57 protein-coding genes, 1 tRNA gene and 1 riboswitch (2 of these 59 cut by a window edge) are annotated in these 57671 nt (G+C 60.8%); of the genes, 39 read left to right on the top strand and 19 right to left on the bottom strand.

The genetic code is table 11. The features are described 5' to 3' along the window. The 6 genes in view from xerC to HY067_11935 are tightly spaced (at most 41 nt apart) and all read right to left on the bottom strand, a layout consistent with a single transcriptional unit that may run on beyond the window. Positions 1-18 carry the 5' portion of a tyrosine recombinase XerC gene (gene xerC / locus HY067_11960; protein MBI3528671.1) on the bottom strand. 921 nt of this gene lie to the left of the window's left edge, so only the first 18 of its 939 coding nucleotides appear in the window; it begins with the start codon at positions 16-18; the stop codon falls past the left edge of the window. Continuing rightward, entirely contained in the window at positions 19-663 is a 645-nt protein-coding gene (locus HY067_11955; protein MBI3528670.1) for a DUF484 family protein, read from the bottom strand. A gap of 8 nt (positions 664-671) precedes the next feature. Beyond that, positions 672-1502, bottom strand: coding sequence for a diaminopimelate epimerase (gene dapF, locus HY067_11950; protein ID MBI3528669.1), 831 nt, complete (start codon positions 1500-1502; stop codon positions 672-674). 10 nt (positions 1503-1512) lie between these two features. Continuing rightward, a complete protein-coding gene (locus HY067_11945; GenBank protein ID MBI3528668.1) occupies positions 1513-2031 on the bottom strand; it encodes an N-acetyltransferase in 519 nt (172 codons plus the stop codon). A 41-nt stretch (positions 2032-2072) separates the two neighbouring features. Further along, a complete protein-coding gene (locus tag HY067_11940; GenBank protein MBI3528667.1) occupies positions 2073-2939 on the bottom strand; it encodes a lipid A biosynthesis acyltransferase in 867 nt (288 codons plus the stop codon). Between the two features lie 2 nt (positions 2940-2941). Continuing rightward, entirely contained in the window at positions 2942-3826 is an 885-nt protein-coding gene (locus tag HY067_11935) for a lysophospholipid acyltransferase family protein (protein ID MBI3528666.1), read from the bottom strand. An 84-nt stretch (positions 3827-3910) separates the two neighbouring features. On the opposite strand from HY067_11935, the gene HY067_11930 reads away from it, so the two are divergent. The 9 genes from HY067_11930 to HY067_11890 all read left to right on the top strand — a co-directional run bounded on the left by HY067_11930 (position 3911) and on the right by HY067_11890 (position 12320). After that, positions 3911-5092, top strand: a complete 1182-nt coding sequence (locus HY067_11930) for a methionine adenosyltransferase (protein ID MBI3528665.1) — start codon at positions 3911-3913, stop codon at positions 5090-5092. Positions 5093-5136: 44 nt separating this feature from the next. Beyond that, a riboswitch (S-adenosyl-L-homocysteine riboswitch) is annotated at positions 5137-5211 on the top strand. 57 nt (positions 5212-5268) lie between these two features. Beyond that, the gene (locus HY067_11925) at positions 5269-6702 is read left to right on the top strand and encodes an adenosylhomocysteinase (GenBank protein MBI3528664.1); all 1434 of its coding nucleotides are present in this window, start codon (positions 5269-5271) and stop codon (positions 6700-6702) included. A 17-nt stretch (positions 6703-6719) separates the two neighbouring features. Next, positions 6720-6863, top strand: coding sequence for a hypothetical protein (locus HY067_11920; protein MBI3528663.1), 144 nt, complete (start codon positions 6720-6722; stop codon positions 6861-6863). Between the two features lie 14 nt (positions 6864-6877). Next, entirely contained in the window at positions 6878-7741 is an 864-nt protein-coding gene (gene metF, locus HY067_11915) for a methylenetetrahydrofolate reductase [NAD(P)H] (protein ID MBI3528662.1), read from the top strand. 167 nt (positions 7742-7908) lie between these two features. Then, positions 7909-9714 (top strand): adenylate/guanylate cyclase domain-containing protein, encoded by a 1806-nt coding sequence (locus HY067_11910; GenBank protein MBI3528661.1) that lies wholly within the window; start codon positions 7909-7911, stop codon positions 9712-9714. Then, positions 9711-10238, top strand: a complete 528-nt coding sequence (locus HY067_11905) for an SH3 domain-containing protein (GenBank protein MBI3528660.1) — start codon at positions 9711-9713, stop codon at positions 10236-10238. The genes HY067_11910 and HY067_11905 overlap by 4 nt, the downstream gene beginning before the upstream one ends. After that, complete coding sequence (locus HY067_11900) at positions 10235-11086, top strand: M48 family metalloprotease (GenBank protein ID MBI3528659.1); 852 nt, start codon at positions 10235-10237, stop codon at positions 11084-11086. The genes HY067_11905 and HY067_11900 overlap by 4 nt, the downstream gene beginning before the upstream one ends. Before the next feature lie 15 nt (positions 11087-11101). Next, positions 11102-11428, top strand: a complete 327-nt coding sequence (locus HY067_11895) for a hypothetical protein (GenBank protein MBI3528658.1) — start codon at positions 11102-11104, stop codon at positions 11426-11428. Further along, a complete protein-coding gene (locus tag HY067_11890; GenBank protein ID MBI3528657.1) occupies positions 11421-12320 on the top strand; it encodes a M48 family metalloprotease in 900 nt (299 codons plus the stop codon). The genes HY067_11895 and HY067_11890 overlap by 8 nt, the downstream gene beginning before the upstream one ends. Here HY067_11890 and HY067_11885 read toward each other — a convergent pair. From HY067_11885 to HY067_11870, 4 genes are all read right to left on the bottom strand, one after another. Continuing rightward, positions 12272-13513 carry an alanine--glyoxylate aminotransferase family protein gene (locus HY067_11885; protein ID MBI3528656.1) on the bottom strand — a complete coding sequence of 414 codons (1242 nt, stop codon included), beginning with the start codon at positions 13511-13513 and terminating at the stop codon, positions 12272-12274. The genes HY067_11890 and HY067_11885 overlap by 49 nt on opposite strands. Before the next feature lie 326 nt (positions 13514-13839). Then, positions 13840-14724 (bottom strand): tRNA 2-thiocytidine(32) synthetase TtcA, encoded by an 885-nt coding sequence (gene ttcA, locus HY067_11880; GenBank protein ID MBI3528655.1) that lies wholly within the window; start codon positions 14722-14724, stop codon positions 13840-13842. Next, positions 14725-15102, bottom strand: a complete 378-nt coding sequence (locus tag HY067_11875) for a dihydroneopterin aldolase (GenBank protein MBI3528654.1) — start codon at positions 15100-15102, stop codon at positions 14725-14727. 35 nt (positions 15103-15137) lie between these two features. Continuing rightward, positions 15138-15920, bottom strand: coding sequence for an SDR family oxidoreductase (locus HY067_11870; GenBank protein MBI3528653.1), 783 nt, complete (start codon positions 15918-15920; stop codon positions 15138-15140). 41 nt (positions 15921-15961) lie between these two features. Here HY067_11870 and HY067_11865 point away from each other — a divergent pair, with 41 nt between their 5' ends. Both HY067_11865 and mpl read left to right on the top strand, forming a co-directional pair. After that, positions 15962-17164, top strand: a complete 1203-nt coding sequence (locus tag HY067_11865) for a class I SAM-dependent methyltransferase (GenBank protein ID MBI3528652.1) — start codon at positions 15962-15964, stop codon at positions 17162-17164. 193 nt (positions 17165-17357) lie between these two features. Then, complete coding sequence (gene mpl, locus HY067_11860) at positions 17358-18701, top strand: UDP-N-acetylmuramate:L-alanyl-gamma-D-glutamyl-meso-diaminopimelate ligase (protein ID MBI3528651.1); 1344 nt, start codon at positions 17358-17360, stop codon at positions 18699-18701. 232 nt (positions 18702-18933) lie between these two features. Here the strand turns inward: mpl and HY067_11855 are convergent, their stop codons facing one another. Next, on the bottom strand, positions 18934-20241 hold the full coding sequence (locus tag HY067_11855) for an acetamidase/formamidase family protein (protein ID MBI3528650.1): 1308 nt from the start codon (positions 20239-20241) through the stop codon (positions 18934-18936). Between the two features lie 193 nt (positions 20242-20434). On the opposite strand from HY067_11855, the gene HY067_11850 reads away from it, so the two are divergent. The 6 genes from HY067_11850 (at position 20435) to HY067_11825 (ending at position 26227) form a co-directional block, all read left to right on the top strand. After that, the gene (locus HY067_11850; GenBank protein MBI3528649.1) at positions 20435-20998 is read left to right on the top strand and encodes an esterase; all 564 of its coding nucleotides are present in this window, start codon (positions 20435-20437) and stop codon (positions 20996-20998) included. A 55-nt stretch (positions 20999-21053) separates the two neighbouring features. Continuing rightward, on the top strand, positions 21054-22904 hold the full coding sequence (locus HY067_11845; protein MBI3528648.1) for an RNB domain-containing ribonuclease: 1851 nt from the start codon (positions 21054-21056) through the stop codon (positions 22902-22904). Positions 22905-22976: 72 nt separating this feature from the next. Beyond that, entirely contained in the window at positions 22977-23888 is a 912-nt protein-coding gene (locus HY067_11840) for a TonB family protein (GenBank protein ID MBI3528647.1), read from the top strand. Beyond that, positions 23885-24712 (top strand): shikimate dehydrogenase, encoded by an 828-nt coding sequence (gene aroE / locus HY067_11835; protein MBI3528646.1) that lies wholly within the window; start codon positions 23885-23887, stop codon positions 24710-24712. Before HY067_11840 ends, aroE begins: the two co-directional genes overlap by 4 nt. Before the next feature lie 4 nt (positions 24713-24716). Next, positions 24717-25412 carry a monofunctional biosynthetic peptidoglycan transglycosylase gene (gene mtgA, locus HY067_11830; GenBank protein ID MBI3528645.1) on the top strand — a complete coding sequence of 232 codons (696 nt, stop codon included), beginning with the start codon at positions 24717-24719 and terminating at the stop codon, positions 25410-25412. Between the two features lie 29 nt (positions 25413-25441). Then, the gene (locus HY067_11825; GenBank protein MBI3528644.1) at positions 25442-26227 is read left to right on the top strand and encodes a prolipoprotein diacylglyceryl transferase; all 786 of its coding nucleotides are present in this window, start codon (positions 25442-25444) and stop codon (positions 26225-26227) included. Here HY067_11825 and HY067_11820 read toward each other — a convergent pair. Continuing rightward, positions 26220-26984, bottom strand: a complete 765-nt coding sequence (locus HY067_11820) for a SapC family protein (protein MBI3528643.1) — start codon at positions 26982-26984, stop codon at positions 26220-26222. The two genes, HY067_11825 and HY067_11820, sit on opposite strands and share 8 nt — an antisense overlap. 377 nt (positions 26985-27361) lie before the next feature. Between HY067_11820 and HY067_11815 the strand changes: the two genes are divergently transcribed. Further along, a tRNA-Ala gene (locus HY067_11815) sits at positions 27362-27437 on the top strand. A gap of 343 nt (positions 27438-27780) precedes the next feature. Here HY067_11815 and HY067_11810 read toward each other — a convergent pair. From HY067_11810 to HY067_11795, 4 genes are read right to left on the bottom strand one after another with little or no spacing between them, the layout of a single operon-like run. Next, on the bottom strand, positions 27781-29235 hold the full coding sequence (locus HY067_11810; protein ID MBI3528642.1) for a ThiF family adenylyltransferase: 1455 nt from the start codon (positions 29233-29235) through the stop codon (positions 27781-27783). Positions 29236-29293: 58 nt separating this feature from the next. Next, positions 29294-29809 carry a hypothetical protein gene (locus HY067_11805; protein MBI3528641.1) on the bottom strand — a complete coding sequence of 172 codons (516 nt, stop codon included), beginning with the start codon at positions 29807-29809 and terminating at the stop codon, positions 29294-29296. After that, positions 29806-30249, bottom strand: coding sequence for a hypothetical protein (locus tag HY067_11800; GenBank protein MBI3528640.1), 444 nt, complete (start codon positions 30247-30249; stop codon positions 29806-29808). Before HY067_11800 ends, HY067_11805 begins: the two co-directional genes overlap by 4 nt. A gap of 3 nt (positions 30250-30252) precedes the next feature. Beyond that, a complete protein-coding gene (locus HY067_11795) occupies positions 30253-30561 on the bottom strand; it encodes a hypothetical protein (GenBank protein ID MBI3528639.1) in 309 nt (102 codons plus the stop codon). A gap of 373 nt (positions 30562-30934) precedes the next feature. Between HY067_11795 and HY067_11790 the strand changes: the two genes are divergently transcribed. Beyond that, positions 30935-31999, top strand: a complete 1065-nt coding sequence (locus HY067_11790; GenBank protein ID MBI3528638.1) for an ImmA/IrrE family metallo-endopeptidase — start codon at positions 30935-30937, stop codon at positions 31997-31999. Between the two features lie 9 nt (positions 32000-32008). Next, entirely contained in the window at positions 32009-32494 is a 486-nt protein-coding gene (locus HY067_11785) for a hypothetical protein (protein ID MBI3528637.1), read from the top strand. Between the two features lie 125 nt (positions 32495-32619). Here HY067_11785 and HY067_11780 read toward each other — a convergent pair whose 3' ends face one another. From HY067_11780 to HY067_11770, 3 genes are read right to left on the bottom strand one after another with little or no spacing between them, the layout of a single operon-like run. Continuing rightward, the gene (locus tag HY067_11780) at positions 32620-33453 is read right to left on the bottom strand and encodes a DUF429 domain-containing protein (GenBank protein ID MBI3528636.1); all 834 of its coding nucleotides are present in this window, start codon (positions 33451-33453) and stop codon (positions 32620-32622) included. Positions 33454-33462: 9 nt separating this feature from the next. Next, positions 33463-33795, bottom strand: coding sequence for a hypothetical protein (locus tag HY067_11775; GenBank protein ID MBI3528635.1), 333 nt, complete (start codon positions 33793-33795; stop codon positions 33463-33465). A gap of 21 nt (positions 33796-33816) precedes the next feature. After that, the gene (locus HY067_11770; GenBank protein ID MBI3528634.1) at positions 33817-35703 is read right to left on the bottom strand and encodes a potassium transporter Kup; all 1887 of its coding nucleotides are present in this window, start codon (positions 35701-35703) and stop codon (positions 33817-33819) included. A gap of 233 nt (positions 35704-35936) precedes the next feature. Between HY067_11770 and HY067_11765 the strand changes: the two genes are divergently transcribed. From HY067_11765 to HY067_11675, 19 genes are all read left to right on the top strand, one after another. Continuing rightward, positions 35937-36317: a RidA family protein gene (locus tag HY067_11765; GenBank protein ID MBI3528633.1), complete on the top strand. Its 381-nt coding sequence runs from the start codon at positions 35937-35939 to the stop codon at positions 36315-36317. 31 nt (positions 36318-36348) lie between these two features. Then, positions 36349-38715, top strand: a complete 2367-nt coding sequence (gene recG, locus HY067_11760) for an ATP-dependent DNA helicase RecG (protein ID MBI3528632.1) — start codon at positions 36349-36351, stop codon at positions 38713-38715. A gap of 75 nt (positions 38716-38790) precedes the next feature. Beyond that, complete coding sequence (gene hyfB, locus HY067_11755; protein ID MBI3528631.1) at positions 38791-40803, top strand: hydrogenase 4 subunit B; 2013 nt, start codon at positions 38791-38793, stop codon at positions 40801-40803. Then, the gene (locus HY067_11750) at positions 40800-41744 is read left to right on the top strand and encodes an NADH-quinone oxidoreductase subunit H (protein ID MBI3528630.1); all 945 of its coding nucleotides are present in this window, start codon (positions 40800-40802) and stop codon (positions 41742-41744) included. Before hyfB ends, HY067_11750 begins: the two co-directional genes overlap by 4 nt. 49 nt (positions 41745-41793) lie before the next feature. Continuing rightward, positions 41794-42408, top strand: coding sequence for a formate hydrogenlyase (locus tag HY067_11745; protein MBI3528629.1), 615 nt, complete (start codon positions 41794-41796; stop codon positions 42406-42408). After that, positions 42409-43857 (top strand): hydrogenase 4 subunit F, encoded by a 1449-nt coding sequence (locus HY067_11740; protein MBI3528628.1) that lies wholly within the window; start codon positions 42409-42411, stop codon positions 43855-43857. 6 nt (positions 43858-43863) lie between these two features. Beyond that, on the top strand, positions 43864-45402 hold the full coding sequence (locus tag HY067_11735) for an NADH-quinone oxidoreductase subunit C (GenBank protein MBI3528627.1): 1539 nt from the start codon (positions 43864-43866) through the stop codon (positions 45400-45402). 63 nt (positions 45403-45465) lie between these two features. Continuing rightward, positions 45466-45987: an NADH-quinone oxidoreductase subunit B family protein gene (locus tag HY067_11730; protein MBI3528626.1), complete on the top strand. Its 522-nt coding sequence runs from the start codon at positions 45466-45468 to the stop codon at positions 45985-45987. Positions 45988-45997: 10 nt separating this feature from the next. Next, entirely contained in the window at positions 45998-46870 is an 873-nt protein-coding gene (gene ubiA / locus HY067_11725) for a 4-hydroxybenzoate octaprenyltransferase (protein ID MBI3528625.1), read from the top strand. A gap of 73 nt (positions 46871-46943) precedes the next feature. Beyond that, a complete protein-coding gene (locus HY067_11720) occupies positions 46944-47717 on the top strand; it encodes an SDR family oxidoreductase (protein MBI3528624.1) in 774 nt (257 codons plus the stop codon). A gap of 12 nt (positions 47718-47729) precedes the next feature. Beyond that, positions 47730-49193 (top strand): 4-hydroxy-3-polyprenylbenzoate decarboxylase, encoded by a 1464-nt coding sequence (ubiD, locus tag HY067_11715; GenBank protein ID MBI3528623.1) that lies wholly within the window; start codon positions 47730-47732, stop codon positions 49191-49193. Positions 49194-49195: 2 nt separating this feature from the next. After that, positions 49196-51232, top strand: coding sequence for a thioredoxin domain-containing protein (locus tag HY067_11710; GenBank protein ID MBI3528622.1), 2037 nt, complete (start codon positions 49196-49198; stop codon positions 51230-51232). 82 nt (positions 51233-51314) lie between these two features. Beyond that, positions 51315-51632 (top strand): c-type cytochrome, encoded by a 318-nt coding sequence (locus tag HY067_11705; protein ID MBI3528621.1) that lies wholly within the window; start codon positions 51315-51317, stop codon positions 51630-51632. Between the two features lie 178 nt (positions 51633-51810). Beyond that, positions 51811-53049 carry a branched-chain amino acid ABC transporter substrate-binding protein gene (locus HY067_11700; protein MBI3528620.1) on the top strand — a complete coding sequence of 413 codons (1239 nt, stop codon included), beginning with the start codon at positions 51811-51813 and terminating at the stop codon, positions 53047-53049. Between the two features lie 179 nt (positions 53050-53228). Beyond that, positions 53229-54215, top strand: coding sequence for a branched-chain amino acid ABC transporter permease (locus tag HY067_11695; protein ID MBI3528619.1), 987 nt, complete (start codon positions 53229-53231; stop codon positions 54213-54215). A 3-nt stretch (positions 54216-54218) separates the two neighbouring features. Continuing rightward, entirely contained in the window at positions 54219-55310 is a 1092-nt protein-coding gene (locus HY067_11690; protein MBI3528618.1) for an ABC transporter ATP-binding protein, read from the top strand. Then, positions 55310-56083: an ABC transporter ATP-binding protein gene (locus HY067_11685; protein MBI3528617.1), complete on the top strand. Its 774-nt coding sequence runs from the start codon at positions 55310-55312 to the stop codon at positions 56081-56083. Before HY067_11690 ends, HY067_11685 begins: the two co-directional genes overlap by 1 nt. Further along, complete coding sequence (locus HY067_11680; protein ID MBI3528616.1) at positions 56080-56790, top strand: ABC transporter ATP-binding protein; 711 nt, start codon at positions 56080-56082, stop codon at positions 56788-56790. Before HY067_11685 ends, HY067_11680 begins: the two co-directional genes overlap by 4 nt. A 34-nt stretch (positions 56791-56824) precedes the next feature. After that, positions 56825-57671 carry the 5' portion of a class I SAM-dependent methyltransferase gene (locus HY067_11675; GenBank protein ID MBI3528615.1) on the top strand. The gene runs 374 nt beyond the window's last position, so 847 of the gene's 1221 nt are visible here — the first part of the coding sequence; its start codon is at positions 56825-56827; its stop codon lies off the right edge, out of view.

Below are 57671 nucleotides of genomic sequence, written 5' to 3'. Positions count from 1 at the left end.
ACTATCGCGAACGGACATCTACAAGAACCGCACGAGCGACGTACTGATCAATTCCCCCAGGCGCTTGAGGTACAGCGTGCCCATCCCGGGATAGAAGCGTTGCGGATCTTCGCTTGCCAGCGCCAGCAGGCCGAATACTCTGTCCGTACGCAGGGTAATGTAGGCAAACGACTTCAGCAGGCCGCCGGCTTCGCCGAACCACTCGGCGGTTTCGAACATGAGCTTGTGGCTGCAATACGGTTGATTGAGGCTGTCGGCGAATACCCTGACCTCCTGGCTGCTTGCCCCGAATTCCGGCAACGGCGGATGATCCCACTCGCTCCACAATCGGATTGTCACGTGCGGAACCGCGAAATCCTCCCGCAGATTGTAATAGAGCACCTGCAGCAAAGCTTCCAGGTTCGCAGGCTTTATCATCGCCAGTGCAGCTCGGTGCACGCGTTCGCCTATGGCGTCATTTTCCTCGCCGTACTCCACCAACTCGCGCAACTTCCCTTCCAGTATCTTGTTCTTTTCCCGCAGGCTGATGATCTGGCGTTCGGAGATCGGAATGGCCCGACCGCCATGCGGATGCGGTATCAAGATGTCTCCGATCATGTCGGCGTAGTGCTCGAAAAACTCGGGATGGTCCTTCAGGTAACGGGCAATGTCTTCAGGTCTCATTCTTTTCTCTATACCTCAATTTCACCTTCGAATACGGATTGCGCCGGTCCGGTCATCGACACCGGTTGCGCCCCGCCCGGCCATGCGATTTCGAGTACCCCGCCACGCGTGTCCACTTTCACCGGAGAATCCAGCAGCCCGCGCGCGATTCCGGCCGCCACCGCCGCGCAGGCGCCGGTGCCGCAGGACAGCGTTTCGCCGGCCCCGCGCTCGAACACGCGCAGCTTAATATGTCTGCGATCCACGATCTGCATATATCCGGCATTGACTCGCTCGGGAAAGCGCGGGTGGCGCTCGATCAACGGACCTTCGCCGGCGACCGGGGCGGCATCCACGTCGGACACGATCTGCACCGCGTGCGGATTGCCCATGGACAACGCGCTGATCTCGCGCGCACCGCCGTCGACTTCGAGCCGGTAAGTCGGCGAGAGGCGTTCTGCGACGAAGGGGATTCTGGCCGGCTCGAACTCCGGGACGCCCATGTTCACCGTAACACGGCCGTCCTGTTCCAGCCGCGGTTCGATGATGCCCGACCGCGTCTCCACGCGGATCGCGTTCTTTCCGGACAAACCTTGGTCGTGCACGAAGCGCACGAAGCAGCGCGCGCCGTTGCCGCACTGGCTGACTTCGCCGCCGTCCGCATTGAAGATTCTGTAATAGAAATCGGTGTCCCGGCTGCGCGCCGGCTCGACGACCAGCATCTGGTCGAAGCCGATGCCGAAATGGCGGTCGGCCAGCCGGCGGATGTTCGCGGCATCGAGCGTCAGCGGTGCGCGGGTGGCGTCCACGACGACGAAGTCATTGCCCGCGCCGTGCATTTTGGTGAATTTCAGTCGCACGGGAACCTCTTCAGGCGACAAGGGACTTGGACATGATGCAGTCGTCCATGAAAAAACCGTTGCCGATGTCCACTTTCACGGTCTTCGTCACTTCGAAGCCGAGGCGCCGGTAAGCGGCGACCGACCCATGGTTGTATTTGTTGACCTGAAGAGTCAAACTGTCCATGCCTTGCAGCCTGGCCGCCTTTGCCACCTGATCGATCAGAGCCGCGCCGTAGCCTTTGCCGCGGGCAAGTTGATGCACGTAGAGTTTGTCGAGTTTCATCGCGCGCGCTTCGGTCCCGCGCTCGTAGCTCGCGAAACCGCAAAGTTCGCCGCGCACTTCGAGTTTGTCCCACCAAGCTTCGCCGGCCTGCAGTTGCGTACGGATCGCGTCCGGCGAATAGCGCTGCGCCAGCATGTATTCTATCTGCTTGACGGTAATGATCCCCGGATAGTGCTGCATCCAGATTTCGCGCGCCAGCGCGCAAACCGGCGCAATGTCTGCATCGCGCACCGGGGAAATGCTGAAATCGAGCGTGCCGGCCATGCTCAGGTGCAAATCGTGTTGAGATCCGGATTGGCGAACATTCAGTAGAACCTAGGCTCGCCTGGCGGGCGCGTCTTGAACCGCTTGTGCACCCAGTAATACTGCTCGGGCATTTCCAGGACCCGCTCTTCGATGAACGCATTCATGCGGCGTGTGTCGGCCTCCACACTCTCGCCGGGACAATTCTCCCAGGCCGGATATATGCGCAGCACGTAGCCTTCTCCGCCGGGCAACTGGCGCACCACCACCGGCACGATGACGGCATCGGCAAGCCGGGCGAGCCGCGACAGCGCCGTGACGGTCGCTGTCTGAACGCCGAAGAACGGCACGAATATCGCGTCGCGCGGACCGAGATCGAGGTCGGGCGAAAGTTGCAGGCCCAAACCGTCCTTGAATCCGCGCAGCAGCGTCTTGACGCCCTCCTGCCGCGCTACCATGCGCGTGCCCGGAAACCGGCTACGCACGCGCACCAGGAATTCGTCGAAGACGCGGTTTTTCTGGTGGCTGTAAACCGCCATGCCCTTATAGTCCATCGACATGCGCAGTCCCTCCATCTCGATGCCGGCGAAATGCGGCACTAGGAAGATGATGCGCCGGTCGCCCCGGGCGCGTGCGTGCTCCTCGCCTTCGATGCGCACAATGCGCCGGATGCGCTCTTCGGATCCCCACCAGACGATACCGGCCTCGAAAAAACTTCTGCCGATAGCGCGGAAATGAGCCCGCAACACCACCTCACGGCGTGTTTTGTCCCATCCCGGAAAACATAGCGCCAGATTGGCTCGCGCCACTTCCCGCCGCTCGCGACCGAAGGCCATGAATGCGAGACCGGCGATCGCCCCGATGCGCGCCAGAATTGCGAGGGGAAGAAAGTGCAGCAGCCAGAACACGCCAATGGCGAGGCGAGTCAGCATCAGCCCTGCGCGTCTTTCGCAGCAGCGCTTGCGTCGGGAGGCGGGGCACCGGCCGGCACCTTGTAACGGTTGTAACTCCACAGATATTGCCCGGGCTTGAGTCGCACCATCTTCTCGATGGCCGCGTTCAGCACCCGTGGACCATTCTCGCGGTCCAGGGCCTCGTCTATTTTTGCAAAGCGAAGCACATAGCCCCGACCCCGCGGCAGCCGCTCGGCGATGAATATGATCGGTGTCGCACCGGTGGCTTCCACCAATCGTCCCACCAGCGTCATGGTATAGGCCGGCCTGCCGAAGAACTGCGTCCACACGCCCTCACCGAAGCTTGGCACCTGATCAGGCAGGATTCCCAGCGACTCGCCGCGCTTGAGACCTTTCAACAGAAGGCGCACACCGGACAAATTCGCCGGTGCCAGCATCACCTTGTCGCGGCCGCGCCCCGCTTCGATCAGCGGCTGCAGCATTTTCATTCTGGGAGGACGGTACAGTACGGTAATCGGAATGCGCTGAGCAAACCACAGCGCTGCGATGTCGAAACAGCCCAAGTGAGGCGTCAGGAACAGGATTCCTTTGCCGCGCCGTTGCGCCTCTTCGACCAGGTGCGCCGCCTCGCAGGACACGATCAACTTGATGGCATCGGGAACCGGGCGAAACCAGGCGGCAATCAATTCTGTCGACGCTTTACCGTTTTCGGCGATGTTTTCGTGCAACAAACGCTGATAATCGGCTTCATCGCGCCATAGTCTGCTTTGAAAGAGATTGTCGCGAAGCCGGAAAGCGTAGGAAGGGGAAACCAAGTAGACCAGCCAACCGAGCGTAGCGCCCGCCAGGTGAATCCACGAAAGCGGCAGCTTGGCCACCACCCGCAACAACCTTATGAGCATGAAGTTATTCGATTTCTTACTTTGTCTTTCGGCAGGCTTTTGCTATCCTGCACGACTTTCCTGATCGATTGCAGAGTGCCCGAAATGAGCGATTTTCTGTTCACATCCGAGTCCGTGTCCGAAGGTCATCCCGACAAAGTAGCCGACCAGATTTCCGATGCCGTGCTGGACGCCATCTTAACCCAGGACAAATTCGCCCGAGTAGCGGCAGAAACGCTGGTGAACACCGGCCTGGTGGTCATGGCCGGCGAAATCACCACCCATGCCGTGGTTGACTTCCAGCAGGTGGCGCGTGAAACCATCAAGCGCATCGGTTACGACAATACCGACTATGGCATCGATTATCGCGGCTGCGCCGTGCTGGTTGCCTACGACAAACAGTCGCCGGACATCGCACAGGGCGTCAACAAGGCACACGACGATCCGCTTAATCAGGGCGCCGGCGATCAGGGTCTGATGTTCGGCTATGCCTGCGACGAGACTCCGGTGCTGATGCCGCTGCCGATTTATCTGGCGCATCGCCTGGTCGAGCGCCAGTCGGAACTGCGCCGCGACGGGCGCCTGCCGTGGTTGCGGCCGGATGCCAAGTCCCAGGTCACCATCCGCTATGTCAATGGCAGGCCGGATTCCATCGACACGGTCGTGCTTTCCACCCAGCATTCGCCCGATATTGCCCTCGAAAACATTCGCGAAGCCGTGATCGAGGAAATCGTCAAGCCGGTGCTGCCGAAAAACCTGATCAAGGGCGCGATCAACTACCTGGTCAATCCCACCGGCCGCTTTGTCGTCGGCGGACCGCAGGGCGACTGCGGACTGACCGGACGCAAAATCATCGTCGATACCTACGGCGGCGCGGCCCCTCACGGCGGCGGTGCGTTCTCCGGCAAGGATCCCTCGAAAGTCGACCGATCCGCCGCTTATGCGGCGCGTTATGTGGCGAAGAACATCGTGGCCGCGGGGCTCGCGACCAGGTGCCAGATCCAGGTGTCCTACGCGATTGGCGTGGCCAAGCCCACCAGCGTGATGGTCACGACGTTCGGCACCGGCAAGATCGGCGACGAAAAAATCGCGCAACTGGTGCAGAAGCATTTCGACCTGCGACCCAAGGGCATCGTGGCCATGCTCGATCTGCTGCGCCCGATTTACGAGAAGACGGCGGCGTACGGCCATTTCGGCCGCGACGAACCCGAGTTTTCGTGGGAAAACCTGGACAAAGTCGAGTTACTCAAGTCGGAAGCGGGAATCAAGAAAGCCGTAATCGCCTGATCGACCGGCTTTCCGGGAACCTCCCGGCTCGCCTATAATTGCAATTCGCTGAGGAGCGCTGCGACCTTCCGTTGTGGACAGGCCAGGCTCAGCAAACGAACTAACGGCGCTCACAATCCCTGAACCGGTTGTGAGCGCCGTTGTCTTTTCGGCGCTCCGTTATAAGGAGAGTGTCGATGTCCGCTGTTCCCAGCCCGAAGAAATCCGGCGATTTCCACGTTGCCGATCTGGCCCTTGCCGACTGGGGCCGCAAGGAAATCCGCATCGCCGAGACCGAGATGCCCGGCCTGATGGCGATTCGCGAAGAGTATTCGGCGACCCGGCCGCTGCGCGGCGCGCGCATCACCGGCTCGCTGCACATGACCATCCAGACCGCCGTGCTGATCGAGACGCTGCAGGCGCTCGGTGCACAGGTGCGCTGGGCCTCCTGCAACATCTATTCGACACAGGACCACGCCGCCGCAGCGATAGCTTCCACCGGTACGGCGGTATTTGCGGTGAAGGGGGAAACCCTGGCCGAATACTGGGATTACACCCATCGCATTTTCGAGTGGCCGGCCGGCGCATATTCCAACATGATCCTGGACGATGGCGGCGACGCGACGATGCTGCTGCATCTGGGTACCCGCGCCGAGTCCGATATTACCGTGCTGAATAATCCGGGCAGCGAGGAAGAGATCGCATTGTTCGCGGCGATCAAGGCCAAGCTCAAGCAGGACCCGAAGTGGTATTCGACGCGCCTGGCCAAGATCAAGGGCGTTACCGAAGAGACCACCACCGGTGTGCATCGCCTCTATCAGATGCACAAGGACGGCAAGCTCGCCTTTCCGGCCATCAATGTGAACGACTCGGTCACCAAGTCGAAGTTCGACAACCTTTACGGCTGCCGTGAATCGCTGGTGGACGGCATCAAGCGCGCGACCGACGTGATGATCGCAGGCAAGGTTGCCCTGGTGTGCGGCTACGGTGACGTGGGCAAAGGTTCCGCGCAGGCGTTGCGGGCGCTGTCGGCGCAGGTATGGGTCACGGAGATCGATCCGATTTGCGCGCTGCAAGCCGCGATGGAAGGCTATCGCGTGGTGACCATGGATTACGCCGCCGACAAGGCCGACATTTTTGTGAGCGCCACGGGTAACTTCCATGTGATCACGCACGAGCACATGAAGAAAATGAAGGACCAGGCCATCGTCTGCAACATCGGCCACTTCGACAACGAGATCGACATCGCATCGCTGTCCCAGTACGAATGGGAAGAGATCAAGCCGCAGGTCGATCATGTGATTTTTCCCGCTATGGATGGAAGGCCGGCCAAGCGGATCATCGTCCTGGCGAAGGGCCGGCTGGTGAATCTGGGCTGCGGCACCGGGCATCCGAGTTACGTCATGAGTTCGTCGTTCGCCAACCAGACCATCGCCCAGATCGAGCTGTTCGTGAATACCGAGAAGTATCCGGTCGGCGTCTACACGTTGCCCAAGCATCTCGACGAAAAAGTGGCGCGTCTGCAACTGAAGAAACTGAATGCGCAACTGACGGAGCTGACGGATACCCAGGCCAACTATATCGGCGTAGACAGGAAAGGGCCTTACAAGACGGACCACTACCGGTATTGAGAGCGGATGCGTAAAGGGTGAGCGAACTGGGAACCCAGTTGGTGATAGCACCGGAGCTGACCTACGCCGTCGACTCGACTGATGTAGAAGCCCTGATGGATCGGGTTTTTCGTCTGATCGCAGGCCTGATAACTTCAAATAAAGCGGTGAACAAGTTTTGACCCCCTCACCTCTTATGGCCGAAGGCCGGTATCCCGCGGGCACCTCTCACTCCTCCCGCGTTTTCTCATTCGAATTCTTTCCGCCGAAGACGCCGGAGGGCAAGGCGAAGTTGCGCGCCACCTGGCAGCAACTCGCGCAGTTGAAGCCGCGCTTCTTTTCTGTGACCTTCGGGGCTGGCGGATCCACGCAGCAAGGCACGCTGGACACCGTGCTGGAAATTCGCGCCGCGGGTCAGAACGCCGCGCCGCATCTTTCTTGCGTGGCTTCGAGCAAAGCGGAAATCGCGGCCACGTTGTCGCGCTACCGGGAAAGCGGTATCCGTCATGTCGTCGCGCTCCGCGGCGACATGCCATCCGGCCTGGCTTCCGGCGGCGAGCTCAGATATGCGAACGAGTTGGTGACGTTCATTCGCGAGACGACCGGCGACTGGTTCCAGGTCGAGGTGGCCTGCTATCCGGAATACCATCCGCAGACCCGCAACGCTGCCGACGAGCTGAAGAATTTCAAACGCAAGATCGATGCTGGCGCAAACTCGGCGATCACACAATATTTCTACAATCCGGATGCCTATTTCCGGTTCGTCGACGAATGCGCGGCTGCCGGGATTACCGTCCCGATCGTGCCGGGTATCATGCCGATCGGCAATTTTTCCCAATTGGCCCGGTTTTCGGATGCCTGCGGCGCGGAGATCCCGCGCTGGATGCGTATCAAGCTGGAAGGCTATCGCGACGACGCTGCGTCGATCCGCGCTTTCGGACTCGATGTGGTGACCGCGTTATGCGAAAAGCTGCTCGAAGCCGGCGCCCCGGGATTGCATTTCTACACCCTGAACCAGGCGGGGCCGGCCAGTACCATCTGGCAACGCCTCGGACTGTAAAAGCAGGTGAAAGGGAAAAGGGAAAAGGTCAAAGGTCAAAGGTGAAAGTGGAGAAGCGAAGGGCGGCGGTTGCCGTTGCTTTTGAATTTCACTTTTCTCTTTCACCTTTCCGCTGTCTTTTTTTGTAGACTGCGCGCGTGCCGCACCTATCTGCAAAACCGCTCTTCCTGCTGCTTGCCGCGATTGTGGTCGCGGCCCTCTTGGAGTTCTCCTGGCTGAACTGGCTGCGTTCCGCCGAAGCGCGTTTTTCCGACCTCTTCGTCGCCGCCCAGGCCGGGAAGATCAAACCGGACCCGGACATCGTGGTCGTTGCCGCAGACGAACACAGTCTCGATCAACTCGCCGACTATGCCGGACGCTGGCCATGGCCACGCTCGGTGCACGGCGAATTGGTGCAGGGCATTGCGGCGCAAAAACCGCGCGCCATCGTGTTCGACATCATGTTCTTCGAGCCGGACATCTATCGGCTGGATGCGGACGAGTTGTTCAACAAGGCAGTTGCACGCTACGCCAACGTGTTCTTCCCAACCGTGCGTCAGGATCCCGCGGGCGATCCGTACGGCGTGCCGATCGCGGAAATGCAGGCCGCGCTCGGCGCATTCTCCGGCCCGCAGGCGGACCAGAACGCCATGCTGAATGTCGGGTTGCCGAAGGCGCTGATTCCCGAGAACTGGCGTCTCGGCACCATCGATTTCCTCGCCGACGCGGACGGCATCGGCCGCCGCTACTTCGTCTACCAGAATGCCTACGGCTGGAAAATTCCCTCCTTGCCGGCGCGGGTGGCGCAGGATCTTGGCATGGCCGTACCGGATACCGGATCCATCCTGCTCAGTTGGCCCGGCGGAAAGGCCGGGCGCCCGCATGTGTCCTATTCCGATCTGTACATCGATTTCAACAGCCAGCAGCGCAAGCGCGATCCTAATGAGTTCAAGGACAAGATCGTCGTCATCGGTGTGACCGCCAGCGGGTTGCACGACATACGGCCAACGCCGGTGGGCTCGTTGTACGACGGCATTGATATCCTGGCCGGCGCGCTGGACAACCTCAAGAACCGGAATTATCTGCACCAGGTCCCGGCGATATGGCCAGCGGCGATTATGCTGGCGCTGCTGGTTCTGTTGTATGCAGGATTCCGAGCGCACCTGCATACGTTGAAACTCGGCGGCGCACTGTTGCTTGTTTCGGTGGTCCTCGTGGCTGCGCAGTATGTCGCAATCGGCAAGCTGCTGTTAGTGCCCATGCTGCGGCCATTGCTGTTTGCCCTGGTTTTCTTTTTCATCGCGGCGCTCCAGGAATATCTGCGCGAGAGGCGCGAACGCGAGCAGGCGGTCAGGGAATTTTCACGGTTCGTCAATCCGCATGTGGTCAAGGAATTGATTGCCCACGGCGGACTTTCGCGCGAAGGCGAAAGCCGCCAGGTCACTCTGCTGTTCTCCGACATACGTGGATTCACTACGCTTTCCGAATCGCGTACTCCACAGGAGGTGGTCAGCCTGCTCAATCGCTATTTCAGCCGGCAGGTGGAAGTGATTTTTCGTAACGGCGGTGCGCTCGACAAGTTCATCGGCGATTGCATCATGGCCATCTGGGGCGCGCCGCTCGACGATGCCAAGAATGCCGAGCACGCAATCCAATGCGCGCTGGAGATGGCGGATACACTGGATGCGTTCAGGAAAGATCTCGACGACCGCGGCGCAGATTTCGATGTCGGAATCGGCATTCACTCGGGACCCGCGGTCGTCGGCTTGATCGGCTCCGAGCAACGGCGCGAATATACCGCCATCGGCGATACGGTGAACCTGGCGAGCCGGGTCGAGGGTCTTACCAAAGGCGTGGCGCGGATTCTGGTATCCGAAGACACCATGCGCCTGTGCCCGGACGCCTTTGACTTTGTTCCGCGTGGACTCTATAAAGTGAAAGGCAGGACGCAGGAAGTCGCGTTGTTCGAACCGAAGAGGAAAGTCGCCCTATGAGAACCCTGGCACGGCTGGTTGCCCTGCTGGCGTTGCTGATTCCGACGGCGTACGCGGCGGAAACCGGCTACACGCTGAAAGCCACCGAGCTGAAGGACAAACCCTTCCTCGATGCCGATACGGTCGCCACGCTGCCAGAGAAGACGACGGTGGAAATCGTGATGCGCCAGGGCGCCTGGATGCAGATCAAGGCCGCCGACGCCCGACAAGGCTGGATACGCATGCTGTCTGTGCGGCTCGGCAGCCCTGACCAGAAGCCGCAGAGCGGCGGCAACCTGCTGTCCGCGCTCGGCATCGGCAATCGACCGCGCCCGGCGACAACTTCCACGGTCACCACCGGCGTGCGCGGCTTCTCCGAGGAAGATCTTGCCAAGGCCAAGCCGAATGCCGCGGAAGTGGAAAAGATGAAGAGCTTCGCAGCCACGACCGCGGAAGCCGCCAAGCTCGCCGAGAGCGGCAAGCTCGCGACAAGACCGGTCGCCTACTTCGATGAGCGCGGCAAGCCGCTCAAGGAGAAGAAATGAGCGCCCTCAGGCTGGTGGTACCCGCATTGATCGCCGCAGTCGTACTCGGCGGCTGCAAATCCGGCGGTGGGTTCGACATGAAAAACGTGGATATTGGCTCGGTCGTTAAGAGCGTCGGCAATCTGCGTGAAGTAAAGGAGCCCGAGGAAATCCAGATCGGCCAGAGCATGACTGAAACGCTGCTGGGCGCCCGCCCGCTGTACGACGATCCGGAACTGCAACACTACGTGAACGAAGTCGGCCTGTGGGTGGCCCAGCAATCGGAGCGCCCGAACCTGCCCTGGCATTTCGGCGTCAACGATTCGGACCACATCAATGCGTTTGCCACGCCCGGCGGCTACATCATCATCACCAAGGGCATGATGAAGCAGCTGCGCAACGAAGCCGAACTGGCCGGTGTGCTCGGCCACGAAGTGGCGCACGTGAACCAGAAACATCATCTGAAAGCGCTGCGCAAATCTGCATTCGCAAGTCTGCTCGGCGAAGGCGTGGCGGCCGCAACCGACAACAAGCACGCCGAGCTGGTCAAGAAGCTGGCTGGTCCGACCAAGGAACTGTACGCACGCGGCCTGGACAAGTCCGATGAGTTCGAAGCCGATCGCATGGGCGTTGTCCTTGCAACCCGCGCGGGTTACGACCCCTACGGATTGCCTGCGGTGTTGACCACGCTCGCCAGCGCGGACCCCAAGGACACGTTCCTGACGTTGCTCTACAAGACCCATCCGTTGCCCCAGGCGCGGCTCGACCAGCTTGCGCCCGGACTCACGACGCTCGATTCGATCAAGGCGCCGCAGAACGCGACCCGCTTCCAGCAGTACACCAGGAAATTGCAGGTCGCTGCCCAATAATTCTCGGCCGCCTTCATGCGAAGCCGGATATTTTTTCCGCTCCTGCTCGCAACGCCGACGTTCAACACCGATGCCGGCGATACCGGCTACGCGCCGAAGGCGATCGATCTGCTCGACCGCCCCGCGGCCGACGGAAAACCTGTCGCCAAGCTCGCAAAACAGCAACCGGTCGAAGTCGTCAGCCGCAGCGAGTTCGACAAGCTCAAACGCTTCAGCGTCGCCGCCAGGGATGCCAGCGGTTTTGCGCGGTCCGCCGGACTCAAGCCGCGCAAGCAGGATTACCTCGAGGACAGCGACTACCTGTCGATGGATCAGTTACCTGACGATTTCTTCGATGAATAGGCTCGCCGCCACGATCGTCTTGGCTGTTATCGGTGTGGCCGGCTGCATGGTTTCGCGTGGCCCGTCGCAGGAGCAGATCCAGGCGCAGCAGGAAATGATGAAACAGCAGATGCGCGCCGGCACCGATCAGCTGGAAGCGCAAATGCGCCAGATGCAGGCGCAAATGGAAGCCGCTCAGGATCCGCCGCCGCGAGCGACGGCGGCCGAGGGCACGGGCAAGGACGATGCGGGGCAGCGCGCGGAGCAACTGCGGGCCGCGCGCGAGCAGGCGAAGGCAGCGAAGCAAGAGAACGACGAGATAATGCGCAACCTTCGCAAAGATCCGGAGACGGCGAAGGCCCTCGCCGAATCGGAAAGGGAACACAAGGATTTCATGCGCGCGAATCCGTCCGGCGTGCAGTTGCAGTTCAATCTCGGCGATCGCGAGGAAGCTTCGCTGGGACTGGAAATGGTGCCGGCGCTGATAGGAGAACAGAAACTGCTCGAGGATCCGGCGTTGCTGCGGTATCTCAACAGCGTCGGCATGTGGGTGGCGCAGCAGTGCGAGCGGCCGGGCCTGCCCTGGCAATTCGCCGTGATCGATGCCGATGCGGTGAATGCCTTTGCCGTGCCCGGCGGCTATGTATTCGTGACCCGCGGCATGCTGGCCCTGCTCGGGACCGAGTCCGAACTGGCCGGTGTGCTCGGACACGAGATTGCGCGCGTGCGGAGAAAGACACGCTGGGCGATGTCGGCAACGAGCGTTACCTTGCGGCCACGCGCTCGCTGCGCGACCAGGGAAACTGATCGTGTCCAAACATGCGCTGCTTGCAGGCGCTGGCGGTCTGGTCGGAGCTCTTCGCGTCAGGCGACGGCGCGCACCGGTTGCAAGCGCGACGGATGGGCGGCGTAGGCGTGATAGGCCGCGGCTTCGGCTTCGCCGAACCTGACGTTCACACCCATGTCGGTGAACACAGTCTCCAGCGCGCACAGGCTGAGCATCACGTTCTCCATCTTGCAGGAATAACCCATGAGGCCGAAGCGCCAGATCTTGCCGGCGAGGTCACCCAGTCCTGCGCCGATCTCCAGGTTGTAATCCAGCAGCAGACGGCGGCGCACTTCCTTCTCGTCGATGCCCTGCGCCACGGTTACCGCATTCATCTGCGGCAGCCGGTAGGCTTCTTCCACCAGATACTTCAGGCTCAGCGTCTCCAGGCCGGCTTTCAGCGCCAGATGATTGCGCTGATGGCGGGCCCAGGCATTCTCCAGGCCTTCCTCGCGCAACATCAGCAACGATTCGTGCAAGGCGTACAGCGCGTTTGTCGGCGCGGTGTGGTGATAGGTGCGATTCGTGGCGCCCCAGTAACCGAGCAGCAGGTTCATGTCCATGAACCAGCTGTGTACTTTGTCGCCGCGGGTTTTCACCCGTTCGACGACACGTTCATTGAAGGAAATCGGCGACAGGCCGGGGGTGCAGGACAGGCATTTCTGGCTGGCCGAATAGACCGCGTCGATGCCCCATTCGTCGATGAGCACGGGCGTGCCGCCCAGCGACGTCACCGCGTCCATGATGGTGAGCGCGCCGTGCTTGCGCGCGACCTCCGCCAGCGTCTTGGCATCCGAGGCGACGCCGGTCGAGGTTTCGGCGTGCACGAAGGCGAGCGCCTTGGCATCCGGATTGGCTTTGAATGCGTCTTCGACTTTCTGCGGACTCACCGGGGTGCCCCAGCGGTCTTCCACCACCACGGCCACGCCGCCGCAGCGCTGCACATTCTCGATCATGCGGCCGCCGAACACGCCGTTGCGGCAGACGATGACCTTGTCCCCCGGGCTGACCATGTTGACGAAGCACATCTCCATGCCGACCGAGCCGGGGCCGGAGACCGGGAAGGTCAGCGCATTGTTCGTCTGGAAAGCGTAACGCAGCAGTTCCTTGAGTTCTTCCATCATCTCGACGAACACCGGATCGAGGTAGCCGATGGTCGGCTTGCCCATCGCCGAGAACACGCGCGGATGGATTTCCGAAGGACCGGGCCCCATCAGATGGCGTTGCGGCGGATAGAAGGAATTGATCTTTCTCTTCGGAGCGTAATCTTGGCTGGACATGGTTTTCCCCGGCAGGAGGATTAAGGTCTGAAACACGGCTGCGGCGCCGCAGGAAGACGCGAAGTGTACAAGACCCGGGGGGTACCGGCCAAGCTGGCCTGTGCAAAAAACAGGCAGCCAAGGAGGGCGTGGCGGTCCTGGCATCATGCACCAGGCCGGCCGCGACTCTCCCCTTCGATTGTTTCAGATGAAGCCTAGACTCACGTTCTGCCGAAGGCGGCACTCACTATTCAGTGTCGGAAATAAGACCGGAAGCCGGCTTGCTCGTAATAAGGCGTCCATGACCGGTTGCAAAGATCGATGCGACGACACCCGGCACCCCCCGCCTAGTTGGCCGATTTGACGACCGGAAACTGGATCAGACGGGCAGAGAAGTCCTCGTCATCGAAGGCAATGTCGCCGTCCTGATAAGCCTCGGGCTGGGTCTTCAGATTGGCGAAGTCAAACTGGTGCGGGTCGAGCAGATGGGAGGGCGAGGTCCGCTGGAGGCTGGCAAACATGGTTTCCAGGCGGCCGGGGAATTTCCTTTCCCACTCCTGCAGCATGTTCTTCACGACCCGGCGTTGCAGGTTGTCCTGCGAGCCGCACAGGTTGCAGGGAATGATCGGGAATTCGCGCAACTTCGCATATTCCTCGAGATCCGGTTCCTTGCAGTAGGCGAGCGGACGAATCACGATGTGCTGGCCATCGTCGCTGATCAGCTTCGGCGGCATCGCTTTCAGCCGCCCGCCGTGGAACAGGTTCAGGAAGAAGGTCTCGAGGATGTCGTCGCGATGGTGGCCGAGCGCGATCTTGGTGGCGCCAATTTCCTTGGCGACACGATACAACGCGCCACGCCGCAGACGGGAGCACAGCGAGCACATGGTCTTACCTTCGGGGATGACGCGCTTGACCACGCTGTAGGTATCCTGCTCGATGATGCGAAACGGCACGCCGATCGAAATCAGGTAGTCCGGCAACACCTCGGTTGGAAAGCCGGGATGCTTCTGGTCGAGGTTCACCGCCACGATGTCGAAGTTGATCGGCGCGTGATTCTTCAACGACAGCAGGATATCGAGCAGCGCATAGCTGTCCTTGCCGCCGGACAGGCAGACCATGACCTTGTCGCCGTCGTGGATCATGTCGAAATCGGCAATGGCTTCCCCCACCTGGCGGCGCAGCCGCTTGGCGAGCTTGTTGCCCTCGTACACCTGTTTCTGCAGCGTCGTCATTTACCTGGTACGGAAAATCTCGAAACCCACGGATTCGCAATCCGGATACACATCCAGTTTTTCGCTGGAAACCCGGGCGGCCAGAACACCCGGCCTCGCCAGGCAGATTGCCAGGATTTTCTCGCAGAACGTTTCCTGCAGGTTGAAGTGGCCGCTGTCGGCCAGCGCGGCGATTTCCCTGCGAACGAAGTCATAGTCTACCGTTTCGTCGATATGATCGCGCTCCACCTTGCCGTCGGGATCGATATAAAGATCCACATTCACGATGACCCTTTGTCTGGCCTGCTTCTCGAAATCGTGGATGCCGATGGAGAGTCGGGTCTCGAAGTTTTTCAGGAAGATCCGGCGTGCGCGGCCCAGTCCGGTTGCCGCGGCCATGTCCGTCGACGTTCGCGGGTTCAGGAAGCGGGCAGTCATCGGCTGTTACCGGTTTCGAACTGGACATCACGACGCGATGGCCATAAATGCTGGCCGCCGTCGACCACGATCGTCGTGCCGGTCAGCGCCCCGGTGTTGACCACGAAGCGGACCGTGTCGGCGATGTCTTCCACGTCCGAGCTGCGTCCGAGGGGCGCCATGCGATGGGCGCGCGCAAAACCGTCCGCGGTTTGCTCTGCGCTCACCAGCGTGATGCCGGGCGCCACGCCGCACACACGCACTTTCGGCGCCAATGCCATGGCGAGCACGCGCGTCGCACCCTCGAGTCCGATCTTTGCGATGGTATAGGAAAGGAAATCCGGATTCAGGTTGAACACTTTCTGATCCAGCAAATTCACGATGCAACCGGTGACGCCATCGGGAATTCGCGCCGCAAACGCTTTGGCGAGCAACAGCGGCGCACGCAGGTTTACATCCATGTGGCGCTGCCATTTATCGGCGTCGAGACTGGCCAGATTGTCGTACTCGAACAGGGCGGCGTTGTTGACCAGGCAGGTCACCGTGCCCAGCGCGCGTTCGCATCCGGCGATCAGGCCCGATAACTGGTCTGCGTTTCCGAGATCACAACGAACGGCGACTGCTTTCACGCCGAGCGCCGAAACTTGTGTTGCCAATGCCTCGGTCTCGGCCTGTGAGCGGTGAAAGTGCAACGCCAGGTCCCAGCCATCGGCCGCCAGTCCGAGCGCGATCGCCCGGCCTATGCGCTTGCCGGCCCCGGTAACCAATGCTGCCCGTTGCTTGCTGTGGGCCCGACTCATGTTGTCCTGAAAGTTGCACCACGGGGCGCAGCTGTTGTTGAATGGGGATTGTAGCCCAACCACTTCACGTTTCCCCCTTGCCGACCCCCCATTCCGGTCCGGATCTGCCTGTGCCGTCCGACGATGCGCGCCGTCACAGCGCCCGGCTGACGGAAACCATCCGCAAAGAAATCGAAGCCGGCGGCGGCAGGATCGGTTTCGCGCGCTTCATGGAGTTGGCCTTATACGCGCCCGGACTAGGCTATTACGTCGCCGGCGCCGCCAAACTCGGCGACGAGGGCGACTTTGTCACTGCACCGGAAATCTCGCCCCTGTTCGGCAGGACGCTGGCGCGGCAGATCGCGGAGCTTCTCGGGCGCACCGGGGGCGACATACTGGAACTTGGCGCGGGTTCCGGCGTCCTCGCGACGGACGTGCTCCGCGAACTGCGCAACCTCGATCGCCTTCCGCAGCGCTACTTCATCCTGGACATTAGCCCCCAACTCGCGCAGCGCCAGAAACGCACGATGGAACAGCGCTTGCCCGAACTGGCAACCCGGATCGAATGGCTCACGGCATTGCCGGAAGATTTCGCGGGGGTGGTCATCGCAAATGAAGTGCTCGATGCGCTGCCGGTGCATCTGGTTGCCTGGCGTCAGGACGGTTTATACGAACGTGGCGTGGGCTGGAGAGACGGCTTTGTCTGGTCGGAACGGCCTTTGCCACCGGGCGCCCTGCGCGATGCGGCCGAAGCGGCTGGCGCCGAGGCGGAAACCATCAGCGAAATTTCGCTGACTGCCCCCGCGCTGGTGCGCACCTTGTCCGATTCTCTTCGCAAGGGCGCAGTGCTGCTGATCGACTATGGTTTCGGCCGCCGCGAGTATTACCATCCGCAACGTTCCCAAGGAACGTTGATGTGCCACTACCGTCATCGCGCGCACGACGACCCGTTCTTCTTGCCCGGTTTGCAGGATCTGACTGCGCACGTCGATTTTACCGTTGTGGCGGAAGCCGGCATCGATGCCGGACTGAAGTTGCTCGGCTATACCACACAGGCGCAGTTCCTCATCAATAGCGGAATTACACAACTGTTGGAACAACAGTCCGGGGATGCGGCGGCCTCCCGATTCGCGCTCACCGTGGGCGTACAGAAACTGCTGTCCCCCGCTGAAATGGGCGAGCTGTTCAAGGTGATTGCCCTGGGTCGCGGCATCGACGGCCCGCTGATCGGCTTCGCCTCCGGCGACAAGTCGCGGTTGCTATGAAACACCAGCGCCAAGAACATTTGCCACAAAGGATACGGAGATCACAGAGGAAACCAGGCTGCGGAAATCCCCATGGGTTTGCCGACGAAGCCGTTTGTAATTTTGGGTGGACTTGCGTAAGGTTGCGCGTCGTTTGAACTTCGTATTTCTCTGTGGTCTCTATGCCCTCGGTGGCTAGACAGGTCTTTTCGCAATGCATATCCATATCCTAGGCATCTGCGGCACTTTCATGGGCGGAATCGCCGTGATCGCCAGGCAGGCCGGTCACAAAGTGACCGGCTGCGACGCCAACGTCTATCCGCCGATGAGCACCCAGTTGCAGGCGCAGGGCATCGAGCTGATCGAGGGCTTCGATTCCCGGCAGATCGACTTGAAACCGGATCTGTTCGTGATCGGCAACGTAGTGTCGCGCGGCAATCCGCTGATGGAGGAGATCCTAAATCGCGGTCTTGCGTTCACTTCCGGCCCGCAATGGCTTTATGAGAACCTGTTGCGCGGGAAATGGGTGCTGGCCGTGGCCGGCACCCATGGCAAGACCACCACTACGTCGATGCTGACGTGGATACTTGAGCACGCGGGATTGAATCCCGGCTTCCTGATCGGCGGCGTACCGCTGAATTTCGGCATCTCCGCGCGCGCCACGGACTCATCGTTTTTTGTCATCGAAGCGGATGAATACGACACGGCGTTCTTCGACAAGCGCTCGAAGTTCGTCCATTACATGCCGCGTACCGCCGTCCTCAACAATCTGGAGTTCGATCACGCCGACATCTTTCCCGACCTCGCCGCGATCGAGGCCCAGTTTCATCATCTCGTGCGCACCGTGCCCGGCAACGGCCTGATCGTCGCCAATGGCCGCGAGCAGAGCATGCGGCGCGTGCTGGTAAAGGGTGTCTGGAGCAAGGTCGAATGGCTGGGCATGGAGGAAGGCTGGACCGCGAAGCCGCGCGATGAGCACGCCTTTGACGTGTTCTTCGAAGGCGGGCCGCGCGGCACGGTAAGCTGGGAGCTGCTCGGGGAGCACAACCGCCACAATGCGCTGGCGGCCCTGGCGGCGGCGCGCCATGCCGGCGTGCCGGTGACCAAGGGCATCGACGCCCTGGCGGAATTCAGGAACGTAAAGCGCCGGCTGGAGATGCGGGGCTCGGTGAACGGCATCACGGTGTACGACGATTTCGCTCATCATCCGACCGCGATCGAAACCACGATCGCGGGCCTGCGCAGCAAGGTGCGCGGCGCGCGTATCCTGGCGGTGCTCGAGCCGCGCTCGAACACCATGAAAATGGGTGTGATGAAAGATGCGCTTGCGGGAAGTCTGGCGGCCGCCGATCTGGTGTTCTGCTACACCAATGGGCTTGGCTGGGATGCGCAGCCGGTGCTGGCGCCGCTCGGTGCGAAGTCGAAATGTTTCGACAACCTCGACACGCTGGTCCGCGCCGTAGCTGGCGCAAGCCACGAAGGCGACCATATCCTGGTGATGAGCAACGGCGCCTTCGGCGGCGTCCACGCGAAGATTCTGGAGGCTCTGGCGAAGTAAGCCTTTCACTGAAGTGAAAGGCATAAAGGGCGTTGACACAGAGGGCGCAGAGGAAAACCAGGAGTACGCAGAGGCAAACGAATACAAAATTTCGATGAACTTCGGGGCTTCAGATTACGCGAGAGCCCCACCTTACATATGGCGTCGTAATTCTAAAGTCCTTCTTCGTGCCCTCTCTTTTCTTCTCTGCGCCCTCTGTGTCAACGCCTTTGACCTATTCTGTTTCCGGGATCTAAGTGGTCCAGAGATTTTTCGGAACCAGGCAGTGTACGGTCTTTTTCGACTCGGCGATGTCGCCCAGCCGGGAATCCATGGTCAGGCTCATCAGCGAGTAGGCGTCGATGGTTGACATCTTTTTGCGTTCGGCGATCTGCTCGATCATTGCGAACGCTGCTTCGTTCATGGCGGTCTGCAGGTCGGGCGATGAAGCGCTGGTGGCAAAGTAACGCGGCGTTTCCCTGAGTGGGCGCACAGCGCGCTTCAGCTTCACGCCTTTCTTCGGGATCATGCAGAACACGCCCTTCATCTGGTTCACCACCTCGGCGTTGCGGCAGTCGTAGCGCGTAGCCATCCATTCCTCGGTTTTCTCCGGGGCGATGTCCTGCGTCTCTGCCAGGAAGGTCCTGGTCTCCGTCTTCAGGATTTCGAGCGCCTTGTTGAGGTCGCGGTCGTAGCCCACCGTGAGCCAGTGCGTGGGCGTCTCGATGCGCGGCCAGGCGATCGGTGTGCCTTTGATCACTTCGATGTGCAGCCGCAGTTCATTGAACGCGGTCTCGATCGCCGTCAGATTGATCTCGCCGTTGCCTTGCGCGGCATGCGAGTCGCCGCTCCACAGGAGCGCTCCCTCGACGAAAACCGGCAGATAGACCGTTGTCCCCTCGATCATTTCACGCACGTCCATGTTGCCGCCGAAGGGACCGGGTGGCACGGTGCTGTAACGGCCCGGTTCCGCCCGTGCGACCCCGAGTACGCCGGGGAACGGTCGCAGGGGCACCCGAATACCGGGGGCGAACTGCGTGCTGGCGCGTTTCAGATCGAAGTAAAAGTAACGCACCTGGCCAACAGGAAAACGTTCGGGAAACTGGCCGAGACCCAGTTCGCCCGGGAGATTCCAGTTCGCGCCATAACTCCTCGGCACGATGCATTCGATGCGGATCTTCAGCGTATCGCCGGGCTCGGCTTCCTCGATGTAGATCGGACCGGTGATGGTGTGCGGGCCGCGACCGGGATAGGCGAGCCGCAATTTGGTGATGTCCTCGATCGATACGCCGGGCAAAACCTGGTTGGCCGCGGCCATCAGGGTTTCCATCGCAACGCGGTCGCCGGAGCGCAGCCTCAGGATCGGCGGCTGGGCGTTGTCGAACCAGCCCCATTGCGTAGTCTCGGGCGTTGCCGGCAAAACGTATACATCGCCGAGCTTTGCTCCGACCGGCATGTTGGGTCTGGCCTCTTCCTCTGCGCGCACGACATCCGGCAGCCATGGCGCACTCGCAACTGCGCCGGACTGCAGGAGGAATCGCCTGCGGGAATCGTTTTTCATCGGGAGTTTCTTCCTAGCGTGATACTACTCTGGGCGCATGGTTGTTGTAATCAGGCGACTGTTGATCTCGCAGGAGTGGCAAGCGGCGTGCCATGCGAAAACCCGGTGGTCGCGCCGTTTTCGAGGTCAAAGCGCGGTTTCTTTGTGCGTCCGCAAGCCCTCGGGCACAATACCGGTGCAACGGAAATCGTCCATGATCGTCTACATCCACGGCTTCAACAGCTCTCCGTCCTCCCACAAGTCGAACCAGTTGCGCGAGCGGCTCGCGGCAGTCGGCCGCGAGAACGAATTCGCGTGCCCGGCTCTGCCGCACTGGCCGCAGGAAGCAATGGCATTGCTCGAACGCGAAGTGGCCGGCGTTCCGGAGGAGAAGATCACGCTGGTCGGCAGTTCGCTGGGTGGGTTCTATGCAACTTATCTCACCGAAAAACGCGGCCTGCGCTCGGTGCTCGTCAATCCCGCGATCACGCCACACGTAGGCTTGCGCACCCGTCTCGGCCCGCAGAAGAATCTCTACACCGGAGACGAGTACGTGCTGACAGAAGAGCATCTGGCGCAGCTTGCCGTGCTGCATGTGGCGAAACCGGCAAAGATGGATCGCTATCTCCTGATGCATACGACCGGGGACGAATTGCTCGACTGGCGCGTTGCGGTCGACCACTACCACGGCTGCCGGCAGGTCATCGTGCAGGGAAGCGATCACGGCTTCAGGGAATTCGGCGATTACATGGACATCGTCCTGGAATTTGCAGCCTAGGGCTCGCGTATAATCGCGCCCTGCTCCTACGCCTCACTCCTCACCGGCGCAGCACATGAATGTTTTTTTCGAAGAAGACGGCGCCTTCAAGGCCGGCACCGTGCTTGCCGACAACAATACCTCGCTGCAGGTCGAGAACCAGCACGGCAAGCGCACCAAGGTGAAGGAAGGCGCCGTGCTGGTCCGATTCGATCACATTCCCCTTTCGCAGTTCATGGCGGATGCGCAGAAAATCTCGGACGAGATTGATCCGGCATTCCTTTGGGAATGCTCGGGCGAAACCGAGTTTGCATTCGACCAGCTCGGAAAGGAATACTTCGGCCGCGAACCGAAGCCAGTCGAAAGCGCCGGACTGCTGATGCGCCTGCATGCGACCCCCACGCATTTTTACAAGAAGGGCAAGGGTCGCTACAAGGCCGCACCCGCCGATGCCCTGAAAGCGGCGCTGGCGAGTATCGGGCGCAAGAAAAAACAGGCCGAGCTGCAGGCACGCTTTGCCGAACAGCTCGCGCGCTTCGAGTTTCCGGAAGAACTCAGGCCTTTGCTGCCGCAGTTGCTCTACCAGCCCGACAAGGGTACGGTCGAGTTCAAGGCGCTGGAACAGGCCGCGGCGCAGACCCACCTGACCGTCGCGAAGCTGCTGGAACAAAGCGGTGCGCTGCCTTCCAGCCGCGACTACCACTTCGGGCGTTTCCTGTTCGAGTACTTTCCGCGCGGCACGGGTTTCGAACCGGAGCTGACGGCTGCAGGGCCGGGCGATCTGGAGTTGTCAGCGGTCGAGGCGTTCAGCATCGACGATGCGACTACAACCGAGATCGACGATGCTTTCTCGGTAACGAAGCTCGCGAACGGTCACTGGCAGGTGGGCGTGCATATCGCTGCGCCGGCCCTCGGTGTGCCGCCCGATTCGCTGCTGGATCGCGAGGCCGCGAAGCGGCTGTCGACGGTCTATTTTCCCGGCGACAAGATCACCATGCTGCCGGAAACCGTAATTGCGCAATACACGCTGTCCGAAGGCCACGACTGTCCGGCGCTGTCGATGTACGTCGAAGTAACGCCGGAACTGGACATTGCCGGATACCGCAGCGTAATCGAGCGCGTCAGGATCACGGCGAATCTGCGCCACGACAGCCTGGCGACGCAATTCAACGAAGAGCAACTGGCGGCGGGGCATGTCGATCACCGCTTCGGCGAGCAACTCGTCATGCTGTGGCGGTTGGCCACCAGACTGGAAAGGCAGCGCGGCAAGGAAGAACCCGCCATCGCCCGCGCCGACTACAACTTCTATTTAGACGACGATCGCATCAGCATCGTCGAGCGCAGGCGCGGCTCGCCGATCGACAAGGTCGTCTCGGAGATGATGATCCTGGTCAATACCGAGTGGGGGCGGCAGCTCGCGGAGAATGAGATCCCGGCGCTCTATCGCGCGCAGGCCGGCGGTAAGGTGAAAATGTCCACGATCCCGGCACCGCACCAGGGCCTGGGTGTGCCCCAGTACATCTGGGCCAGCTCGCCGTTGCGGCGTTACGCCGACCTGGTCAACCAGCGCCAGTTGCTGTCGCTGATAAGGAACGAGGCGCCCGCTTATCCGCTGCGGGACGAGCGGTTGCTCGTGATCCTGCGCGATTTCGAACTGGCTTACGACGCCTATGCGGAATTCCAGCGCGGCATGGAACGCTACTGGTGTCTGCGCTGGTTGATCCAGGAAGGCGTCAGCCTGACCGGTGCCGATGTACTGCGGGAGGAGCTGGTGCGAATAGACCGTATCCCTCTGGTGGCGCGCGTGCCCTCGATGCCGGCTTCGGCGCCCGGAAGCCGGGTGGAACTGGCCGTGTCCAACATCGATCTGCTGGAACTGACCCTGCACTGCGAGTTCAAACGGCCGCTCGAAACGCAATCGCGCTGACAGTTGCGCCGTAGTTATTTAGAATTGGCTTGAGCCCGATTCCTTCACAAGGCGAATTTGCCGGACACTTCGATCAACGCGTTTCCCGCACGAGGCGGTCTAGCCGCCGGCCTCACTGTCCCCCCGCCGCCTACCACAGGCGACATCCTGCCGATAACGCTGGCGGTTTCCGTTGTCTTGCACGCCATCGTCCTGCTGATCACATTCGCCCCGCCGGCATTCGACGGATCGAAGTTCGTGCCGCATCTCGACGTCGTGCTGGTCAATTCGAAGACATCATCGAAGCCGGTCAAGGCCGATGCGCTGGCCCAGGCCAACCTGGACGGCGGGGGCAACACCGAAGCCGAGCGGCGTGCCAAGTCCAATCTGCCGAAACTTCACAACGTCGAGCCGGCGCCAAATGTGCAACTCGCCTCCAGGCAGGTGCAGCGACTCGAAGAAGAGGCGCAGCGATTGCTGCAACTCTCGCAAGACACGCACTCGACCGCCGATTCGACCCGGCCTGCACCTGAGTTGCCGCGCGAAGCGAGATTGGAGGATCCGGCGGCCGAGCAGCAACGTCTGCGCATCGCGCAACTGGAAGCGGAGATCGCAAAAGAGTGGGATGAATATCAGAAGCTGCCCCGGCGCAAATTCATCGGCGCGCGTACCGAGGGTGTGGTCTACGCGGAATACGTGGACCGGTGGCGTCAGCGCATAGAGAAAATCGGTACGCAGTATTTTCCGGAGGAGGCCAGGCGGCGCAAGCTGTTCGCATCATTGGTGATGACCGTGCACATCAGGGCCGACGGCAGCGTGGAGAAGATCGAAATCGACCGCTCGTCGGGATACCGGTTGCTCGATAGCGCCGCCAGGCGCGCGGTGGATCTGGCGGCGCCGTTCCCGCCATTTCCCGCGGCGGTGCGCAAGGACTGGGATATCCTGAGCATCTCGCGCACCTTCAGCTACACGCGCAGCGACCTTGAACTGCTCGCCAACCCATGACCGATCGTTATGCCGTAGTCGGTAATCCGATCGCCCACAGCAAATCGCCCGAGATCCATGCGGCCTTTGCGCGCCAGACCGGCCAGGATATCGAGTATTCGAGATTACTCGCACCGGCCGACGGCTTTCGCGCGACTCTGGAAACGTTTCGTGCGGCGGGCGGCAAAGGCGTCAATGTCACCGTGCCGTTCAAACTCGAAGCGTTCGATCTTGCCGACGAAGTCTCGCAGCGCGCCAAGGACGCCGAAGCCGCCAATTTCCTGGAGTTCGAGGATGGCCGCATTCGCGCCGACAATACCGATGGTGTGGGATTGGTTCGGGACATCGTGCACAACCTCGGCTTCGGACTCGCAGCCAAACGCGTCCTGTTGATGGGCGCGGGCGGTGCGGCGCAAGGCGTGCTCACGCCTCTGCTCGAGCGCGAACCCAGCATACTGACGATCGCCAATCGCACCGTCGAGAAGGCATTGCGATTGGCCGATACTTTTCGCCGCAAAGCGGTTGCTGCGTCGAGCGTGCTATGCGGCCTGGGTTTCGACGAACTCGCCGGACATCACTTCGACCTGGTGATCAACGCCACTTCGACGAGCCTGCGGGGGGAGTTGCCGCCGCTGCCCGCCGACGCTTTTGCCGCCGGCGCACTTGCTTACGACATGATGTACGGCACAGGCCCCACGCCCTTTCTCGCGTTCGCTGCGGCGCATGGCGCAAAAACGTCCGACGGGCTGGGCATGCTGGTCGAGCAGGCGGCGGAATCCTTCCTGCTTTGGCGGGGCGTGCGTCCCGACACCGCGCCGGTCATCGCGCTGCTGCGCAATCCATGATCCGATGAAGCAGGTGTGGCGCTGGACGGCGCGCGTCGTGCTGCTTCTGATCGCAGCCGTGGTCGTCTATCAGTTCTGGATCTTCGGCAGCGTCGTATGGTGGATCTGGTTCAACCCGTCGACCAGCGCGTTCATGGAGGACCGCCTGGAAGTGCTGCAGCAGAAAAATCCGGATGCGGTTCTGCGGCACCAATGGATGCCCTATGATCGCATTTCGATCAATCTAAAGCGCGCCCTGATTGCCGCCGAAGACGCCAAGTTTCTCGACCATGAAGGCTTCGACTGGGAAGCGATCCAGAAGGCGTATGAGAAGAATCTCAGGAAGGGCAAAGTGGTCGCCGGCGGCTCCACCATCAGCCAGCAGCTCGCCAAGAACCTGTTCCTGTCCGGCAGGCGCACGCCCTGGCGCAAGGCGGAGGAAACGCTGATCACGGTCATGATCGAGAACGTGATGTCGAAGCGGCGCATCTTCGAAATCTATCTGAACATCATCGAATGGGGCAACGGCGTGTTCGGTGCGGAAGCCGCAGCGCGCTACTACTACGGCGTCAGCGCGGCAAATCTCGGTCCCGAGCAGGCCGCGCGACTGGCGGCGATGGTGCCCAAGCCGCGTTTCTACGACAACGTACGCGAGACGCCGCTACTGGAGCGGCGAACCGGCATCATCCTCGATCGGATGTACCAGGTGCAGGTACCGTGATCTGCCCGACCGTATAATCCGCCGCCAATATGCTGATTCACCCGCAATTCGATCCGGTTGCCGTTCATCTCGGGCCGCTGGCTGTTCGCTGGTATGGCCTGATGTACCTGCTGGCATTCGCCATGGTGCTGGTACTGGGGCGCTATCGCATCAGAACCCAGCCGTGGCGCGGCTGGAACCCGCGCAATCTCGACGACATGCTGTTTCTCGGCGTGATCGGTGTCGTCCTCGGCGGCCGGCTGGGTTACATCCTGTTCTACAAGCTCGCCGACTATTTGCGAGAGCCGTTGCATATTCTGTATGTGTGGGAAGGCGGCATGTCGTTTCACGGCGGCTTCCTCGGCGTGATCCTCGCGATGCTCTGGTTCGCGCGCTCGCGCCGGATAAGCTGGCTGGCCGTGACCGATTTCATCGCGCCGCTGGTCCCGCTCGGATTGGGCGCGGGACGCATCGGCAACTTCATCAATGCGGAACTGTGGGGGCGGCCGACCGACGTGCCGTGGGCAATGATATTCCCGAACATCGACAACCTGCCGCGGCATCCTTCGCAGCTCTACGAGTTCGCGCTCGAGGGACTGGTGCTGTTTGTCCTGCTGTGGTGGTTTTCCGGGAAGCCGCGGCCGACGGGTGCGGTGTCCGGCCTGTTTCTGCTGGGATACGGGATACTGCGCTTTGCGGTCGAATACACCCGCGAGCCGGACGGCTTCCTCGGGCTGCTTGCTTTTGGATTCTCGATGGGACAGTGGCTCAGCCTGCCGATGACATTGAGCGGCATCGGACTGCTGGTTTGGGCCTATCACAAAAAAACTAGTTGAGATCACCCTGTTTGCTGGGAGATTTGATCGCAAAAAAACTGCGCCGGTTCAGCAGGCGGCGGAAGTTGTTGAGCGACAGCAGGTGCGAATAGATTTTTTCCAATGCGCCGGCTGACATCAACCGCTGCAGTTGGTCGGCGGGCAGCGCTTCGAGCGTGGTCCGCGTTACCCGATGCATGCCCTCCAGTTGCATCGTAAATCCGTCGACTTCGGCCTTCATCGTGAAGGGTTCAAGCAGCTTCAGCTCGGCGATCAGCTGGCACAATGACTCGCAGCGAACGAGGTCCTGCTCGTAGTCGAAGATCAGCTTTTCCAGCACGGTCCACTGCGAGAGCGCCTGGCCGTCCGCATCGTAGAGCGGCTCGCCCGAGTCGTGCAAGGCACTTTCTTCGATGCAGACGATGCGTTCATTCTGCGGCTGGCCGTCGACCGTGACCCGGCTCATGCAGAACGGGTAACGGCGTACATAGGCGGGCAGATAAGCGCGCCGGTCCCACATGCCGTCGGTCAGAATGAACAGGTTCTGCATTACCTGCATTCCGAGCACTACCACCGCGTTGAATGTGTTGCCGTCGTCGCCGGTAACGAAGACGATCGGATAGTCGCGGCAAGCCGGTTCGAATTCCGACAGGCTCAGGGGCATCGCGTGCAGCCGGTGGAAAATCGCCGGCGTCTCCTCGGCCCGTGGCAGCAGAACCTTATGGTTCTTGAGCAACGGCGTGATCTGCTCGTAACCCAGCGGCGGGGCGATCTTCATCGGACGAGTCTCGTTTTTTCGCGATGTCATTTTCAGTATAATAACGCCGCACAGCACCGGCACGGCAATGCCGCCATATCCCGGGACGTAGCTCAGCTTAGGAGAGTCGCGTTCGCAATGCGAAGGTCGGGAGTTTGAAAACGACGTCAGGGAGTTTCAGTGCAGACTAATGCGCCTTCGGCGCGTTACGTCGGAACTACCAGCGGCTCGCGCAGGACGCCAACCAGCCCAAGCTTGGTGGTGGTCCCGAAACGCATGCGTTTCGGGATGGCGGGATCGCCTTAAGGCAATATCGACACAACCTCCTCGTCTCCTCCATGAAAAGGCTGAGCAGTTGTAAGATATGCTCCGGCGAATTGAAAGCGTAAACGAATACTGGGGACGTAGCTCAGCTGGGAGAGCGTCGCGTTCGCAATGCGAAGGTCGGGAGTTCGATCCTCCTCGTCTCCACCAAATAAGAAAGCCACCCCTGAGGTGGCTTTCTTATTTGGTGAGATGCAGGGGCAGATCGCACTCCCTCAGTTCGACCAGCGAGCATCGCTCGCGCCGGACGCCAGCATACCTCAAGTGCGATGGCGGTCTCGAAACGCATGCGTTTCGGCATGGCGGGATCGCAGAGGCAATGGGAGACACGGATATTGGCTTCGCGCGCCGCTCTTAACTCGCATAATAAGTTAGCCTCCGCCGCAACAAACATTTGGCGTGTTATCCCCTCGTCCCCACCAAAATCAAGAAAGCCACTTTCGGGTGGTTATTTGATTTTGGCACGTCGAGGAGAGAGCTTTTTGTGTAGTCGCTAAGTACAGGATAAGCGATGTCTACGTAGCGCATCAATTGCAGAACGACTTACAACGCAAAGGCACGATTTCTTCGCAGGCCGGTTCAGAACCGCAGAATTTTCAGGTCCCAGGAAAAGATTGCCCATGGTAAAGCTCTGCGCATACTCCCGGGTAGGATATTGGAGTGCCTTGATCAACGCCGCGAAAACCAGCGCGGCAGCGGCGGTTGCGACAAACGGGACGGAAGGGCGAAAGCCTTTCTCGGCGTCGACTCCAAGATTCTTCAAACCGGCCTCGGTCACGATGGAGCATATTGTTTTTCTTTCGAGCAAACGTTCTTTGAGCCATGCTTGCTTAGCGGGGGCAGCGGCGGCTACGTCTGCTTCGGTAAGAAGCCTCTGCTGATCTGACAATGCGGACGCCGGCAATCCTGTTAATTCTTCCTGAATTGCCTTGTGGTCGATGCCACGAACCTCAAACGCGCACCGCAAGCATGCGAGAGACCGAGAATCGATCCGATGTTCCACCACGGCGGCCCCGACATCACTGATTCCGCCGTCGATCATGAGGTCTGGCCATGCCAGTTGTGCATCGTGGCGCGCCTCTACGTCGTCAAGCCCGTTGAGAACGACGCGCGGTGCTAACGTTCGGACCTTTTCATCCCCGAGTGCATCTTTGACGAATGCGTGCTCCCCGGTTGCGCTCAGCCCGCTGTTAGCGGCCAGCCAAGACGCCAGTCGTGTCGCCTTATTGTGACCTATCCAACCTTCGGTCTCCAGCAGCACGCACGTGCCAAGATTTTCGTCGCCGTATTCTTGCTTATCGATGACATGCAGCCGTCCGGTAAGTGGAAGCTGAGAGGCCAGGAGAGCCACGCCATTTCCGATCGCGCCGGCTCCCACCAAGAGTCCGTTGGGGAGAACTAGGGCCTCTGGCAGTTCTGGGCCAAGGCCGTTGAATTCCGTAGACATCTCAAAGAGGGAGAATTCGACAAGATCGAGCAGCGGCGCAGATTGCCCTGAGACGCCTACGATGCGTTTGAAGACCTCGGTGACGCCAAGGGAAGCGGCCGTGAGTGCGGCAATGGGATTGGGCTGGGACACGTCAGCAGGCAATACTCGGCCGCAGGATGACACCCTGGCGACCCAGCCGTTCGAATTGACGCAGGTATGAGTTGAAGACGCGCTCGCAATTGAGCCCACATGCAACACTGCCGTCGCCTCGCGCAACAGTTCCCTGCCATCACCGCAGACAATAGTTGGCTGCGCCCGAAAGCAGATTTTTGCGCATACGTCTCGAATTGCGGTCTCGAGCCGAGTTGATCCCGGCGGAAGAATCACCGCTAGCCTTCCGACGACACGCACGAGAAGTCTGAGGGAATCGACTAAACACCACTGCCCATTCGCGGTGTTCAGCGTGGATTCATCCCCGGTGAGCACGACTAGCCTCGAAAACACGGCTACCTCGTTCATTTGCCCGCCTACAAGCGCCTTGGCGGTCGCCAAAGGCCGACTACCGGCCGAAGTAAGATCAATCACGATTCACCTCGCAATAAACTTTCTCTACGCTGACTGGCGACATGAGGATCCGGTTTTTGGCCTCGGCATTCGACAAGCGACGGAAATCGCCGCGCTCGAAAACGTGAATGCCACAATCACCAATTCTCGTATCTGCATACTGTGCGTAGTTGGGACAGACGACAGAAAGAAAATCTGGTACGCGAAAGCCCTGAACACGATCGAGTTCTGAAAGATCGATAAATCGACCGGGGTGTGAGTGAATCTGCCCCACCAGATATGCCCCAAGGTGGTCTGCAAGATCTGTTAATTCGCTGATTGCGCGGCGTGACAGTGACAGGTGTAGCGGTGAGGTCGAGAACCCTGTGCCGTACACTTCGATAACATGCGTAATGAAGATCGAGACATCGTCGTCGCTACGGCCTAACCATAACGCCAAGCCTTCATTCCCCGACGCTCCAGGCATCCGCATCATGTCGATCGACGTCGAAAGCAGATCGTTCGGAAAAGTCCACTTAACATCGCTCACAAATGTCCCCTTCCTGAGTAAGACGTGTCGAGTTCCCGCTGCAAGGTGAGCAAGATGAATTGCACTGGAGTCTCGACGCGCGGAAATGCTGCTTTCGATGAACCTGCCCATTCGGGGTGTGCTACATGGCCTTCAGCGGTCCACGATACGCACGCATCAAGTGACGTTGGTCGGAAGCCGCCACACAGGGGCCATGCGGTCACATCGTTGTCAGCACCGGTTTGTAGGTTGAGAAATTTGAGGGATGGCGGCGCAAAGTAGTTGGTCCAGCGAACCTTGGCCAGGTATAGCTCTGCGGGATCCCTGACGCTGTGCATCTCCACCTTCAGCCCGAGCGGAACAGTTTCGTCCCGCTCGAGCTTCCAGCGGTTTGCCTCAGGCAGGGTTCGAACCTCTCTCAACTCTTCTTCAAAGAGACTGAGCTCGAAGTCCGAAGCCATGCTTCACCCCTGCTCGAGCTGCTCGATCAGATCGAGCTTTAGCTCATGCCGACCTTCCGCCAATCTGCCTAGCGTGACGGAAGGATCGGTCAAGGGCGTACCACCCAGCGCGAAGGTGTAAACCTTTCCACCCTGCTGTCCGGGCGTCTCGCTCAGTCCGAAGAAGTCCAACACCTTCGGCTTTATCGAGCTAAGCGTCTCATTCACTGACGCATGCGGATCCTCGTACCGGCGACGAGCGCCTATATATCGGACCTGAAGTTCGAGGGTTTTTTGTTTGGCCTCTGCGGCCATTTGAGTCTGATTTTCCATAACAATCTCCATAATTTGCGGACAAAGGAAGTCATTCCTGCTGGAAAGCAGGGGCCGCGCTTGACAGGGGGAAGATCGCTGCGGACAATCAAGGTCGCCAAACCTGAGCGAGTAGCCGTAACGCTCGTTCAACCCAACGGCCAAGTGCGGTTTCGTACTTGGCCGTTTTCTATTGGTTGTTCATTTTCTTTTCCCTCCTTCCTTTGCTTGGGTCTTCTTGGCACTCCGCGCGTTAGTCTGCTAACGCTTCTTTCGAGTCCAACCTTGTTTCGATTGAATATTTTGTATTTATTACCTTGACACCGCGAAGTTTACAAAATATACTTATTTTTGTCAATTTGTAAACCGAACAATAGAACTGGAGGGTAGCCATATGATCGGGAACCGATTGAAGAAGGCTAGGGAAGCGAAGGGTTGGTCGTTGCGCGAACTGGAAGCCGCAATCGGAGAAGTGGTATCTGCGCAGGCCATCGGCAAGTACGAACGCAATGAAATGATGCCGAGTTCAACAGTTTTGCTTGCTCTGGCGAAGACACTACAGGTAAGACCAGATTACCTATTAAGTACGCAGGAGATCGAGCTTACAGGCGTTGATTTCCGTAAGGCGCCACACACGGGCGCCAAGGAAGAGCGCGCCGTCGAGGCCGTGGTGCTCGATCGCGTCGAGCGGTATCTCCAATTGGAAGAATTGGTGCCCAACGGGGCAGCCACGTGGAACGCTCCTCAGAATCCCGCCTTCAAGATAAGTCGCATTGAGGACGTTGAAAACGCTGCGATTCAATTGCGCGAGCAATGGCAGCTCGGCATCGAGCCCATTCCGGTGATGGCTGAATTGCTGGAGGAGAAAGGGATCAAAGTCATCGTGGTTGGCCTAGGGGAGGAAGTCTCCGGCTCTAAAGCGTTTGTTCAACGGCCGGGTTTCCCAGATGTACCTGTGATTGTTGTGAACGAGAGGCATAACGGCTTCCGACAGCGATTTACGTTGGCGCACGAATTGGGTCACCTGGTATTGGAGTGCACGGGGCTAAGCGATAAAGAGGAAGAGAAGGCCGCTGACTGGTTCGCCGGCGCATTTTTCATGGCCAAGGAAATGATGGAGCGCCTGTTAGGCAGGAACCGGACCTCCATTTCGTTTGGCGAACTAGCGGAATTACAGAAACTGTTCAAGGTCAGCATCGCGTGCCTCGTCGTGCGTTGCTCGCAGCTCGGCGTTTTGTCGAAGGCGGCGTATGGAAGACTCTGGGGGCAAATCAGGGCACTAGGCTTAAACGCACTTGGGGCGAAGGAACCGAACAGTATTCCGCCTGAAAAGCCAAAACGCATGGAACGTCTGTCCTTGCGGGCCGTCGCCGAAGATGTGCTATCTAAAGCCAAGGTCGCAGAGCTCATGCATGTAAGCGTACGGGAACTGGACAAAATGATGGTACCCGTCGCTTGATGGAACGTCATGATTGTCCTGGTATCCGATACATCTGTGCTCATCGACCTAGAGCGTGGGGCCATCTTGATCCCGGCGTTCAACTGCGGTCTTAGCATGGTTGTCCCGGATGTCCTGTACGACGACGAATTACAGGACTACAACGGACCATATCTCCGTACGCTTGGGTTAGGTGTACTGGCGCTGACCCCCGATGAACTGAGTTCCGTACAGGTAATCCGACAAAATCGCCCGACACTTTCTATACCCGACTCCTTTGCCCTCGTCCTTGCGCGGCGAGATCAGCATGCACTTGTAACCAGCGACAGAAGTCTGCGAAGCGAAGCAGAAAAACTAAAGATTACGGTGTATGGGTTGCTGTGGCTTCTCGATCAGTTGGAATTCCTTGGAGTGCAAAAATCTGTCCTGTACCAAGGCCTCAGCAGTATTTCAGCGGACGTACGTTGCCGGCTTCCCAAGGAAGAAGTGAAACTCCGATTGGAGCGATGGGCATAGTAAACTTCCGTCTCGCGACGTTGTTGTTGTGTCGCCGCAACATTACTGTATTCTTCTTTTCTGCATCGAATTCGCGCGGCATTCAAAGGTGAGCCAAAAAGGCCTCAGCCGAGAAGGGTAGCTTTTCATTTCTCTGGCACGGTTACGATCCATCCTTCCAGGGGATCAACGTGCGCCGGCAATCCATAGTTGTCGTCGCGCCGATGCCATGCCCACGCTGCTTGCATCGCGCAAAGCACCGCATCGAGCCGATCTCCGGTTGCATCGCCGACCAGGGAATTCAACAGTCGTGTCGATCCGGTCAGGACCAATCCGAACGGATTGGCGCTTGTCGTCAGCAAGCTCACCATGCTCTTTCGTGCCTGTCTGCGCGCCGGCGTCTGTTTGGCTGTGGCGTCGTTCTTGTACGAAGCTTTCACCATTTGGCGCGCGGAAAAACCGGGATACGCTTCCAGTGCCACGCGTTGCGGATCGCCCAGATGCAACCCCGGGATGGTCACGCCGGCATCCAGCAACCGCGGCGCGCCTTCCAGGAACATGAGCCCCACGGGCGGATTCACCAGCTTGAGCGGGCTGTGCGAGCTGGCCGGATGATCGGCGGCCCGGTGCGCATAGCGCTTTCCGGCTGGCCGGCTTTCGCGATACCGATCCAGTGCGGCACGAAATTCGTCGCGTCCCTGACGCCGGCAGTAGGCAACAAGCTGCGGCCAATACTTCGGCCAGCCGAGATCCTCGACCGCTTCACGCGGCAGGCCGAACGGAAAATCGAACCCCGCTATCCACGGCCCCGGGCGCTGCAGCCAGGTTTCGAAATGCGTCCAGTCGGCAAATTCTTCGAGGGCGTCGAGACGAAATGCCGAACGGTGACTGCGACCACTGGCGACGGTGATCGGTTTGCGAATGCGCGGGCGGCTGGTGAAATCCACGCCGTGGACCGACCAGTCTGCCGATTTACGCATGGTTACCGTTCAGGATGAAAGTTTCTTTTCCAGGCGCCGGGCGAAGACGGTCATTTCCTTGACCGCCTGCTGATCGCCGCGCCGCTGTGCGACTTCGATGCCGTGCCGATAAGTGTCGAGGGCTTCGTTCAGAATTCCGCCGTCGGCGAGCGCCATGCCCAGCAGCTTCCACGCCGCGGAGTAGTTTGGATCCAGCTCGAGCGCGCGCTTCAAATGGAAGACCGCGACCCAGATCTCGCGTAGTTTGAGGTATTCGCTGCCCAGGCTGAAGCGCAGCAACGCGGATTCCCTGCCTTCAGACAGCAATTTTTCGAGATTGGAAATGACCGATCGCGATTCCATGCCGAACGTGCGCAACTCGCCCTACAGTTCGATCCGGGTGCCCAGTTCGACAACCCGGTTTGCCGGAATCTTGAAAAAAGTCGTCGCGCTGGATGCGTTGCGCGACATCAATGCGAACAGTTTCTCGCGCCACAGCGCCATGCCGGGACCGACCTTGGGAATCAGCGTTTGCCGGCTGAGGAAGAACGACGTCTCCATCATCTCGAATTTGAATCCCTTGGCGGAGGCGAGTTCGAGTGCGCGCGGCACGTCCGGTTCGTCCTTGAAGCCATAGCGGACGATCAAGCGATAGAAATCGCTTCCGAGCGACTGTACTTCGATGCGTTCTTCGTCGGGTACATGCGGGATGTCGATCGTGCTTACCGTGAGCAGCACGATGCGCTCGTGCAGCACCTTGTTGTGATTCAGATTGTGCAGCAACGCGTGCGGCACGCCTTCGGAAGCCGCGGTCAGGAATACCGAGGTGCCCGGCACGCGTGTCGGAGGGTGCGCGGTGACGCTCTGGATAAACGGTTCGATCGGGATCGCCCCCGGCGACAGCCGTTCCATGAGCAGTAGCCGTCCGCGCTTCCAGGTCACCAGCAGCGTGAACAGCGCGATCGCCACCACGATCGGGAACCAGCCTCCCTGGAGCAGCTTGATCGCATTGGCGCTGAAGAACGATAAATCGATCGTCAGGAAGATCAACAGCAGCGGCACGGCAATCCACAGCGGCCAGTGCCACAGTCTGCGCATCAGCACGAAGGCCAGCACGGTGTCGATGGCCATGGTGCCGGTCACCGCGATGCCGTAAGCGCCCGCGAGGTGGCTGGAGGATTCGAAGCCGAGCACCAGCCCGATCACCGCAGCCAGCAGCACCCAGTTGATCCAGGGCATATAGACCTGTCCGATTTCGCTTTCGGAGGTGTGCGTGACCTCGAGCCGTGGGCAGTAGCCGAGCTGGATCGCCTGCCGGGTCAGGGAATAGGTTCCGGAAATCACCGCCTGCGACGCGATCACGGTGGCCATGGTGGCGAGGATCACCAGCGGGTACAAAGCCCATTCCGGCGCCATGTGATAGAAGGGATTCGGTATGGCGTCGTTGTTGTACAGGATCAATGCACCCTGGCCGAAATAATTCAGCAACAGCGCCGGCAGTACGTAGCAGGACCAGGCCAGCCGGATCGGCTTTTTACCGAAATGTCCCATGTCCGCGTACAACGCCTCGGTACCGGTAATGGCCAGTACGACCGCGCCGAGCACCAGAAAGCCGCCGGTGGAATTCTCGGCAAAGAAGGCGACGCCATAACCGGGAGAAAACGCCGCCAGGACCTGCGGATAGTTGACGATATTGACAATGCCCAGCAGCGCCAGTACCGCGAACCAGACAATGGTGACCGGTCCGAATAGCGCGCCGACCATTTCGGTGCCTTTCTGCTGAAACAGAAAAAGGCCGATCAGGACGAGGACCGTGGCGGGAATGACGAACGGCTTAAGGGCCGGGGTCGCGACTTCCAGACCTTCCACGGCGGATAGTACCGAAATCGCCGGTGTGATGACGCCGTCGCCGTAAAACAGCGCGGCGCCGAACAGGCCCAGCGACATCAATATCATGCGACCCCTGGTATTGCGTGTCGTGGAGCGCAACACCAGTGCGAGCAAGGCCATGATGCCTCCCTCGCCACGATTGTCGGCGCGCATCATGAAGACCACGTATTTCAGTGTCACGACGATGATCAGTGCCCAGGAAATCAGCGACAGCACGCCGAGCACGTTGTCATGGTTGGCAGCGACCGGATGGCTGCCGTTGAACGCTTCGCGCATGGCGTACAGCGGACTGGTGCCGATATCGCCGAAGACCACGCCGATCGCCGCGACCGTCAGCGGCAGCACGCCCGTCTTCTCGCGTCCGTTCCCGTTGGAGCTCATTGTTATTCTTTGTTCCTCAGTGTCCCCGGATCGCCATGCCGCGCCGACCGGCGCGCGTGCGCGCGAATGGAGCAGCTTGGCTTGCCGCTCATCGGACCGGACGAATGATGCAACGCGGTTTCGCGTCGTGACAAGGCTCTAGCGACGGGTGTTCGGTTATCATCGTCAGAAAGCAGGGCCGGACTGATGGCCTGCCCTTGTTGTGGCGCAACATTCTATACCCGGAGCAAGCCGTGACCAAACAGGCCGTTCACACCCCGGATGCCCCGCAGGCAATCGGAACCTACTCGCAGGCGATACGCGCCGGCAGCACCATCTATCTCTCCGGGCAGATCGGGCTCGACCCCGCCACCATGCAGGTGGTGGATGGCATCGATGCTCAAGTCCACCGCGTGTTCCGCAACCTCCAGGTGGTCGCCGCGGCGGCAGGCGCGAATCTCGATGATGCGGTGAAACTCACGGTGTTCCTGACGGATCTCGCGCATTTTGCGCGGCTCAACGAGATCATGGCGCAGTATCTCAAGCAACCGTATCCGGCGCGTTCCGCGGTCGGCGTCTCCCAATTGCCGCGCGGCGCACTGGTCGAGATCGAGGCGATATTGTCGAAGCGCTGAGGGGCATGCGGTGCCCAAGGGATACCGGCTTATGGCCATAAGGGGCGAGGCGAAAAACGGCAAAGGCCAGCGCACCGGATCCAGGCGAACCCGCGAACTTCCGTTGCCGATATCCAGTGCTGCCGCCGAGCCGGACAAAAGAATCGCCGGGACCGATCGCCGCTCGAGTACACATAGCACCGGAACGACGAAGCGTCGCCGCAGCGATGCACCCGATCGCTCCCCCGCGCCCGCACCTGCAATACATCCCTCTCTGTCGTTCGCCACACCAGCAGTCCAGGAAAAGCTGGCGCGCATCGGCGTCCGCAAACTTTCGGATCTGGTCACGCACCTGCCGTTGCGCTACGAGGACGAGACCCGCATCGTTTCCATCCACGATGCGTTGTCCGGTGATACCGTGCAGATCGAAGGCACGGTGGTCGAAACCCATATCAGGTTCCGTCCTGGGCGTCAGCTTATCTCCGAAGTCGACGACGGCAGCGCACGGCTGATGATGCGGTTTTTCAATTTCTATCCGAGCCAGAAGAACGCGCTGGCACCCGGTGCAAAGGTGCGGGTGATGGGAGAGATCCGGCAAGGTTTCTTCGGCGCCGAAATGGTCCATCCGCGTTTTCGCGTATTGCGTGGAGAGGCGCCACTGCCGCAGGCGTTGACGCCGGTGTATTCGACGACTGCGGGGCTGGGTCAGGGAGTGCTGCGCAAGCTCGCTGCGCGCGCGCTCGGCAGCGCCGATCTGGCAGACGCGTTGCCGGAGCCGGTGCGAAGGAAATTGAAACTGCTGCCGCTCGATGAAGCGATCCGGCTGCTGCACAATCCGCCGCCCGACGTCGATGCCCAGGCCCTGCTCGATGGCTCCCATCCGGCCTGGCGCCGGGTCAAGTTCGACGAGCTGCTGGCGCAACAGTTGTCGATGCGGTTGCATCACGAGCGGCGTAACCGGGTGCGCGCGCATCCGCTGCTGCAGCATTCGAAGATGTCCAAGGCGCTGCTCGCCGCGCTCCCGTTCAGGCTCACCCGGGCGCAGACCCGGGTACTGATGGACATCCGCACCGATCTCACGCGTCCGCATCCGATGCAACGCCTGTTGCAGGGCGATGTCGGCAGCGGCAAGACCATCGTTGCCGCACTGGCCGCGCTGCAGGCGATCGAATCCGGCTATCAGGCGGCGGTCATGGCACCGACCGAAATCCTCGCGGAACAGCACTACCGGAAATTCGCCGCCTGGCTCGCGCCGCTCGGCGTCGAAGTGGTATGGCTCACAGGCAGCCTGAAGAAAAAGGAGCGCGAGAAGGCGCTCGCGGAAATTTCCTCCGGAAAAGCGGCGCTCGCCATCGGCACGCACGCGCTGTTCCAGGACGAGGTCGCGTTCAGCAAGCTGGGCCTCGCGATCGTCGATGAGCAGCATCGCTTCGGCGTGCATCAGCGCCTGGCGCTGCGCCAGAAAGGCAGCCGCGGCGACGCCCAAGTCCAGCCGCATCAACTGATGATGAGCGCCACGCCGATTCCGCGCACGCTGGCCATGAGTTATTACGCCGACCTCGACGTATCGGTGATCGACGAACTGCCCCCCGGAAGAACGCCGGTGCTGACCAAACTGTTGTCCGACACCCGGCGCGGCGACGTGGTTCAGCGGGTGCGCGATGCCTGCCTGGCCGGCCGGCAGGCTTACTGGGTATGCCCGCTGATCGAAGAGTCCGACACCGGAGCGCGGAGCAGGGACCCGCTTGCGGGATGGGACCGCGGAGGTGGCGAGGTTGCGCGCGCCGGTGCGATGGAATTGCAGACCAAGGTTCGCGCGCGGCGCGAAGCGTTGCAGTTGCAGACCGCGATCGATACCTATCAGGGTTTGCTCGCCACGTTTCCGGAACTGAAGGTCGGACTGGTGCACGGCAGATTGCCGAACCAGGAGAAAGCCCAGGTCATGATGGCATTCCAGGCCAACGAGATCCAGCTGCTGGTTGCCACCACGGTGATCGAAGTCGGCGTCGACGTGCCAAATGCCTCGCTGATGGTGATTGAACACGCCGAACGCATGGGGCTGTCGCAATTGCATCAGTTGCGTGGTCGCGTGGGACGCGGCAGCGAGAGCAGCGTCTGCATCCTGCTCTACCAGAATCCGCTGTCGCAGAACGCACGCGAGCGGCTGCGTATCATATTCGAGAACAGCGACGGATTCGAAATTGCGCGGCACGACCTGCGGCTGCGCGGCCCCGGCGAATTGCTCGGTGCGCGGCAAAGTGGCGTGCCGATGTTGCGCTTCGCCGATCTGGAAAAGGACATCGATCTGCTGGAGGCGGCGCGCAATCTGGCGCCGCAATTGCTGCGCGATCATCCCGCGAGCGCCGAACTGCATCTGGAACGCTGGCTCGGCGGCAGGCAGGAGTTTCTGAAGGCGTGACAATCCGCACCCGCCTTGGGACGACGGCAGACGGGGTGATATCATTCATCGCACGTTGAAGCGCTTCCCCTCGAAATGAGTCTTGCTGCTCCGTCAGCGCTGTACGCAGCCATCGGGGTGATGATGTTCTGGCTCGTGCTCGGGATGGCGGGACTGGTGCGCATCCACGACGAGCGCTTCGTTTTTCGCATTCTGTTTCCCCTCGGCTGCCTCGGCGGCGCCGGGCTTGTGCTGGTCGGCCTCGCGGGATTGTCCCAGCCGGCGGTCGCGCTGGTTTTGCCGCTCGGACTTCCCGATCTTCCGTTCCATCTTCGGCTCGATCCGCTGTCGAGTTTCTTCCTTGCGCTGCTGGGTCTCGCCGCGACCGGCATTTCCCTGTTTTCGGCGGGCTATTTCCGCAAAACCGACACCGCTCAGCCGGGGTTGATCGGCCTGCAATACCACTTGTTTCTGGTCAGCATGGCCGCGGTATGCCTGGCCGATGACGCCTATTTTTTCATGGTGGCATGGGAGACCATGGCGCTGTCCTCCTATTTCCTGGTCACCACTGATCACAATGTGCCGGAGATCCGCCGCGCCGGCTTTCTTTATCTGCTGATCGCGCACCTCGGCGCCATCTCGATTCTGCTTTGCTTCGGCGTAATGCAGAACAGCGCCGGCGAATACACCTTTGCCAGCATGCGCAGCGCGAAGCTTTCCGATTTCTGGGCGACCGTAGTGTTTCTGCTGGCACTCATCGGTTACGGCGCCAAGGCGGGCTTCCTGCCGCTGCACGTCTGGCTCCCGGAAGCCCACCCGGCGGCGCCCTCGCCGGTGTCCGCGCTGATGAGCGGGGTGATGCTGAAAACCGCCATCTATGGGCTGCTGCGGGTCACATTCGATCTGCTCGGCCAGCAGATCTGGTGGTGGGGTGTGGTGGCGCTGACGGTAGGGCTGGTCACTGCGCTGTTCGGCGTCATGTTCGCAGCGGTGCAGACCGACATGAAGCGGCTGCTGGCGTATTCCTCGATCGAGAACATCGGCATCGTACTGTCGGGAATCGGCCTGGCAATCATTTTCCACGCCTATTCCATGAACGTGCTCGCGGCGCTGGCGTTGATCGCGGCGCTGTATCACTGCATCAATCACGCCGCTTTCAAGAGCCTGCTGTTTCTGGTCACCGGTTCGGTTCTGCACGCCACCCGCGAGCGCAGCCTTGGGCATCTGGGCGGCCTGATCCGGCGCATGCCCTGGGTGGCCGCGTTCGGCTTGATCGGCACGCTGGCGATCGCCGGCTTGCCGCCGCTCAACGGGTTCGTCTCCGAATGGCTGCTGCTGCAGGCTTTCCTGCTTACGCCGGGATTGCCGAATTCGTATTTGAATATGTTGGTGCCGGTGGCCACGGCTGCGCTGGTGCTGGCCTCGGCGCTGGCTGCTTATGTCATGGTGAAATTCTACGGCGTGGTTTTCCTCGGCCAGCCGCGGGAGGGAAAGCTGAACGAGGTGCACGACGCTTCCAACTGGGAGCGGGCCGCGTTCGTCTGGCTCGCGGCCGCATGTGTGCTGCTGGGTCTCGCCCCGGTCGCGGTGATCGCGCAGCTCGATAACGTCAGCCAGATGCTGGTCGGTGCCGCGCTGTCGGGCAACATGGGCCGCGCCGGCTGGCTGTTCGTGACGCCCGCTTCGCCCGAAAGAGCAAGCTATAGCGCGCCGCTGTTCCTGATCGGCATCGTCGGCGCCGTGCTGGTCACTTTCCTGCTGGTGCGCCGGGTTTACCACGGGCGGATCCGTCGAGCAGCCGCCTGGGACTGCGGTTTCCCGCAGCAGACCGCGCGCATGCAGGACACCGCGGAAGGCTTCGGCCAGCCGATCAAGCAGATCTTCGAGCCGTTCTTTCGCATCGAGCGGCACCTGCCGAAGCCCACCGACGAGCGGCCTTACTACTGGTCGAAAACCGAAGACCGCCTGTGGTACTGGCTGTACCTGCCGGTGGCGAAAACAGTGCAATGGCTGTCGCAAGCGATCGGTGTGCTGCAACACGGCCGCATCCATGTCTACCTGGTGTACAGCTTTGTGACGCTGCTGACGCTGCTGTTTCTGATCCGATGATCCAGTTCCTTGTCTCCCAGCTTTTTCAGACCCTGCTGGTGGTGCTGGCTGCGCCGCTGATGCTGGGTTGGGTCAACCAGTGTCGAGCCTGGCTGCAGAACCGCAGCGGTCCCGGGTGGTTGCAGCCTTACCGGGCGTTGCGAAAGTTGTTTCTGAAGGACGCGGTGCTGGCCTACAACGCCTCGGCGCTGTTCCGCATCACGCCCTACATCGTGTTCGGCTGCATGGCGCTGGCCGCATCGATCGTGCCGGTGCTGGCCACCGATCTGCCGTTTTCCCCGGCCGCCGACGTGATCGCTCTGGTCGGACTGTTTGCGCTGGCCCGCGTGTTCATGGCATTGGCGGCGATGGATGTGGGCACCGCCTTCGGTTCGATGGGCGCGCGCCGGGAAATGCTGATCGCGTCGCTGGCCGAACCCGCGTTGCTGATGGTTGTTTTCACGCCCTCGCTGATTTCGGGTTCCACGGCGCTGACGACCATCGTTGAAACCCTGGCGCATACCCGGCTGACGATTTATCCGAGCATGGCATTCGCCGGGATCGCTTTCGTGATGGTGATGCTGGCCGAGAATGCGCGCATTCCGATCGACAATCCGGCCACGCATCTGGAACTCACCATGATCCACGAGGCCATGATCCTCGAATATTCGGCGCGCCACCTGGCGCTGATGGAATGGGCCAATGCCATCAAACTGACCATCTATTTCGCCGTCGGCGTGGCGCTGTTCCTGCCCTGGGGAATCGCCCAGGCCGGCGACTGGCCGATGATGCCGCTGGCGATCGTGGCGTTTGCCGCCAAGATGGCGGCCGGAGGTGCCGGGCTCGCGGTTCTGGAGACCGTGTCGGCGAAATTGCGCATCTTTCGCGCCCCCGAGTTTCTCGGCATGGCTTTCATGCTGGGGGTGCTGGGAATACTGACCCATTTCCTGCTGGAGCGTTGAGTTGATCCTGCCTCTGTCCGCACAACTGATCAACTTGCTGGCGTCTCTGATGCTGCTGCTGGCGTTCGCGATGCTGGCGCAGCGCCGCATCCTTTCGCTGATTCACCTGTTTGCCCTGCAGGGCACGGTGCTGACCCTGAATACCGTGGTGGTGGCGCTGTCGACCGCACAGACCCACCTGCTCTACTCGGCGGGGCTGACGCTGATCCTCAAAGTGATCGTGCTGCCGTGGATTCTGCACCGGCTGATCGTTCGGCTGAACATCCGCTGGGACGTCGAAACCCTGATCAACATTCCGACCATCATGCTGGTCGGCATCTTGCTGGTGATTCTGGCGTTCAATCTGGCGCTGCCAATTTCGCAACTGGCCGGCACTATTACCCGGGCCACGATAGGCATCGCCATGGCGAGTGTGCTGTTGTCGATGCTGATGATGATCACCCGGCGCAAGGCGGTGCCGCAGGTGATCGGCTTCCTGGCGATGGAGAACGGACTGTTCTTCGCCGCTACCAGCGCTACCTACGGCATGCCGATGGTCGTCGAACTCGGCATTGCGCTCGACGTGCTGGTCGGCACCTTTATCTTCGGCATTTTCTTCTTCCAGATCCGCGAAACTTTCGACAGCCTCGATATTCACCACCTGGAAAAATTGAAGGAAAAATAGATGGAACTGTTGCTGGTACTCGGCATCCCCCTCGCGGGCAGCGCGCTGCTGGCGCTGGGCGGCCATCGCGGCCGCGCGCCGGAGATCAACGCCCTGGTGAGCCTGCTCACCTTTGTGGCGGCGGCATCGCTGACGACACGGGTGGTCGCCGATGGGCCCATGCTGGCGTGGAGGGAGCAATTCTTCATCGATCCCTTCAACGTCTTTCTGGTGACGCTGACCGCTTTTGTCGGGTTCACCACCGCGCTGTTCAGCCGCCCGTATATGCGCATCGAGGAGCAGCGCGGCAAGCTCTCGGCCGCAAGGCTGCGGCTGTATCACAGCATGTACCAGATGTTCACGTTCACCATGCTGCTGGCGTTGCTGACCAACAACGTCGGCATCCTCTGGGTGTCACTCGAGGCGGCCACCCTGGCGACGGTGCTGCTGGTCAGCCTGTATCGCACCCCGGCCAGTCTGGAAGCCGCGTGGAAATACTTCATTCTTTGCGGCGTGGGCATCGCGCAGGCGCTGTTCGGCACGATTCTTCTTTATCTCGCCGCGGAACGTGTACTCGGTTCGGGCGGCGGCGCGCTGTTGTGGACCCACCTCAACGAGGTGAAGGGCAGCCTCGAACCGACCGTGCTTTCCATCGCATTTGTTTTCCTGCTGGTCGGCTACGGCACCAAGGCCGGGCTTGCGCCGTTGCATAACTGGCTGCCTGATGCGCACGCCGAGGGCCCGACACCGATCTCGGCGGTGCTGTCCGGGTTGCTGCTCAACGTCGCACTGTATGCGGTGGTGCGCAACAAGGTGCTGGTGGACGGTGCGCTCGGCAGCAATCTCGCCGGCAATCTCATGATGGGGTTCGGCCTGCTGTCGGTGGTGGTGGCGGCGTTCTTCCTGTCGCGGCAGAAAGACGTCAAGCGGCTGTTCGCCTATTCTTCGATCGAGCACATGGGGCTGGCCACGTTCGCGTTCGGCATGGGCGGGCCGGTGGCGTCGTTCGCGGCGCTGTTGCACATGACCGTGCATTCACTGACCAAGTCGGCGATTTTCTTCGCTGTCGGCCACGCCGCGCAAAAGGCCGGAACTCAGATGATCGAAGACATCCGCGGCTTGATCAACGTCAGTCCGGCGGTCGGGTGGAGCCTGATGCTGGGCGCGCTGGCGATTCTGGGCGTCCCGCCGTTCGGCGTGTTTGCCAGCGAATTCCTGATCCTGACCACGGCGATTCACGAGCACCCCTGGGCCACGCCGTTCCTGCTGATTTCGCTGGGTGTCGCCTTTGCTGCGATCTTCGGCAAGGTTCAGGGCATGGTATTCGGCGAAACCACCGCGCAGCGCCTGCCGCATGCGCCTGCCGCGGTGCCGGTATTTGCACACTTGGCGATCGTACTGCTGCTCGGGCTTTACATTCCCCCTTACCTGGCGCAATGGTACCGGCAGGCTGCGCAGATGATCGGTTGAGCGGACATGGCCGACACGGAGTTCACCTATTTAACGACACCGCTTCCCGGCGCGGTAGCGGCATGGCGCGGCACAGTGAATGCGCGCGAGTGGCGCGAAACCGCGCAGGGCGTGCTCGATCAGGGCGGCCGGTTGGTCGCGATCTGGGGTTCCGACTGGCGCAGCCGCAACCGGGTCTTTGCCGTGCACGCCGCTTTCACCATCCGTGCCGGGCTGTTGTGGATCTCGTTGCCGGTGCAGTCCGCTTTTCCGGACCTGAGCGATCTGTTCCCGGCGGCCAATCGCATGCAGCGAGCCGTGTCCGACATGCTCGGCATTGCCGCGGAGGGTGCGCGCGACCAGCGCTCATGGTTGCGCCATGGTAGCTGGCCGCGCCATGCCCACCCGCTGCGTCACGATTTCGATCCGGCCCTTGCTACGCCGGGCGGCCAGGACAACTATGCCTTCGTGCCGGTCAGCGGCGAAGGTGTGCATGAAATTCCGGTCGGGCCGGTTCATGCCGGCACGATCGAGCCGGGACATTTCCGCTTCTCGATTCTCGGCGAGCGGGTGTTGCGCCTGGAAGAGCGCCTGGGTTATACGCACAAGGGCATCGAGCGGCGCTTCGAGCAGATGACGCTGGAGGAAGGGGTGCGACTGGCCGGCCGGGTCAGCGGCGATTCCACCGTGGCGTATGCCTGGGCTTATTCGATGGCGGTCGAAGGGGTGGCGCAATTGACGATCCCGGCGCGCGCGGCCTGGCTGCGCGCGCTCTGCCTGGAACGCGAACGGGTCGCCAATCATCTGGGCGATCTCGGCTTCATCGGCAACGATGCCGGGTTGGCGTTCGGCCTGGCGCAGTTCTCGCGCCTCAAGGAAGACTGGCTGCGCACCAACGCGATGGCATTCGGGCACCGCTACTTGATGGATGCGATCGTGCCGGGAGGCATGGCGTGCGACCTCGACCGCGAGGCCTGGTCGCGCATCGCGCTCGAAGCCGACGCGGTGGAGAAAGATGTCCGGGCGCTCAAGTCCGTCTACGACGATCACGCCGGGTTGCAGGATCGCTTTATCAACTGCGGCAAGGTGGCGCCGGAGCTGGCTGCGAAAATGGGCCTAACCGGACTCGCCGGGCGCGCCAGCGCGCAGTCCTGGGACCTGCGGGCGCAATTCGGCTGGGCGCCTTACGACCAGCTCGAGGTGCGCATGGCCACGCACCGCAATGGCGACGTCGCGGCCCGTGTCACGGTGCGCTTCGAAGAGGTCCTCGAGTCGCTGCGTTTGATACGGACCCTCCTCGATCGGCTACCCGTTGGACCGCATCGAGAACCGATATCCGCCGTGACGGAAGGCAGCTTTGGCCTGGGCTGGGTGGAAGGCTGGCGCGGCGAAGTACTGGTTGCTCTGGAAACGGGGCCGGACGGACGGGTCGCCCGCTGCCATCCGCATGATCCGTCCTGGCAGAACTGGCCGCTGCTGGAGCACGCGGTGATCGGCAACATCGTTCCGGATTTCCCGCTCATCAACAAATCGTTCAATCTTTCCTACAGCGGCCACGATCTGTAGCGCTATGTTCACCACAGAGCTTTCTTCGTACCTCCGTGTCTGTGTAGTTAGTCAGGTCTTGACATGTATCAAATTCTGAAACAAATCGCACTCACCGGCATCAAGACCGAGGCGCCGCCGCAGCCGGACGAGGCGATGCGTGCGTTGTCGCAACGGCTGAAGCAAGAAGTGCTGGCCTCGTTTGCAGGCGCGCTGACGATTCGTCACGTCGACGCCGGCTCCTGCAACGGCTGCGAGCTGGAGATCAATGCCTGCAACAATCCTTACTACAATCTGGAGGGATTGGGCATTCGTTTTTCCGCTAGTCCGCGCCATGCCGACATGCTGCTGGTCACCGGTCCCGTGTCCCGCCACATGGAGGTGGCGCTCAGGCGCACCTACGACGCCACCCCCGACCCCAAGCTGGTGGTGGCGATCGGCGACTGCGGCTGTACCGGCGGCATCTTCGGCGAGGGCTACGCCAGTTGCGGCCGGGTGTCGAACGTGATCCCGGTCGACGTCACAGTGCCCGGCTGCCCGCCCACGCCCTATGCGATCATGCAGGGTGTTCTCACCGCAATCGCGCAAGGCAAGCCCAGGGGCTGACGGCACTGCAATGACTTTCATCGAGCGTCTGACTGCGTACGAGAAGTTGATCCGGCTCGACAAGCCGATCGGAATTCTGTTGCTGTTGTGGCCGACGTTGTGGGCATTGTGGTTGTCCTCGCGGGGTCGTCCTGACTGGACCATCGTCTGGATCTTTGTCCTGGGTACCGTGCTGATGCGTTCGGCGGGTTGCGCCATCAATGACTATGCCGACCGCGATTTCGATGCCAGGGTGGCGCGAACGCGGGAACGTCCGCTGGCAACCGGACAGATCAGACCGATGGAAGCATTGATGGTGGCCGTGGTGTTGATCCTGGCGTCGTTTGCTCTGGTCATGCAGCTGAACTCACTAACCATCAAATTGTCCGTTGTCGCTGTCATCATTGCGGCGATTTATCCATTCGCGAAGCGTTTCTTTGCCGTGCCGCAAGCCGTTCTGGGTCTGGCTTTCGGTTTTGGTATCCCGATGGCCTTCGCTGCGCACACTGACCATGTGCCGTGGGGGGCGTGGGTACTGCTGGCGGCGAACGTGTTCTGGGCGATCGCCTATGACACCGAATACGCGATGGTGGACCGGGAAGACGATCGCAAGATCGGCATTCGCACTTCCGCGATTACATTCGGCCGCCATGATGTCGCCGCCGTGATGGGCTGTCATGTCCTTTTTCTCCTGATCATGATATGGATCGGCAGGCTGTTCCGGCCAGGCTGGTATTTCTACCTCGGATTGGCTGTTGCGGCCGGCCTGGTTGCAGTCCAGCACCGGATGATCCGGGATCGCGATCCGGCCGGATGCTTCCGCGCGTTTCGGAACAACAACTGGGTCGGCGCGGCGATCTTCGCCGGCATCTTCGCGAGCTTCTATTTCCAGAAACATATTTGACCGGCAAAGTCGTTCCGGCAAGCCGGCGTCCCCGCGGTAACGGCGCGAATCAATCCACGAAGAGACAACCAACATGGAACTCGATTTGAAGAACCGCTCGGTATTGATCACCGGGGGCAGCAAGGGGATAGGACTGGCGTGCGCGCGCGCCTTCCTCGATGAAGGGGCGAAGGTCGCCATCGTCTCGCGCGACCGCGGCAATCTGGACAGGGCGGCCGCACTGCTGGGGAAGATCACGCGGATCGCAGCCGATCTCACGCGTGCAGACGATGCGAAGCGGATGGCGCGTGAAGCTGAAGAAGCGATTGGTCCGATTGACGTGCTGGTGAACTCCGCCGGCGCGGCGAAGCGTTATCTGCCGGACGAATTGGACGCGCAGGCCTGGCACGCGGCGATGGATGCCAAGTACTTCACCTATATCCACGCGATGGACGCCTTGCTGCCGTCGATGCGCGATCGCAAGCGCGGCAACGTGGTCAACATTATCGGCACCGGCGGCAAGGTCGCCTCGTCGATCCACCTGCCGGGCGGTGCGGCCAATTCCGCGCTGATGCTGGCTACGGTCGGCCTGGCCAGCGTTTACGGCAAATTCGGTGTGCGCATCAATGCGATCAATCCCGGTGCCACTATCACCGACCGCATCCGCGAAGGGCTCGAACTCGAGGCCAAGGCCAAAGGCACCACGGCGGAACAAGTACTCGAGCAAGGCCAGGCGCGCGTGCCCTTGGGTCGTTATGCAGACCCAAAGGACATCGCCGGCGTCGCGCTGTTTCTGGCCTCCGATCAGGCCGCTTATGTCACGGGTGCCGTGATCCCGATGGACGGCGGTGCCAACCCGATCATCTGAACGCCGACGCGCATGCGCTACCACGATCTCCGCGATTTCATCGGCCAACTGGAAAAACAGGGCGAACTCAGACGCATCGCCACAGAGGTATCACCCTATCTGGAAATGACTGAGATCTGCGATCGCGTGCTGAAGACGCAGGGACCGGCGCTGTTGTTCGAAAGGCCAAAAGGCTTTTCGATTCCGGTTCTGGCGAATTTGTTCGGCACGCCGCAACGCGTGGCGATGGGCATGGGAGAGGAATCGGTGGCAGCGCTGAAGGAAGTCGGCAAGCTGCTCGCCTATCTGAAGGAACCCGAGCCGCCGTCGGGCTTGAAGGACGCTTGGGACAAACTGCCGGTACTCAAGCAGGTGATGAACATGGCGCCGAAGATCGTCGGCAGCGCGCCGTGCCAGGAAGTCGTGTGGGAAGGCAAGGACGTGGATCTCGGCAAACTGCCGATTCAGACCTGTTGGCCGGGCGACGCCGGTCCGCTGATCACCTGGGGTCTGACCGTCACGCGCGGTCCGCGCAAACCGCGCCAGAATCTCGGCATCTATCGCCAGCAGGTGATCGCGCCGAACAAGGTCATCATGCGCTGGCTGGCGCATCGCGGCGGCGCGCTGGACTACCGTGACCATTGCGACGCCAATCCCGGCCAGGCGTTTCCGATCGCTGTCGCGCTCGGCGCCGATCCGGCAACGATACTCGGCGCCGTGACGCCGGTGCCGGACTCGCTCTCCGAATACCAGTTCGCGGGACTTCTGCGCGGCTCCAGGACCGAGTTGGTCAAATGCCTCGGTTCCGATCTGCAGGTGCCGGCGTCCAGTGAAATTGTCCTCGAAGGCATCATCCAGCCGGGCGAGACCGCGCTGGAGGGACCGTTCGGCGATCACACGGGTTATTACAACGAGCAGGAAAACTTCCCGGTGTTCACCATCGAGCGCATCACCCTGCGTCGTGACCCGGTCTATCACAGCACCTACACCGGCAAGCCACCGGACGAGCCGTCCGTTCTCGGTGTGGCGCTGAACGAAGTGTTCGTGCCGCTGCTCACGAAACAGTTTCCCGAGATCGTGGATTTCTATCTGCCGCCGGAAGGCTGCTCCTACCGCATCGCCGTGGTCAGCATGCGCAAGCAGTATGCCGGGCATGCCAAGCGCGTCATGTTCGGCATCTGGTCCTACCTGCGCCAGTTCATGTACACCAAGTTCATCATCGTCGTGGACGACGACATCGACGTGCGCGACTGGAAGGAAGTGATCTGGGCCATCACGACCCGCGTCGACCCGGCACGCGATACCCTCATTGCGGAAAATACGCCGATCGACTATCTCGATTTTGCCAGTCCGGTTTCCGGACTCGGTTCGAAAATGGGACTCGATGCCACCAATAAATGGCCCGGCGAGACCAACCGCAAGTGGGGCGTTCCGATCGCAATGGACGCGGGAGTCAAACGCCGGATCGACGAGCTCTGGAGCGAGCTGGGGCTTTAGCCATGCCGAACCGGCTTGCACGCGAAACCAGCCCTTATCTGCAGCAACACGCCGACAACCCGGTGGACTGGCATCCGTGGGGCGAAGAAGCGCTCGAGCTTGCACGCGACCACGACAAGCCGATCCTGCTGTCGGTCGGCTATTCCGCCTGCCATTGGTGCCACGTCATGGCACACGAGTCCTTCGAGGATCCGGGAACCGCCGCGATCATGAACGCGTTGTTCGTGAATATCAAAGTCGATCGCGAAGAGCGCCCGGACCTCGACCAGATTTACCAGACCGCCCACCATCTGCTGACGCGGCGCTCCGGCGGGTGGCCGCTCACCATGTTCCTGACGCCGGCGCAGAAACCGTTTTTCGGCGGCACCTACTTTCCCAAGACTTCACGTTACGGACTGCCGGGGTTTGGCGAACTGCTGGAGAAAATCGCCGCTGTTTACCGCGAGAAGCGCAGCGAAATCGACCGGCAGAACGAATCCCTGCTCGAATTTCTCGCAGGCACGCTGCCCGCTGCTGCCGATGCAGTCGAAATGAGCCGTAGACCGATCACAATGGCGGCCGCCGAATTGCAATCGGGTTTCGATGAAATCCACGGCGGAATCGGAGCCGCACCGAAATTCCCGCACCCTTTCGAGCTCGCATTCTGCCTGCGCGTGTCCCGATCGACGGGTGACACGCGTCTGCGCGATCTGGTGATCCTGACGCTCAGGAAAATGGCGCAGGGCGGAATCTACGATCAGCTCGGCGGCGGATTCTGCCGCTACAGTACGGATGCCTGCTGGCTGATCCCGCACTTCGAGAAAATGCTCTACGACAACGGCCCGCTGTTACGCCTGTATGCGGACGCCTGGTTGGTCACCGGGGAACCCCTGTTCAAGCGTATTTGCGAGGAGACCGCGGGCTGGGTGATGCGCGAGATGCAATCTCCCGAAGGCGGTTACTACTCTTCGCTCGACGCGGACTCGGAGCACGAGGAAGGCAAGTTTTACGTCTGGTCACGCGAGGAATTCGCCGCGCCGCTAACCGAAGATGAATATGAGATCGCGGCCGCTTATTTCGGACTCGACCGTGCGCCGAATTTCGAAGACCACGCCTGGAATCCCTACATGGCGCAACCGATGGAAAGTGTCGCAGCAAAGGCGGGTCGCAACCTGCAGGAGTGCGAATCCTTGTTGCAAAGTGCTCGCGCCAAGTTGTTCGTGGCGCGCGACAAGCGTGTGCGTCCGGGCCGGGACGAGAAAATTCTCACCAGCTGGAATGCGTTGATGATCGAAGGCATGGCCCACGCCGCTCGCGTATTCGGACGCGACGACTGGCACGTGTCGGCGCGCGGCGCGATGAATTTCGTCACAGCAACAATGTGGAAGCAAGGACGGCTGCTGGCGACGTACAAGAACGGCCGTGCACATCTGAACGGGTATCTGGACGACTATGCTTTTTTGCTTGCCGCATCGCTGGAGATGTTGCAGGCCGAGTTTGCGGCTGGCGACCTGCAACTCGCGACCGCACTCGCCGACACGCTGTTCGAGCGCTTCGAAGATCGGGCCGCCGGTGGTTTTTTCTTCACCAGCGACGACCACGAAGCGCTGATTCTGCGGCCCAAACCGGGTGCGGACAACGCCACGCCTTCTGGAAACGGCGTAGCGGCGCTGGTGCTCACGCGCCTCGGCCATCTGCTTGGCGAATCGCGCTATCTGCAAGCGGCTGACAAGGCGGTCCGGCTTTTTTATCCGGTGATGCTGCGGCAGCCCGGAGGATTTTCCACTCTTTGTACCGGCCTAGAGGAAGTGTTGGAACCGACCAGGGTGATCGTGCTGCGCGGACCGCGGGATGCACTGCGTCCATGGCAGCAGACGCTTTCAAGCAGATATCTGCCGGACGCGATGACGTTGGCGGTCGACTCGGCGTCGTCCGATCTGCCGGGGGTGTTGAACAAGCCCGTCGGCGCCACTGTCAACGCTTATCTCTGCCGCGGCGTTATCTGCCTGGCACCGGTCGGGGATGTTCAGGCATTACTCGCGAATCTCGAAACCGGGTAAATGCCTGAAGGTTTTCAAAGTAGACCAAAGCCGATAAAATGCCCTGCGGTCCAAATCAACTCGTAATGAAAGGCGCTCGTAAATGAAGAAACTCCTGATGATCGCGGCGACGGCGGGTCTGGCGCTGGCCTGTAGTGCGAACGCGGCAGATGCCGAAAAAGCGAAGGCGCTGGCACAGGCCAAGAATTGCCTCGCCTGTCACGCTGTCGCCACGAAGCTGGTCGGTCCCGCCTACACCGAAGTGTCCAAGAAGTACAAGGGCAACAAGGACGCGGAAGCAGTGCTGATCAAGAAAGTGATCAATGGCGGAGGCGGTGTATGGGGTACGATTCCCATGCCGCCCAATCCGGTCAAGGAAGACGAGGCCAAGCTCCTTGTAGCTTGGATATTGTCCCTGTAATAACGTCATCGCAGTTGCAGCGGGGAAGGCCGGCGAATGCCGGCCTTTTTGTTTTTTGTCGGTTTCGCTGTCCATGCACAACTTGATGAATTAACGGCCCAAATTGACAACGCTTAAATCGCTGGCGGATAATCCGGGCAAACCGGCTCAAGCTACAAACAACAAGGGGACTGCAGACATGAAAGCTCTCGGCGTGACGAACGAATTCAAATGGGTTGCGGCAGGCCTTGCTGCGGTGGCGGCATTCGGTCTGGCCGGTTGTGGCAAGAAGGAAGAGCAATCCGGTACGGCCGGAAAAGCATCGTCGATACAGCGTGTGGTCAAGATCGGACATGCGGCACCGCTGACCGGCGGCATTGCGCATCTGGGCAAGGACAACGAGAACGGCGTACGTCTCGCGATCGAGGAAGCCAATGCGAAAGGCCTGACCATAGGCGGCGAGAAGGTCGCCTTCGAGATGATCAGCGAAGACGACGAAGGCAAGGAAAACAAGGGTCCGATCATCGCGCAGAAATTTGCCGATGCGAAAGTGGCTGGCGTGGTCGGACACCTGAATTCCGGCGTAACCATTCCAGCTTCGGCGGTGTACAACCAGGCCGGCATACCGATGATCAGCGGTTCGGCGACCAATCCCAAACTGACCGAGCAGGGTTTCAAGGTCGCGTTCCGTACCGTGGGCCGCGATGATCAGCAGGGGCCCGCGATCGCCAGTTATCTGGTTTCCGAACACAAGCCAAAGTCCGTGGCGGTGATCGACGATGCCACAGCCTATGGCGAGGGACTCGCGAACGAAGTCGAGAAGACATTGAAGACATCCGGCGTCAACGTGCTGCCGCGCGAGAAAGGCACACAGGAAACGCGCGATTGGAAAGCCATTCTGACCAAGCTGAAAGGCAAGGGTCCGGATGCGATTTTCTACGGCGGCATGGATTCCGGCGGTGGCCCTTTGCTCAAGCAGGGGCGTGAACTGGGCCTGAAGGCCGTGTTCTCGTTTGGCGACGGCGCGTGCACCGAAAAGATGAAAGAGCTGGCCGGTGCTGCATCCGAAGGCATGGTCTGCTCGCAGGCCGGCATTCCGGTGCAGGCAGCGAGCAAGGCTTTCCTGGATGCATTCAAGAAGAAGTTCAATTCCGATCCGCTGATCTACGCGCCGTTTACCTACGATGCGACCAACCTGCTCATCGCTGCGATGCAGGCCACCAATTCGGTCGATCCGGCGAAATATCTGCCGGAGCTTGCCAAGATCAAGTACGACGGCGCGAGCGGCCACATCGAATTCGACGAGAAGGGTGACCGCAAGGATGCGGAAATGACGATCTTCACGATGAAGAACGGCACCATCACGCCGGTCGCCGTCATCAAGGGCGGCAAGTCGGTCAAGTTCGAGGATTTCGTAAAAGGCGGAGCCGCAAAGTAGGCGGTGCGGTTGCTCCGATATGAAAACGGCACCTGCGGGTGCTGTTTTCTTTGGTGGGTCTTCGACCGCAGGCTGCGCGCTGTGCCATCCGCACGGAACTTGCTAGCAGTTGTCGGACTACAGGCTGACGGACCACAGCCTGACTGACTACGGCCTGACTGACTACGGCCCGGCCGACCTTGGATATCTTCCTTCAGCAACTCGTCAACGGCCTAACTCTGGGCAGCGTGTATGCCATCGTCGCGCTGGGATACACAATGGTTTACGGGATCGTTCAGCTGATCAATTTCGCCCATGGAGAAGTCGTGATGGTGGGCGCCATGGTTTCGCTTTCGGTGATCGCCGCCCTCGCCGGCACCGTGCTGCCGCCGCTGGCGATCGTGTTTGCCGGTGTGCTCTGTGCCGTACCGGTCTGCATGGCGGTCGGCTTCACCATGGAGCGCATCGCTTATCGACCGCTGCGCGGCGCACCGCGGCTCGCGCCGCTGATTACGGCGATCGGCATCTCGATCATCCTGCAGCAAGTTGCCATGATCATCTGGAGCCGCAATCCGCTGGGCTTCCCGCAGATCATCGACAATCCGGTATTCGAGCTTGCCGGTGCGCATATCAGCGCGGTGCAGATCGCAATCATCCTCGGCTCGTTCCTGATGATGGCCGGTCTCACGCTGCTGGTATTTCGCACGCGTCTTGGTGTCGCCATGCGCGCAACCTCCGAGAATCCGCAGGTCGCCGGATTGATGGGCATCAATGTGAATCGCGTGATCTCGGCCACCTTCGTCATCGGTGCCGGACTCGGTGCGGTCGCCGGTGTCATGGTTGGGACTTACTACGGCATTGCGCACTACACCATGGGCGCGCAGCTCGGCCTGAAGGCGTTTTCCGCCGCCGTGCTCGGCGGCATCGGCAACCTCGCGGGTGCCATGCTCGGCGGCGTGCTCCTTGGCGTGGTCGAGGCGCTCGGCGCGGGCTACATCGGCGAGATCATGGACTTGTGCCACCTGTCGGGAATCTCCGACGCGCTCGCCGCGCGTTGTGCGCAGGACAACCACTTCGTGCTGTTCGGCAGCAACTATCAGGACGTCTTCGCGTTCATGGTCCTGATTGCCGTGCTGGTATTCCGGCCCTCGGGACTGCTGGGCGAGCGGGTCTCCGACCGGGCCTGACGCATGACGAACTTGACCGAACGTCTCGAACGACTGCGCTCGCACCGCGCCGCGCCGTGGCTGGGCGTTGCGCTCATCGTAGTAACCCTGTTCATACTGCCGTTCGCACTCGCGTCGGTGGGCACGGCGTGGGTGCGCATCACGAATCTCGCGATCCTGTTCGCGCTGCTTTCACTCGGGCTGAACATTGTGGTCGGCTTTGCCGGCCTGCTCGATCTCGGCTACATCGCGTTCTATGCTGTCGGCGCGTATTGCTACGCCCTGCTGGCTTCGCCTCACTTTGGATTGCATCTGCCGCTCTGGGTCATTCTGCCGATCGGTGCTGCAGTGGCCTGCGTGTTCGGCGTGCTGCTGGGTGCACCGACGCTCAAATTGCGCGGAGACTACCTGGCGATCGTTACGCTCGGATTCGGCGAAATCGTGCGCATCTTCCTGAATAATCTTTCGCAACCGATCAATATCACGAACGGTCCCCAGGGCGTCACGCTCATCGATCCGTTCAGGATCGGGAAAGTGGATTTCAGCCGTACCGACAGCCTGCTGGGTCTCGCCTTCAGCGGGCCGATCAAGTATTACTATTTTCTATTGGCCGTGCTGGTCCTGGCGATCATCGTCAATCTGCGCCTGCAGAATTCCCGCGTCGGACGCGCCTGGGTTGCGATCCGCGAAGACGAGGTCGCTGCGCAGGCGATGGGAATCAACACGCGCAACGTAAAGCTGCTGGCATTCGCAATGGGCGCCGGCTTCGGCGGTCTTGCGGGTGGAATCTTTGCGGCGACCCAGGGTTTCATCAGTCCGGAGAGCTTCGTCTTCGTCGAATCCATCATGGTGCTCTCCATGGTCGTACTCGGTGGAATGGGCAATATCTGGGGGGTGGTGCTCGGCGCGATCCTGCTGTCTTTTGTGCCGGAGATCCTGCGCTACACGGTGGAGCCGGCGCAGAAAGCGGTGTTCGGCCGCCTGCTGATCGAGCCGGAAGTCATCCGCATGCTCCTGTTCGGACTGGCGCTGGTACTCATGATGCTCTACCGACCGGCGGGGCTCTGGCCTTCGAAGCGACGCAAGCGCGAATTCGCGGAGACGGACCCAAGCTGATGCCAGCCGCAGTACTGCTCGAGATCCGTCACATCGAAAAGCGCTTCGGCGGGCTGACGGCGCTCGCCGATGTCTCGCTGACCATCAACCACCGGGAAATCTATGGCTTGATCGGACCGAATGGCGCCGGCAAGACCACGCTGTTCAATGTGCTGACCGGGCTCTATGTGCCGGACCGCGGTCAGTTCGAATTCGACGGCGCGAGTCTGGTCGGTCTAAAACCTTATCGAGTCGCCGAATCCGGCATCGCGCGGACTTTCCAGAACATCCGCCTGTTCGGCAACATGACGGCAATCGAAAACGTGATGGTCGGACGGCATGTGCGTACGCATGCGGGCGCGATCGGCGCGATCCTGCGCACGCGCCGCGCGCGCGACGAAGAAGTTGCCATCCGCCGCCGTTCCAGGGAGCTGCTTGGCTATGTCGGCATTGGCCAACACGCCAGCGTGCTATCCCGGAACCTCTCCTACGGCGATCAGCGCCGGCTGGAAATCGCGCGAGCGCTTGCCACGGAACCGAAGCTGCTGGCACTCGACGAGCCGGCGGCGGGAATGAACGCGACGGAAACGGCGGAATTGCGCCGGCTCCTGGAAAAAATTCGCGGCGATGGCGTAACCATTTTGCTGATCGAGCACGATGTCAAGCTGGTAATGGGCCTTTGCGACCGCGTCGCCGTTCTCGATTACGGGAGGAAGATCGCCGAAGGCGAGCCGGCGCTGGTGCAGAAAGATCCCGAAGTCATCCGCGCCTATCTCGGCGGAGCGCTGCCGTGACCGCGCTGCTCGACGTGAAGGCGCTGAAAGTCGCGTATGGCGGGATCAACGCAGTCAAGGGTATCGACCTCACCGTCGGCGAAGGCGAAATGGTAGCGCTGATCGGCGCCAACGGCGCCGGCAAGACCACCACGCTGAAGGCGATTTGCGGATTGTTGCATCACAATGGGGTGGTGAAGTTGCGTGGCGAGAACGTGGGTAACCTATCCGCCTATCAACTGGTCGAACGCGGACTGGCGCTCGTCCCCGAAGGCCGCGGCATATTCGGGCGGCTGACGGTGCGCGAAAATCTGCAGATGGGTGCGTATATACGCAACGACAAGGCCGGGATACGTGTGGATATGGAGCGCATTTACGCGCTCTTTCCGCGGCTCGCGGAACGACGCAATCAGACCGGCGGCACCTTGTCCGGAGGCGAGCAGCAGATGCTGGCGATCGGCCGGGCGCTGATGTGCCGGCCCAAACTGCTGCTGCTCGATGAGCCGAGCATGGGCCTGGCGCCGCTGATGGTCGAGAAAATTTTCGATACAGTACGTATGGTGTCAAAGGAAGGCGTCACGGTATTGCTGGTCGAGCAGAACGCCAAGCTGGCACTGGAGGCGAGCCATCGCGGCTACGTGATGGAAAGCGGCGTGATCACGCTGGCCGATGGTGCGCGGGCATTGCTCGACAATCCGCTCGTCAGAAAAGCCTACCTGGGCGAGTGAAAGCCTTCTTCTGTTTTTCAACGCGGGGTCGGACATGCTCAACGGATTGGTTCGAGACAGGCTGTCGGCGCTCGGAAACAGTATCGAAACCTGTTTTCGTTTGCACTTCGCAGACGGCTCGGAATACCAGAACCGGGAGGGTGCGCCGGCATTCACCATCATCATCCGGCGTCCCCGTGCGCAGTGGCGCATTCTGCTGTTCGGCCACATCGGGCTCATGGAGGCCCACTTCGATGGTGACGTCGATGTCGACGGTGACCTCGGCACGGCATTCCAGGTCGCGTTCGAGAGCGGATTCGAGCGTGACCCGAATGCGTTGATCGGTCTGCGCAATCGCTGGCACGAGCTGCGCTTTTCCAATCGCAGCATTGCCCAGGCCAGGGCCAATGCCAGATTTCACTATGCCATCGGTACCGAGTTCTATCGCTACTGGCTCGATACCCCGCTGATGATGTACACCTGCGGTTACTGGAAGGAAGGTACGACGACCATCGATGAAGCCCAGGTCAGCAAGGTCGATTACGTCTGTCGCAAGATCAAGCTCTCCCGGGGCGAAAGCGTGATCGATATCGGCTGCGGCTTCGGCGGGTTCATGTTCCATGCGCATGAACGCTACGGTGCAATCCCCCATGGCCTGAACACCACGCCGGAGCAGGTAACCGCGGTGGAGGACGAAATCCGCCGTCGCGGGTTCGACGCAAAGATGCAGGTCAGGCTCGCCGATTTCCGCGAAGTAGACCGGCAGTACGACAAAGTGGTATCGATCGGTGTGCTCGAACATGCCGGACGCGACCAGCTCGCTGAGGTCGTGAAGGCGCACGCCGATTTCCTCAAGCCGGGCGGCATGGGGCTGCTGCATTTCATCGGTCACGTCGGCGTGC

This window comes from Betaproteobacteria bacterium, assembly GCA_016194905.1.
GTDB lineage: Bacteria > Pseudomonadota > Gammaproteobacteria > Burkholderiales > JACQAP01 > JACQAP01.
This window is presented reverse-complemented; position numbering and strand designations above follow the sequence as displayed.

Bases quoted from the DNA above. Each gene is read 5' to 3' on its own strand.
- HY067_11770 (MBI3528634.1), bottom strand. From the start codon at position 35,703: ATGAGCTCCAACGGGAACGGACGCGAGAAGACGGGCGTGCTGCCGCTG.
- HY067_11855 (MBI3528650.1), bottom strand. From the start codon at position 20,241: ATGAAAAACGATTCCCGCAGGCGATTCCTCCTGCAGTCCGGCGCAGTT.
- HY067_11800 (MBI3528640.1), bottom strand. From the start codon at position 30,249: ATGGCTTCGGACTTCGAGCTCAGTCTCTTTGAAGAAGAGTTGAGAGAG.
- HY067_11720 (MBI3528624.1), top strand. From the start codon at position 46,944: ATGGAACTCGATTTGAAGAACCGCTCGGTATTGATCACCGGGGGCAGC.
- HY067_11700 (MBI3528620.1), top strand. From the start codon at position 51,811: ATGAAAGCTCTCGGCGTGACGAACGAATTCAAATGGGTTGCGGCAGGC.
- HY067_11930 (MBI3528665.1), top strand. From the start codon at position 3,911: ATGAGCGATTTTCTGTTCACATCCGAGTCCGTGTCCGAAGGTCATCCC.
- HY067_11705 (MBI3528621.1), top strand. From the start codon at position 51,315: ATGAAGAAACTCCTGATGATCGCGGCGACGGCGGGTCTGGCGCTGGCC.
- HY067_11690 (MBI3528618.1), top strand. From the start codon at position 54,219: ATGACGAACTTGACCGAACGTCTCGAACGACTGCGCTCGCACCGCGCC.
- HY067_11790 (MBI3528638.1), top strand. From the start codon at position 30,935: ATGATCGGGAACCGATTGAAGAAGGCTAGGGAAGCGAAGGGTTGGTCG.
- HY067_11685 (MBI3528617.1), top strand. From the start codon at position 55,310: ATGCCAGCCGCAGTACTGCTCGAGATCCGTCACATCGAAAAGCGCTTC.
- HY067_11785 (MBI3528637.1), top strand. From the start codon at position 32,009: ATGATTGTCCTGGTATCCGATACATCTGTGCTCATCGACCTAGAGCGT.
- HY067_11750 (MBI3528630.1), top strand. From the start codon at position 40,800: ATGATCCAGTTCCTTGTCTCCCAGCTTTTTCAGACCCTGCTGGTGGTG.
- HY067_11945 (MBI3528668.1), bottom strand. From the start codon at position 2,031: ATGGCCGGCACGCTCGATTTCAGCATTTCCCCGGTGCGCGATGCAGAC.
- HY067_11710 (MBI3528622.1), top strand. From the start codon at position 49,196: ATGCCGAACCGGCTTGCACGCGAAACCAGCCCTTATCTGCAGCAACAC.
- HY067_11780 (MBI3528636.1), bottom strand. From the start codon at position 33,453: ATGCGTAAATCGGCAGACTGGTCGGTCCACGGCGTGGATTTCACCAGC.
- HY067_11870 (MBI3528653.1), bottom strand. From the start codon at position 15,920: ATGAGTCGGGCCCACAGCAAGCAACGGGCAGCATTGGTTACCGGGGCC.
- HY067_11775 (MBI3528635.1), bottom strand. From the start codon at position 33,795: ATGGAATCGCGATCGGTCATTTCCAATCTCGAAAAATTGCTGTCTGAA.
- mpl (MBI3528651.1), top strand. From the start codon at position 17,358: ATGCATATCCATATCCTAGGCATCTGCGGCACTTTCATGGGCGGAATC.
- HY067_11865 (MBI3528652.1), top strand. From the start codon at position 15,962: ATGGGGATTGTAGCCCAACCACTTCACGTTTCCCCCTTGCCGACCCCC.
- mtgA (MBI3528645.1), top strand. From the start codon at position 24,717: ATGAAGCAGGTGTGGCGCTGGACGGCGCGCGTCGTGCTGCTTCTGATC.
- ubiA (MBI3528625.1), top strand. From the start codon at position 45,998: ATGACTTTCATCGAGCGTCTGACTGCGTACGAGAAGTTGATCCGGCTC.
- HY067_11820 (MBI3528643.1), bottom strand. From the start codon at position 26,984: ATGAAGATCGCCCCGCCGCTGGGTTACGAGCAGATCACGCCGTTGCTC.
- HY067_11745 (MBI3528629.1), top strand. From the start codon at position 41,794: ATGCTGCTGCTGGCGTTCGCGATGCTGGCGCAGCGCCGCATCCTTTCG.
- HY067_11795 (MBI3528639.1), bottom strand. From the start codon at position 30,561: ATGGAAAATCAGACTCAAATGGCCGCAGAGGCCAAACAAAAAACCCTC.
- metF (MBI3528662.1), top strand. From the start codon at position 6,878: ATGGCCGAAGGCCGGTATCCCGCGGGCACCTCTCACTCCTCCCGCGTT.
- HY067_11895 (MBI3528658.1), top strand. From the start codon at position 11,102: ATGCGAAGCCGGATATTTTTTCCGCTCCTGCTCGCAACGCCGACGTTC.
- HY067_11735 (MBI3528627.1), top strand. From the start codon at position 43,864: ATGGCCGACACGGAGTTCACCTATTTAACGACACCGCTTCCCGGCGCG.
- ttcA (MBI3528655.1), bottom strand. From the start codon at position 14,724: ATGACGACGCTGCAGAAACAGGTGTACGAGGGCAACAAGCTCGCCAAG.
- ubiD (MBI3528623.1), top strand. From the start codon at position 47,730: ATGCGCTACCACGATCTCCGCGATTTCATCGGCCAACTGGAAAAACAG.
- recG (MBI3528632.1), top strand. From the start codon at position 36,349: ATGGCCATAAGGGGCGAGGCGAAAAACGGCAAAGGCCAGCGCACCGGA.
- HY067_11845 (MBI3528648.1), top strand. From the start codon at position 21,054: ATGAATGTTTTTTTCGAAGAAGACGGCGCCTTCAAGGCCGGCACCGTG.
- HY067_11885 (MBI3528656.1), bottom strand. From the start codon at position 13,513: ATGTCCAGCCAAGATTACGCTCCGAAGAGAAAGATCAATTCCTTCTAT.
- aroE (MBI3528646.1), top strand. From the start codon at position 23,885: ATGACCGATCGTTATGCCGTAGTCGGTAATCCGATCGCCCACAGCAAA.
- HY067_11905 (MBI3528660.1), top strand. From the start codon at position 9,711: ATGAGAACCCTGGCACGGCTGGTTGCCCTGCTGGCGTTGCTGATTCCG.
- HY067_11730 (MBI3528626.1), top strand. From the start codon at position 45,466: ATGTATCAAATTCTGAAACAAATCGCACTCACCGGCATCAAGACCGAG.
- HY067_11850 (MBI3528649.1), top strand. From the start codon at position 20,435: ATGATCGTCTACATCCACGGCTTCAACAGCTCTCCGTCCTCCCACAAG.
- HY067_11740 (MBI3528628.1), top strand. From the start codon at position 42,409: ATGGAACTGTTGCTGGTACTCGGCATCCCCCTCGCGGGCAGCGCGCTG.
- HY067_11955 (MBI3528670.1), bottom strand. From the start codon at position 663: ATGAGACCTGAAGACATTGCCCGTTACCTGAAGGACCATCCCGAGTTT.
- HY067_11825 (MBI3528644.1), top strand. From the start codon at position 25,442: ATGCTGATTCACCCGCAATTCGATCCGGTTGCCGTTCATCTCGGGCCG.
- HY067_11925 (MBI3528664.1), top strand. From the start codon at position 5,269: ATGTCCGCTGTTCCCAGCCCGAAGAAATCCGGCGATTTCCACGTTGCC.
- HY067_11875 (MBI3528654.1), bottom strand. From the start codon at position 15,102: ATGGCCGCGGCAACCGGACTGGGCCGCGCACGCCGGATCTTCCTGAAA.
- HY067_11900 (MBI3528659.1), top strand. From the start codon at position 10,235: ATGAGCGCCCTCAGGCTGGTGGTACCCGCATTGATCGCCGCAGTCGTA.
- HY067_11935 (MBI3528666.1), bottom strand. From the start codon at position 3,826: ATGCTCATAAGGTTGTTGCGGGTGGTGGCCAAGCTGCCGCTTTCGTGG.
- HY067_11810 (MBI3528642.1), bottom strand. From the start codon at position 29,235: ATGAACGAGGTAGCCGTGTTTTCGAGGCTAGTCGTGCTCACCGGGGAT.
- HY067_11890 (MBI3528657.1), top strand. From the start codon at position 11,421: ATGAATAGGCTCGCCGCCACGATCGTCTTGGCTGTTATCGGTGTGGCC.
- hyfB (MBI3528631.1), top strand. From the start codon at position 38,791: ATGAGTCTTGCTGCTCCGTCAGCGCTGTACGCAGCCATCGGGGTGATG.